At 63.7% G+C, this 56,541-nt stretch carries 47 protein-coding genes, 1 tRNA gene, 2 rRNA genes and 8 pseudogenes (2 of these 58 cut by a window edge); 32 read left to right on the top strand and 26 right to left on the bottom strand.

Features of this window, described 5'->3' with window-relative positions; translation table 11 throughout:
- The 3 genes from AC0V7N_RS10625 to AC0V7N_RS10615 form a co-directional block, all read right to left on the bottom strand.
- Positions 1–122: the 5' portion of a sugar phosphate isomerase/epimerase family protein gene (locus AC0V7N_RS10625; RefSeq protein WP_475457180.1), read on the bottom strand. The gene continues 730 nt to the left of window position 1, outside the view; the window shows 122 of its 852 coding nt (coding positions 1–122); it begins with the start codon at positions 120–122; its stop codon lies beyond the left edge, outside the window.
- A gap of 41 nt (positions 123–163) precedes the next feature.
- Positions 164–1,351 (bottom strand): Gfo/Idh/MocA family protein, encoded by a 1,188-nt coding sequence (locus tag AC0V7N_RS10620; protein WP_475457178.1) that lies wholly within the window; start codon positions 1,349–1,351, stop codon positions 164–166.
- 151 nt (positions 1,352–1,502) lie between these two features.
- Positions 1,503–2,558, bottom strand: coding sequence for a sugar phosphate isomerase/epimerase family protein (locus AC0V7N_RS10615; protein ID WP_475457176.1), 1,056 nt, complete (start codon positions 2,556–2,558; stop codon positions 1,503–1,505).
- Positions 2,559–2,959: 401 nt separating this feature from the next.
- Between AC0V7N_RS10615 and AC0V7N_RS10610 the strand changes: the two genes are divergently transcribed.
- The 5 genes from AC0V7N_RS10610 to AC0V7N_RS10590 are packed head-to-tail and all read left to right on the top strand — an operon-like array spanning position 2,960 to position 7,222.
- Positions 2,960–3,847, top strand: a complete 888-nt coding sequence (locus AC0V7N_RS10610) for a sugar phosphate isomerase/epimerase family protein (protein WP_475457174.1) — start codon at positions 2,960–2,962, stop codon at positions 3,845–3,847.
- Positions 3,848–3,907: 60 nt separating this feature from the next.
- Positions 3,908–5,077: a mandelate racemase/muconate lactonizing enzyme family protein gene (locus AC0V7N_RS10605; protein ID WP_475457172.1), complete on the top strand. Its 1,170-nt coding sequence runs from the start codon at positions 3,908–3,910 to the stop codon at positions 5,075–5,077.
- Between the two features lie 2 nt (positions 5,078–5,079).
- A complete protein-coding gene (locus AC0V7N_RS10600) occupies positions 5,080–5,799 on the top strand; it encodes a FadR/GntR family transcriptional regulator (protein ID WP_027043339.1) in 720 nt (239 codons plus the stop codon).
- A gap of 2 nt (positions 5,800–5,801) precedes the next feature.
- Positions 5,802–6,794, top strand: a complete 993-nt coding sequence (locus AC0V7N_RS10595) for a hydroxyacid dehydrogenase (protein WP_475457170.1) — start codon at positions 5,802–5,804, stop codon at positions 6,792–6,794.
- Between the two features lie 41 nt (positions 6,795–6,835).
- Positions 6,836–7,222, top strand: coding sequence for a hypothetical protein (locus AC0V7N_RS10590; protein WP_475457168.1), 387 nt, complete (start codon positions 6,836–6,838; stop codon positions 7,220–7,222).
- A 15-nt stretch (positions 7,223–7,237) separates the two neighbouring features.
- On the opposite strand, the gene AC0V7N_RS10585 is transcribed toward AC0V7N_RS10590, so the two are convergent.
- Positions 7,238–8,539, bottom strand: coding sequence for an amidase (locus tag AC0V7N_RS10585; protein ID WP_475457166.1), 1,302 nt, complete (start codon positions 8,537–8,539; stop codon positions 7,238–7,240).
- 174 nt (positions 8,540–8,713) lie between these two features.
- On the opposite strand from AC0V7N_RS10585, the gene AC0V7N_RS10580 reads away from it, so the two are divergent.
- Positions 8,714–9,061, top strand: a complete 348-nt coding sequence (locus tag AC0V7N_RS10580; protein ID WP_475457164.1) for a GFA family protein — start codon at positions 8,714–8,716, stop codon at positions 9,059–9,061.
- 112 nt (positions 9,062–9,173) lie between these two features.
- Here the strand turns inward: AC0V7N_RS10580 and AC0V7N_RS10575 are convergent.
- A pseudogene (locus tag AC0V7N_RS10575) lies at positions 9,174–10,387 on the bottom strand (MFS transporter).
- A 184-nt stretch (positions 10,388–10,571) separates the two neighbouring features.
- Here AC0V7N_RS10575 and AC0V7N_RS10570 point away from each other — a divergent pair.
- The 3 genes and pseudogenes from AC0V7N_RS10570 to AC0V7N_RS10560 all read left to right on the top strand — a co-directional run bounded on the left by AC0V7N_RS10570 (position 10,572) and on the right by AC0V7N_RS10560 (position 13,148).
- Complete coding sequence (locus AC0V7N_RS10570) at positions 10,572–11,558, top strand: AraC family transcriptional regulator (protein WP_475457162.1); 987 nt, start codon at positions 10,572–10,574, stop codon at positions 11,556–11,558.
- A 47-nt stretch (positions 11,559–11,605) separates the two neighbouring features.
- A pseudogene (locus tag AC0V7N_RS10565) lies at positions 11,606–12,572 on the top strand (AraC family transcriptional regulator).
- A 144-nt stretch (positions 12,573–12,716) separates the two neighbouring features.
- Positions 12,717–13,148: a DUF4437 domain-containing protein gene (locus tag AC0V7N_RS10560; protein WP_475457158.1), complete on the top strand. Its 432-nt coding sequence runs from the start codon at positions 12,717–12,719 to the stop codon at positions 13,146–13,148.
- A gap of 20 nt (positions 13,149–13,168) precedes the next feature.
- Here AC0V7N_RS10560 and AC0V7N_RS10555 read toward each other — a convergent pair whose 3' ends face one another.
- From AC0V7N_RS10555 to AC0V7N_RS10520, 8 genes are all read right to left on the bottom strand, one after another.
- Positions 13,169–13,627, bottom strand: coding sequence for a nuclear transport factor 2 family protein (locus AC0V7N_RS10555; protein WP_475457156.1), 459 nt, complete (start codon positions 13,625–13,627; stop codon positions 13,169–13,171).
- A 101-nt stretch (positions 13,628–13,728) separates the two neighbouring features.
- Positions 13,729–14,814 (bottom strand): ABC transporter ATP-binding protein, encoded by a 1,086-nt coding sequence (locus AC0V7N_RS10550; RefSeq protein ID WP_475457154.1) that lies wholly within the window; start codon positions 14,812–14,814, stop codon positions 13,729–13,731.
- Between the two features lie 106 nt (positions 14,815–14,920).
- Positions 14,921–16,027, bottom strand: coding sequence for an ABC transporter ATP-binding protein (locus tag AC0V7N_RS10545; protein ID WP_475457152.1), 1,107 nt, complete (start codon positions 16,025–16,027; stop codon positions 14,921–14,923).
- The gene (locus AC0V7N_RS10540) at positions 16,024–16,245 is read right to left on the bottom strand and encodes a hypothetical protein (RefSeq protein ID WP_475457150.1); all 222 of its coding nucleotides are present in this window, start codon (positions 16,243–16,245) and stop codon (positions 16,024–16,026) included. The genes AC0V7N_RS10545 and AC0V7N_RS10540 overlap by 4 nt, the downstream gene beginning before the upstream one ends.
- On the bottom strand, positions 16,242–17,198 hold the full coding sequence (locus tag AC0V7N_RS10535) for a carbohydrate ABC transporter permease (RefSeq protein WP_475457148.1): 957 nt from the start codon (positions 17,196–17,198) through the stop codon (positions 16,242–16,244). The genes AC0V7N_RS10540 and AC0V7N_RS10535 overlap by 4 nt, the downstream gene beginning before the upstream one ends.
- 3 nt (positions 17,199–17,201) lie before the next feature.
- On the bottom strand, positions 17,202–18,107 hold the full coding sequence (locus tag AC0V7N_RS10530; protein WP_475457146.1) for a carbohydrate ABC transporter permease: 906 nt from the start codon (positions 18,105–18,107) through the stop codon (positions 17,202–17,204).
- A 65-nt stretch (positions 18,108–18,172) separates the two neighbouring features.
- Positions 18,173–19,489, bottom strand: a complete 1,317-nt coding sequence (locus tag AC0V7N_RS10525) for an ABC transporter substrate-binding protein (protein WP_475457144.1) — start codon at positions 19,487–19,489, stop codon at positions 18,173–18,175.
- Between the two features lie 357 nt (positions 19,490–19,846).
- On the bottom strand, positions 19,847–20,533 hold the full coding sequence (locus AC0V7N_RS10520; protein ID WP_475457142.1) for a TetR/AcrR family transcriptional regulator: 687 nt from the start codon (positions 20,531–20,533) through the stop codon (positions 19,847–19,849).
- Between the two features lie 51 nt (positions 20,534–20,584).
- Between AC0V7N_RS10520 and AC0V7N_RS10515 the strand changes: the two are divergent.
- The 3 genes and pseudogenes from AC0V7N_RS10515 (at position 20,585) to AC0V7N_RS10505 (ending at position 23,069) form a co-directional block, all read left to right on the top strand.
- Positions 20,585–21,783 (top strand): annotated as a pseudogene (locus AC0V7N_RS10515) (Tm-1-like ATP-binding domain-containing protein).
- Positions 21,784–21,793: 10 nt separating this feature from the next.
- Positions 21,794–22,648, top strand: a complete 855-nt coding sequence (locus AC0V7N_RS10510; RefSeq protein WP_475457138.1) for a phosphoenolpyruvate hydrolase family protein — start codon at positions 21,794–21,796, stop codon at positions 22,646–22,648.
- A gap of 4 nt (positions 22,649–22,652) precedes the next feature.
- Positions 22,653–23,069: a cupin domain-containing protein gene (locus AC0V7N_RS10505; RefSeq protein ID WP_475457136.1), complete on the top strand. Its 417-nt coding sequence runs from the start codon at positions 22,653–22,655 to the stop codon at positions 23,067–23,069.
- Positions 23,070–23,265: 196 nt separating this feature from the next.
- Here AC0V7N_RS10505 and AC0V7N_RS10500 read toward each other — a convergent pair whose 3' ends face one another.
- The gene (locus tag AC0V7N_RS10500; RefSeq protein ID WP_475457134.1) at positions 23,266–24,456 is read right to left on the bottom strand and encodes a M24 family metallopeptidase; all 1,191 of its coding nucleotides are present in this window, start codon (positions 24,454–24,456) and stop codon (positions 23,266–23,268) included.
- 369 nt (positions 24,457–24,825) lie between these two features.
- On the opposite strand from AC0V7N_RS10500, the gene AC0V7N_RS10495 reads away from it, so the two are divergent.
- The 7 genes and pseudogenes from AC0V7N_RS10495 (at position 24,826) to AC0V7N_RS10465 (ending at position 32,017) form a co-directional block, all read left to right on the top strand.
- Positions 24,826–26,436 carry an ABC transporter substrate-binding protein gene (locus tag AC0V7N_RS10495; RefSeq protein ID WP_475457132.1) on the top strand — a complete coding sequence of 537 codons (1,611 nt, stop codon included), beginning with the start codon at positions 24,826–24,828 and terminating at the stop codon, positions 26,434–26,436.
- 264 nt (positions 26,437–26,700) lie between these two features.
- Entirely contained in the window at positions 26,701–27,687 is a 987-nt protein-coding gene (locus tag AC0V7N_RS10490; RefSeq protein ID WP_496627824.1) for an ABC transporter permease subunit, read from the top strand.
- Positions 27,684–28,514, top strand: a complete 831-nt coding sequence (locus AC0V7N_RS10485; protein ID WP_475457128.1) for an ABC transporter permease — start codon at positions 27,684–27,686, stop codon at positions 28,512–28,514. Before AC0V7N_RS10490 ends, AC0V7N_RS10485 begins: the two co-directional genes overlap by 4 nt.
- Positions 28,511–29,521: an ABC transporter ATP-binding protein gene (locus tag AC0V7N_RS10480; protein WP_475457126.1), complete on the top strand. Its 1,011-nt coding sequence runs from the start codon at positions 28,511–28,513 to the stop codon at positions 29,519–29,521. Before AC0V7N_RS10485 ends, AC0V7N_RS10480 begins: the two co-directional genes overlap by 4 nt.
- Positions 29,518–30,302, top strand: a pseudogene (locus tag AC0V7N_RS10475) (ABC transporter ATP-binding protein). The gene AC0V7N_RS10480 and the pseudogene AC0V7N_RS10475 overlap by 4 nt, the downstream one beginning before the upstream one ends.
- Complete coding sequence (locus AC0V7N_RS10470; protein ID WP_475457124.1) at positions 30,299–30,805, top strand: L-2-amino-thiazoline-4-carboxylic acid hydrolase; 507 nt, start codon at positions 30,299–30,301, stop codon at positions 30,803–30,805. Before AC0V7N_RS10475 ends, AC0V7N_RS10470 begins: the two are co-directional and overlap by 4 nt.
- 171 nt (positions 30,806–30,976) lie before the next feature.
- Positions 30,977–32,017, top strand: a complete 1,041-nt coding sequence (locus AC0V7N_RS10465; protein ID WP_475457122.1) for an IS110 family RNA-guided transposase — start codon at positions 30,977–30,979, stop codon at positions 32,015–32,017.
- Positions 32,018–32,352: 335 nt separating this feature from the next.
- On the opposite strand, the gene AC0V7N_RS10460 is transcribed toward AC0V7N_RS10465, so the two are convergent.
- From AC0V7N_RS10460 to AC0V7N_RS10445, 4 genes are all read right to left on the bottom strand, one after another.
- Positions 32,353–33,108, bottom strand: coding sequence for an ATP-binding cassette domain-containing protein (locus AC0V7N_RS10460; RefSeq protein WP_475457118.1), 756 nt, complete (start codon positions 33,106–33,108; stop codon positions 32,353–32,355).
- Complete coding sequence (locus AC0V7N_RS10455) at positions 33,101–34,162, bottom strand: ABC transporter permease subunit (protein WP_475457116.1); 1,062 nt, start codon at positions 34,160–34,162, stop codon at positions 33,101–33,103. Before AC0V7N_RS10455 ends, AC0V7N_RS10460 begins: the two co-directional genes overlap by 8 nt.
- Before the next feature lie 92 nt (positions 34,163–34,254).
- On the bottom strand, positions 34,255–35,232 hold the full coding sequence (locus AC0V7N_RS10450; protein ID WP_475457114.1) for an ABC transporter substrate-binding protein: 978 nt from the start codon (positions 35,230–35,232) through the stop codon (positions 34,255–34,257).
- Positions 35,233–35,681: 449 nt separating this feature from the next.
- Positions 35,682–36,581 carry a sugar-binding transcriptional regulator gene (locus tag AC0V7N_RS10445; protein ID WP_475457112.1) on the bottom strand — a complete coding sequence of 300 codons (900 nt, stop codon included), beginning with the start codon at positions 36,579–36,581 and terminating at the stop codon, positions 35,682–35,684.
- A 290-nt stretch (positions 36,582–36,871) separates the two neighbouring features.
- Between AC0V7N_RS10445 and AC0V7N_RS10440 the strand changes: the two genes are divergently transcribed.
- Both AC0V7N_RS10440 and AC0V7N_RS10435 read left to right on the top strand, forming a co-directional pair.
- Positions 36,872–37,780 (top strand): tagatose-bisphosphate aldolase, encoded by a 909-nt coding sequence (locus tag AC0V7N_RS10440; protein WP_475457110.1) that lies wholly within the window; start codon positions 36,872–36,874, stop codon positions 37,778–37,780.
- 73 nt (positions 37,781–37,853) lie between these two features.
- A pseudogene (locus AC0V7N_RS10435) lies at positions 37,854–39,310 on the top strand (ROK family protein).
- A gap of 6 nt (positions 39,311–39,316) precedes the next feature.
- Here AC0V7N_RS10435 and AC0V7N_RS10430 read toward each other — a convergent pair.
- A complete protein-coding gene (locus tag AC0V7N_RS10430) occupies positions 39,317–39,991 on the bottom strand; it encodes a GntR family transcriptional regulator (RefSeq protein ID WP_475457106.1) in 675 nt (224 codons plus the stop codon).
- A gap of 138 nt (positions 39,992–40,129) precedes the next feature.
- Between AC0V7N_RS10430 and AC0V7N_RS10425 the strand changes: the two genes are divergently transcribed.
- The 8 genes and pseudogenes from AC0V7N_RS10425 to AC0V7N_RS10390 all read left to right on the top strand — a co-directional run bounded on the left by AC0V7N_RS10425 (position 40,130) and on the right by AC0V7N_RS10390 (position 48,881).
- Positions 40,130–40,717: an amino acid synthesis family protein gene (locus AC0V7N_RS10425; protein WP_475457104.1), complete on the top strand. Its 588-nt coding sequence runs from the start codon at positions 40,130–40,132 to the stop codon at positions 40,715–40,717.
- Positions 40,710–42,509, top strand: a complete 1,800-nt coding sequence (locus tag AC0V7N_RS10420; RefSeq protein WP_475457102.1) for an alpha/beta fold hydrolase — start codon at positions 40,710–40,712, stop codon at positions 42,507–42,509. The genes AC0V7N_RS10425 and AC0V7N_RS10420 overlap by 8 nt, the downstream gene beginning before the upstream one ends.
- Entirely contained in the window at positions 42,506–43,543 is a 1,038-nt protein-coding gene (locus tag AC0V7N_RS10415) for an LLM class flavin-dependent oxidoreductase (protein WP_475457100.1), read from the top strand. The genes AC0V7N_RS10420 and AC0V7N_RS10415 overlap by 4 nt, the downstream gene beginning before the upstream one ends.
- A gap of 10 nt (positions 43,544–43,553) precedes the next feature.
- A pseudogene (locus AC0V7N_RS10410) lies at positions 43,554–45,022 on the top strand (aldehyde dehydrogenase).
- Positions 45,023–45,081: 59 nt separating this feature from the next.
- Positions 45,082–46,086 (top strand): ABC transporter substrate-binding protein, encoded by a 1,005-nt coding sequence (locus AC0V7N_RS10405; protein ID WP_475457096.1) that lies wholly within the window; start codon positions 45,082–45,084, stop codon positions 46,084–46,086.
- Positions 46,087–46,145: 59 nt separating this feature from the next.
- Complete coding sequence (locus tag AC0V7N_RS10400; protein WP_475457094.1) at positions 46,146–47,006, top strand: ABC transporter permease; 861 nt, start codon at positions 46,146–46,148, stop codon at positions 47,004–47,006.
- A gap of 2 nt (positions 47,007–47,008) precedes the next feature.
- The gene (locus AC0V7N_RS10395; protein WP_475457092.1) at positions 47,009–47,809 is read left to right on the top strand and encodes an ABC transporter permease; all 801 of its coding nucleotides are present in this window, start codon (positions 47,009–47,011) and stop codon (positions 47,807–47,809) included.
- Positions 47,806–48,881, top strand: a pseudogene (locus AC0V7N_RS10390) (ABC transporter ATP-binding protein). The gene AC0V7N_RS10395 and the pseudogene AC0V7N_RS10390 overlap by 4 nt, the downstream one beginning before the upstream one ends.
- A gap of 56 nt (positions 48,882–48,937) precedes the next feature.
- On the opposite strand, the gene AC0V7N_RS10385 reads toward AC0V7N_RS10390, so the two are convergent.
- Positions 48,938–49,720, bottom strand: coding sequence for a DeoR/GlpR family DNA-binding transcription regulator (locus AC0V7N_RS10385; protein WP_475457088.1), 783 nt, complete (start codon positions 49,718–49,720; stop codon positions 48,938–48,940).
- Between the two features lie 179 nt (positions 49,721–49,899).
- On the opposite strand from AC0V7N_RS10385, the gene AC0V7N_RS10380 reads away from it, so the two are divergent.
- On the top strand, positions 49,900–50,541 hold the full coding sequence (locus AC0V7N_RS10380) for a hypothetical protein (protein WP_475457086.1): 642 nt from the start codon (positions 49,900–49,902) through the stop codon (positions 50,539–50,541).
- A gap of 163 nt (positions 50,542–50,704) precedes the next feature.
- Here the strand turns inward: AC0V7N_RS10380 and AC0V7N_RS10375 are convergent, their stop codons facing one another.
- Together AC0V7N_RS10375 and AC0V7N_RS10370 are read right to left on the bottom strand one after the other, a co-directional pair.
- Positions 50,705–51,316: an NAD(P)-dependent oxidoreductase gene (locus AC0V7N_RS10375; RefSeq protein WP_475457084.1), complete on the bottom strand. Its 612-nt coding sequence runs from the start codon at positions 51,314–51,316 to the stop codon at positions 50,705–50,707.
- Between the two features lie 39 nt (positions 51,317–51,355).
- Complete coding sequence (locus tag AC0V7N_RS10370; RefSeq protein ID WP_475457082.1) at positions 51,356–51,994, bottom strand: DsbA family protein; 639 nt, start codon at positions 51,992–51,994, stop codon at positions 51,356–51,358.
- A 138-nt stretch (positions 51,995–52,132) separates the two neighbouring features.
- Here AC0V7N_RS10370 and AC0V7N_RS10365 point away from each other — a divergent pair.
- Positions 52,133–53,049: pseudogene (locus AC0V7N_RS10365) on the top strand (LysR family transcriptional regulator).
- Between the two features lie 32 nt (positions 53,050–53,081).
- Here AC0V7N_RS10365 and AC0V7N_RS10360 read toward each other — a convergent pair.
- Entirely contained in the window at positions 53,082–53,543 is a 462-nt protein-coding gene (locus AC0V7N_RS10360; RefSeq protein ID WP_475457080.1) for a TetR/AcrR family transcriptional regulator C-terminal domain-containing protein, read from the bottom strand.
- Between AC0V7N_RS10360 and AC0V7N_RS10355 the strand changes: the two genes are divergently transcribed.
- On the top strand, positions 53,509–54,369 hold the full coding sequence (locus AC0V7N_RS10355) for an alpha/beta fold hydrolase (protein WP_475457078.1): 861 nt from the start codon (positions 53,509–53,511) through the stop codon (positions 54,367–54,369). The two genes, AC0V7N_RS10360 and AC0V7N_RS10355, sit on opposite strands and share 35 nt — an antisense overlap.
- A gap of 191 nt (positions 54,370–54,560) precedes the next feature.
- Here AC0V7N_RS10355 and AC0V7N_RS10350 read toward each other — a convergent pair.
- The 3 genes from AC0V7N_RS10350 to AC0V7N_RS10340 form a co-directional block, all read right to left on the bottom strand.
- Positions 54,561–54,637: transfer RNA gene (locus AC0V7N_RS10350), tRNA-Met, on the bottom strand.
- A 217-nt stretch (positions 54,638–54,854) separates the two neighbouring features.
- Positions 54,855–54,969 (bottom strand): 5S ribosomal RNA (rrf, locus tag AC0V7N_RS10345).
- Between the two features lie 274 nt (positions 54,970–55,243).
- Positions 55,244–56,541: ribosomal RNA gene (locus AC0V7N_RS10340) — 23S ribosomal RNA — on the bottom strand; it runs 1,503 nt beyond the window's last position.

Raw genomic sequence — 56,541 nt, 5'->3', positions numbered from 1 at the left:
ACACCGGCAAAGACCGGTATCTCGACGCCATCGAAGCCTGTCGCCTTGATGTCGCGAAGCAGCGGCTCGTGCTTCTTCGACACCGCTGTCGTCCACAAGAACATGCACATGCCGATTTTCATCGACGCCCCTCCCCCTTGGATCCCCCCGGATCGTCTTTATTCTAAAGCTTCGTCCACGCCCCATTCTTCTTCGAAGATTTCACGCAAGCCTCGATGAAGGCCATGCCTTCGACGCCATCCTGGATAGTCGGGAAGACGACATCCTTTGCCGGCTTGCCACCCTTCTTGCGTGCAGCCCGGATCGCCCGCGCGGCTTCCTGATAGATGTTGGCAAAACCTTCGAGATAACCCTCGGGATGGCCCGACGGCACGCGGCTGACACGGCCTGCCACCGGCAGCGCGCCGGCGCCGTTGCGGGTGATCAATTGCTTGGGCTGACCGAACGGCGTGTACCAGAGATAGTTCGGATCGGCCTGCACCCATTCCAGCCCACCCTTCGAGCCATAGATGCGCAGCTTCAGCCCGTTCTCATGCCCGGGCGCCACCTGGCTCGCCCAGATCATGCCCTTGGCCGGATGCGTCTTGCCGGTGGGCTTGAAGCGCAGCATGACGTTGACATTGTCGTCGAGCAGCCGGCCCGGCACGAAGGCATCGAGATCAGCCGACAAGGAATCGAGCTCCAGCCCCGAGACGAAGCGGGCGAGATTGTAGGCATGCGTGCCGATGTCGCCCAACGCGCCGCCCGCACCCGCCTGTTTCGGATCGCCGCGCCACGATGCCTGCTTCTGGCCGGTGGCGGCGAGGTCTTCCGTCAGCCAGTCCTGCGGGTATTCCGACTGCACGATGCGGATGTCGCCCAGCACGCCCTTGGCCACCATTTCGCGCGCCTGCCGGATCATCGGATAGGCGGTATAGTTGTGGGTGAGCACGAACACCTTGCCGGTCTTCTCGACCACAGCGGCGAGCTTCTTCGCCTCCGCCAGCGTCGTTGCCAGCGGCTTGTCGCAGATCACGTGGATGCCGGCCTCGAGGAAGGCCTTCGCCGCCGGCACATGCACATTGTTCGGCGTGACGATGGCCACCGCCTCGATGCCGTCGGGACGCTTGGCCTCGGCCTTGGCCATCTCGGCATAGGAGGCGTAGCTGCGATCGGGATCAAGCCCGAGTTCGGCGGCCGATGCCTTGGCCCGCTCCGGATTCGCCGACAGCGCGCCGGCCACCAGCACGAAATCATTGTCCAGGCGCGCCGCGATGCGGTGCACCGCGCCGATGAAGGCGCCCTGCCCGCCACCGACCATGCCGTAGCGGATCGGGCCGCCTCCCGTTTCCGACTTCGATGCGCCGACCATGTTTTTTCTCCTGGCTGTTGCTTACCTCCCCCTTGAGGGGAGGCCGATCCGCGCAGCGGATCGGGTGGGGTCGTAGAGGCAGAGCTCGGCCTGAACCGACCCCACCCGGCCCTTCGGGCCACCCTCCCCTCGAGGGGGAGGGAAAGTAGCGCTAGATACCCATCATCGCGCGCAGCAGCTTCTTGTCCGTGGTGCCGCTGGCAAAATCGTCGAATGCCCTTTCCGTCACGCGGATGATGTGATGCTGGATGAAGGGCGCACCTTCAGCAGCACCGTCTTCGGGATGCTTCAGGCAGCACTCCCATTCCAGGACCGCCCAGGAATCGTAATTGTACTGCGTCAGCTTGGAGAAGATGCCACCGAAATCCACCTGCCCGTCGCCGAGCGAGCGGAAGCGGCCGGCGCGGTTGGTCCAGCTCTGATAGCCGGAATAGACACCTTGCCGGCCGGTCGGGTTGAACTCGGCGTCCTTGACGTGGAAGGCCTTGATACGCTCGTGATAGATGTCGATGAATTCGAGATAGTCGAGCTGCTGCAGCAGGAAGTGTGAGGGGTCGTAGTTGATGTTGCAGCGCTTGTGGCCGCCGACCGTGTCGAGGAACATCTCGAAAGTGGCGCCGTCGAACACGTCCTCAGAGGGGTGAATTTCGTAGCCGACATCGACGCCATTGTCCTCATAGACATCGAGGATCGGCTTCCAGCGTTTGCCGAGTTCGCCAAAGGCCTCCTCGATCAGTCCGGCTGGCCGCTGTGGGAAAGGATAGAGGTAAGGGAAAGCCAGCGAGCCGGTGAACGAGACCGAAGCATTCAGCCCGAGATTGCGCGATGCCTTGGCGCCGAACTTCATCTGCTCGACCGCCCATTTCTGCCGCGCCTTGGGATTGTTGTGGACCGAGGCCGGCGCGAAGCCATCCATCTGGGCGTCATAGGCCGGGTGCACCGCCACCAACTGCCCCTGCAGATGCGTCGACAATTCAGTGATTTCGACGCCGGCATCGGCACAGATGCCCTTCACCTCATCGCAATAGGTCTTGGAAGACGCCGCTTTCTTGAGGTCGAACAGGCGCGCATCCCAAGTCGGGATCTGCACGCCTTTGTAGCCGAGACCGGCGGCCCATTTGGTGATCGAGGCCAGCGAATTGAATGGCGCTGCATCACCCGCGAACTGCGCCAGAAACAGTCCAGGGCCCTTCATTGTCGTCGGCATAGGCATCCTCCCTCATTGTGTCTCGACCAAGCATAGCGCCGATTGGAAGCAGGGCCAGCCATTTTGGTCTTTTCGCACCGGGCGCTTTGCGGGCACTGCCATTCTGGTATTACCAAATAGGGGAATTTGGTCAAGCCTGACAATGCACCGGCAAAGCCCTCCTAACGCCCGAAGTATCGGCATATATCGCAATATAATCAACGGAATAATTCGCACAAAAAGTTGCGATACCGCGCTTCTTGCCGTTCCTTGGAATTTGCTGTAGACCTCGCTTCAGGCCCAATTGGTCGAACCAGTTTGCAGGAAAAGGCTGGGGATGCCTTGGGGAGGAACCCTTGCCTCGCCTTTCGGCGATGCATGTCGCAGGCAAACCATACGGACGAATTTGGGAAGGACAGACCATGCACCTTTCGACGCACAACTGGATGCGCGCGGAGCCCTTGGAGACGACGCTCAAGCGCATCAAGAAATTCGGCTATGAGTCGATCGAGATTTCCGGCGAGCCCGAACAGTACAAGACCAAGGAGACGCGGGCACTCTTGAGGGAGCATGGCATCCGCTGCTGGGGCGCGGTGACCTTGATGCTGGGCGAACGCAACCTTGCCGCAAAGGACCAGGGCCAGCGTGAACGCTCCGTGCAGTATGTCAAGGACGTGCTGACCATGGTCAGCGAGCTCGATGGCGAGATTATCACGCTCGTCCCCGCGACAGTCGGCAAGGTGGTGCCTGACGGTACCGAGGAAGAGGAATGGAAGTGGGTGGTCGACGCGACCCGCGAGTGCTTCACCCATGCCAAGAAGGTCGGCGTCAAGATCGCCGTCGAGCCGCTCAACCGCTTCGAGACCTATCTGTTCAATCGCGGCGCCCAGGCGCTGGCGCTGGCCGACGCGGTCAGCCCCGAATGCGGCGTCTGCCTCGACGCCTACCACATCCACATGGAAGAATTTAACGTCCATGACGCCATCCGGCAGGTCGGAAAGCGGCTATTCGACTTCCATGTCGCCGACAACAACCGCTTCGCCGCCGGCCTCGGCCAGATCGACTGGCCCAGGATCGTCGCCACCTTGAAGGAAGTCGGCTACGACGGCGCGCTGACCAACGAATTCGTCGCCCCGGTCGACCGCACGCCGGCAGCACCCTACCCCGAAATGGTCGAGCGTCATCCGGTCGATATCTCGCCCGAGCAGCTGAAGTTCATCCAGGATCACGGCTCCAGCGTGCTGACCGAAAAATTCTACACCGACCAGATGCGCATCACCGCCGAAACGTTGCTGCCACTGATCAAGTAGTCGACTGCTTCTGGGAAATTTGCCCTTCCGCTCTGACCGGCGGCAGGGCTGGGGAAAGACATGCGCATCAAGACCGTCCAAGCCTGGTGGGTCCGCATCCCGATCGAAGCCGCGAAGCAACATCGCAGCGACTTCGGCCAGGTGACGACCTTCGACGCCGCCATCCTGCGCATCGAAACCGATGACGGGCTGGTCGGCTGGGGCGAAGGCAAGAACGCCGCCGGCAGCGCCGGCAGCTACGGCGCGCTCGTCCACATGCTCAACCACGAGGTCGGTCCGCAGCTGATCGGCCGCGATCCGGCCGATATCGGCATCATCTGGGAGATGCTCTACAATGGCGTGCGCCACGACAGCGCCGCTCGCGCCGGCCACGCCATGCCGCAACTGGCACGGCGCGGCATGAGCATCGCCGCCATCAGCGCCGTCGACATCGCGCTCTGGGATATTTTGGGGAAATCGGTTGGCGTGCCGGTCTGGCGACTGCTCGGCGGCCGCAAGCTTGACCGCATGCAGGCCTATGCCTCGGGCGGCTGGGCGTCCGCCGATGCGATCGGCGAACAACTGAAATCCTACATCGCCCGGGGCGGCTTCAAGGCGCTGAAGATGCGGGTCGGCGCCATGGATGGCGCCGCGCACGTCTCGGCGGCCCGAGTCCGCGCCGCGCGCCAAGCGCTCGGCCCCGATGTCGAGCTGATGGTCGACGCCCACGGCACCTATACGGTGGCTGAAGCCAAGCGCTTCATCCACCTCGTCAACGACCTCGATCTCGCCTGGTTCGAGGAACCTGTGATCGCCGACGACAAGCCGGGCATGGCGGAAGTGCGCGCCTCCGGCGCCGTGCCGATCGCCACCGGCGAAAGCGAGGCGACGCGCTATGCCTTCCGCGACCTCGCGGTGCTGAAGGCCGCCGATATCTTCCAACCCGATCCCGCCTTCTGCGGCGGCATCAGCGAGGCGATGAAGATCGGCACCATCGCCAGCGCTTTCAATCTGCGCTTTGCGCCGCATCTGTGGGCGGGTGCGCCCTGCTTCTTCGCCGGGCTGCATGTCTGCGCCGCCTCGCCGTCGAGTTTCACGGTCGAATATTCGCTCGGCGCCAACCCGATGATCCACGATCTGATCGAAGAGACTGTCGAAGCAAAGGACGGTATGATAGCGATCCCGGAAAAGCCCGGATTGGGATTCACCATTTCCGAGCGATTCCTGGAGGCGCACGCGCAACGCAGTTGACGATGAAAGAAAAGAACCTCCTCGCCGAACTCGCCGCCTATCTGTTCTCCCACTCGGACAGCGAGACCGGCCGCACGCCGTCGGAACGTGAGCTGGCGGAGCATTTCGGCGTCAGCCGCGGCCAGATCCGCGAGGCGCTGGCCATCCTCGAAGCCATGCGCATCGTCGAGCGCCGGGCCAAGTCAGGCATCTATATCGACACCAAGCAGGCCAGCGTCGAAGCGCTGGCGCTGTTCGCGCGTGCCGGCCTGCCGCTTGATCCCTTGCAGATCTACGAAACGGTCGAGCTGCGCAAGATCCATGAAATCAAGGCCGCCGAGCTTGCCTGCTCGCGCGCCACCGAGGAGAATTTCGAACGGCTCCGAGAAATCCTCAAGGCCTCCGAGGAGCGCATCGCCGCCGGCGAAGGCCTCGCCAAGGAGGACCGCGAATTTCATCTCGAGATCGTGCGCGCCACCAAGAACAGCGTCTTCCACAACATCTGCAGCGTCTACTATCTGATGGGCGAACAGCGCCTGCCGATCTATTTCAACGATCCCGAGCGCAGCGTGCGTTCGCATGCCGAGCATGTGCAGATCTACGAGGCGCTGCTGCGCCGCGACGGCAATCTCGCCCAGGCGTTGATGAGCGCCCACCTTCAAGGCGCGGAAAGCTACTGGAAGGGCCTGATCGAAGGCGGCAAAGCGGTTGCGCCGCCAAGCCCCGCTCTCGAAAAGGCCTGACCGTGGCCCAGACCGTGCCGAAGATCCTGTCGACCCATCCGCTGCATCCGCGCGCTTCGACCAAGCTGGCTGGCGCTGGTCAACTCGTCATCGCATCGGCGCTCGATCCTGCCACCTTGACCAGAGAGGCCAAGGACGCCGACATCGTCATCGTGCGCGCGCCACTGCCACCGGCACTGTTCGAGGGGGCCTGGAAGCTGCGGGCAGCGATCCGCCATGGCGCCGGGCTCGACATGATTCCGATGGAAGCTGCGGCGGCGGCCGGCGTGCTGGTGGCCAACGTGCCGGCGGTCAATGCGCGCTCGGTCGCCGAACATGTCATGTTCACCGCACTTGCACTGCTGCGGCAATTCCGCAGGGTCGACCGCGACCTGCGCGCCAAAGGCTGGCTCGCCGGCCGCGAGCATGCCAATTCCAACATCGAGCTTGCCGGCAAGACCATCGGCATCGTCGGCCTCGGCGCCGTCGGCCAGGCCGTCGGCCATATCGCCGCGCACGGCTTCGACTTGAAAGTGGTGGCAACGACACGCAGCATGCAGCCGGCGCCTGAAAAAGTCGGCTTCCTGTCGATCGACGCGCTGGTCGAGCAGAGCGACATCATCGTGCTGTGCTGCCCGCTGACGCCGGAGACGCGCGGCCTGATCAGCCGCGAACGCATCGCCCGCATGAAACCCAACGCGCTGCTGATCAACGTGTCGCGCGGACCGGTCGTCGATGACGACGCGCTGATCGAGGCCTTGCGGGAGCGCCGTATTGGGGGTGCAGCGCTCGACGTGTTTTCGACGCAGCCGCTGCCGTCAAATCATCCCTATTTCGGCTTCGACAACGTCATCATCACCCCGCATATGGCTGGGATTACCGAGGAATCGATGATGCGCATGGGCGTCGGCGCGGCCGGCGAAGCCTTGCTGGTGCTGGCGGGCAAGCTGCCGGCCAATCTGCGCAATCCGGAAGTGGTCGATCACTACCGGCAGCGGTTTCCACTCGACATATAGCGGATCGCGCTTTCGCCCCAATTCTCCGCGACGGTGCGGCCATGTCCGGTCTTCGCCTCACATTTCTGGTTGCCGCAGCCTCGTCCATCTGCACCTTGCCGGCATTTGCTGCCGAGAGCAGCTATGTCTACTGCGACAACGGACTGCGCTGTTTCAAGGCGCCCTGCCCGTCGAACAGCGCGCTCGACCTTGCCACCGGCACGATCGTCAAGGGTGTGTCGATCGACACCAGCGGATTGCCGCAGGCCGACAAGGCGATAATCGATCAGTCCGACGTGCTTTACGGCGGAAAGATCGTCGTCAGGGGCTCGATCGAGCACCGCACCCAGACCATCACCGGCAAGGAGTACAGCCTGCCCTGGCTGGTCGCGACCCGCATCGTGCGCACCGCCAAGGACAGCGAGCGCAAGCACTGCTCATCGCACTGACCCGCACTTAGCGGTTCACCGCCGATCAGCCAGCAGCCTCTCCACTTCAGCGGCAATCCGCAGCAGATGCCGGTCATGGCCGTTGCGCGCCACCAGCATCAGTCCGGCCGGCAGGGCCATATCAGGCATCGGCAGCGAGATCGCGCAGAGGTCGAACTGGTTGGCGACCTGCGTGTTGCGCAGCAAAAGGCCTTCGACGTGGTCGCGCAACTCGGCATCCTCGGCCGTGGAAGCGATGGTCGGCGCCGTCACCGGCGTGGTTGGCAGAGCCAGCACATCGACCGATGTCAGCCGCTCATCCATGGCTGCTGCCAGAGCAGTGCGGCGGCGCAAGGCCCTGATATAAACCGGCGTCGGCAGCATCGCCGCCTGCGACAAGGGCCCGCTGACATGCGGGTCGACCGGCACCGATGCGCCCGTCGCCAGCCAGTCGGCATGGATCTCAGCCCCTTCCATGGCAGCGATCGAACCGCGCTTGGTGGCCGCGCGCAGCTCCGCGATCATGTCGTCGATCGCCAGATCGGCAATGCGCGCGCCGGCCTGTTCGATCTTGCGAAGGCAATGCTCGAACGCCGTCGTGACCTCGCTTTCCGTGTCCTCGAAAAGAACGCCGCGCGGAATACCGATCCGAAGCCCGGCGAGCGGAATGGCCGCCAGCTCTGTCGGCACCTCGCCGGCCATCGCCGCATCGGCAGCAGCACATTGCGCGACCGTTCGGGCCAGCGGCCCGATCGAGTCCAGCGTGCCCGACAGCGGAAAGGCGCCAGAGAGCGGTATGCGCCGGGCCGTCGGCTTGAAGCCGACGACACCATTGAGCGCCGCCGGAATGCGGATCGACCCGCCGGTGTCGGATCCGATCGAGATGTCGCTCGTCCCCTCCCCGACGGAAACGCCGGCGCCCGATGAGGAGCCGCCGGGGATACGACCGGCATCGGCGGCATTGCCTGGCGTGCCGTAATGCATGTTGTCGCCGATCGCGGTGAAGGCGAATTCGGTCATGTTGGTCTTGCCGATGATCACCGCGCCGGCCTGCCGCAGCCGGCTGACGATGGCCGCATCACGCAGCGCCGGTGCCGCGGTCTTGCGCATCAGCGAGCCGGCCGTGGTCGCCTCGCCGGCGACATCGAAGAGATCCTTGATCGAGACAATGGCGCCGTCGAGCGGTCCGAGCGTCACGCCGGCCCGGCTGCGGGCGTCACTGGCATCAGCCGCGGCCCGTGCGGCTTCGGCATAGAGCTTGGTGAAGACCTTCTCGCCGGCCGCACGATTGGCAAGACGTGACAGGATGATTTCGAGACGATCGCGGATGGATTGCATGTCGGTGTCGGACTCCGCCAAGGTAGAACGTCTTTAAAGCAATTCCAGGAAAAGTGTGTAGCGGGTTTCCGTCCGGAATTGCGAAAAAACAATGACTTAACGCAGCCGTTCGGCCTGCGGAAGGGATAGCCCGGCCAGCGTGCCTTTGCACCTGCCAGCGATAGGAAGATACTGATGCTGTACAAAGGCAGCTGTCATTGCGGCAAGATCGCCTTCGAATTCAAGGCGGAGCTGACCGGCGTCGTGCGGTGCAATTGTTCGATCTGCTCGCGCAAGGGCGCGCTCTTGTGTGCCATCCCGCATGCGAGCCTGACGGTCCTGGCATGGGGCGATGATCTGGGCACCTACACATTCGGCAATCACACGATGGCGCACCGCTTCTGCCGCAGCTGCGGCATCCACCCGTTCGCCGAGGATATCAGCGAAGGCGGTGAACGCAGCGCCTATATCAACCTCAACTGCGTCGCCGATCTCGACCCGTCCACCTTGCGGATCTTCGACTTCGACGGGCGCGCCGTCTAAAGCCAACGGTATGCCGCCGCATCGGCCGCTATTCGTTCGTCGCCGCCATAACAAACAGCGGCCCGAAAACCGTGGTGGTTCTCGGGCCGCTGGATAAGTCACAGATGGGAGACTATTCGGCCTGCTTCGGGCCGCGCAGGAACACCACGACGGCCGCCAGCAGCGTTGCAGCGCCGCAATAGGCGAAGGCGCTGGCGACGCCGGCATGGTCGACCAGCAGGCCGCCGAAGACGGCGCCCAGCGCAATCGCCACCTGGAAGGTCGCCACCATCAAGCCGCCGGCGCCTTCGGCCTGGTCGGGCGCCGCCCGCACCAGCCAGCTCTGCAGCCCAACCGGCACCGCGCCGAAGGCAAAGCCCCAGGCCGCGACGGCGGCGGCGGCAACCGTCGGCGAGGCGCCGAAGATCAGCATCGAGGCTGCCGCCAGAGCGACCAGCAGCGGCGCCAGCGCGACCGCGGCCTTGAGGTTGCGCTCGGCCAGGATGCCACCGACGATGTTGCCGAAGAAGCCCCCAATGCCATAAGCCAGCAGCACCAGCGAGATCGTCTCGATGTCGAGCACCGGCACCTTTTCAAGGAACGGGCGGACATAGGTGAAGCCGGAAAAATGCCCCGACGCAACCAGAAGCACGACCAGGAGGGCCACCCGGATCGACGGCCGCTCCAGCACCTCGAGCAAGGTGCGGAAGCTCGCGACACCCACCGGCGGTAGCTTCGGAATGCCCGCTACCTGCACCAGCAATGCCAGCGCAGCGACGACTGTTGCAATCATGAAGGCCGTGCGCCAGCCCCAGATGTCGCCGACATAGGCGCCGACAGGGGCGGCGGTGACCGTGGCAAGCGAAACCCCGGTCAGGATGATCGACATGGCGCGCGGCATCAGCCGCATCGGCACCAGCCGCAGCGCCATGGCCGCCGACATCGCCCAGAAGCCGCCGAGTGCAACCCCGAGCACGACGCGAGCCAGCAGAAGCATGGGCAGCGACGAGGCAAAGGTGGCGAGAAGGTTGGACAGGATGAGGAACGACGTCAGCATCCACATCACCAGCCTGCGGTCCATGCGCCTGGTGATGATCGCCATGGTCGGCGCGGCGATCGCGGCGACGATGGCGGTTGCCGTCACCGCTTGTCCCGCCACGCCTTCTGTGACGCCGAGATCGCGCGCCATTGGCGTCAGCAGGCTGGCGGGCAGGAATTCGGCGGTGACCAGTCCGAACACCCCAAGCGCCAGTGACACAACGGCACCCATGCCGGCTCGGTTCGTTCATCGGTGTCTGCGGGGTTCAGAAGTGCGGCGTCGATGACATCAGTCGCGGGTTCGGCCATGGTCAGTCTCCGATCTGTTTGCGGCGTCACATAGGCGATGACCGCCCGGGGCTTCCACCCGTTTCCATGCCTTGCCGTCACGGCTTGGCTATGAGGTCGGTCTTGGTTTGGTTGCGACGCAGCATTTGGCTGCACTGCAACATAGGGAGTGACGCCCTGGCGTTTCCATGCTAGAAACACCATTATGTCTAGCCATTCGTCCAAAATTCCGATCACCGGCGACCCGCTGACAGACATATTGCGCGGGCTGCGTCTCGATGGTGTCGAGTATGGCCGTTGCGAGATGAAGGAGCCTTGGGGCATCCAATTCCCGGCTCAGCCCGGGGCGCGATTTCATTTCATCGGCCGCAAGGGCTGCTGGCTGAAACAGCCGTCCGGCGAATGGGTTGAGCTCAATGCCGGCGATGCGGTGCTGCTGCCGCGCGGCGGGGCCCATGTGCTCGCCAGCGAACCCGGCGCGAAGGCCTGGCCGATCCATGGCTACGAGCTCGAAGAAGTTTGCAAGGACGTCTATTGCACGTCGAACGCGGAGATGTGCGACAAGAATTGTCAGCCGGGAACGCTGTTGTTCTGCGCCGCCATGTATTTCAATCTCGATGGCCTGCACCCCCTGCTCGGCATGATGCCGGACGTGATGCGCTCGCATGAGCTGGAAGCCTACGAGCCGGGCCTTCCGCATCTGCTGGAGGCCATGGCGCGCGAAGTGACGATGGAGCGCGTCGGCTCCGGCGGTATCCTGGCGCGGCTGGCCGACGTGCTGGCCGCCACCGTCATCCGCTCATGGGTCGAACGCGGCTGCGGCGACTCCTCCGGCTGGATCGCCGCGGTCCGGGACCGTGACATCGGCCGCGTGCTGGCCGCCATCCATCTCGAGCCGGACCATGACTGGACGGTCGAGTCGCTGGCCCGGATGATGGGCGCCTCGCGCTCGGGCTTTGCCGAGCGTTTCGCCACCATCGTCGGCGAAACGCCGGCAAGATATGTCACCCAGGTCAGGATGCATCAGGCGCGGCAATGGCTGGTCCGCGACCGGATGAAGATATCCGTCGTTGCCGCCCGCCTTGGCTATGAATCGGACGCTGCCTTCAGCCGTGCCTTCAAGCGCGTCATCGGCTCGGCGCCCAGCCACCTTCGCGCCGAGGAACAGGCCGATATCCGCCAGGCCGGTTAACGCATGTTGGCCGTGACTGACTGGTGATTCCAAGCTAGTAAACCGGCATGGATTTCAAGTCATCCGAGGGTGCCTCGCCGGCTGCGGGCGGTCCGCTGACCGACATGCTGCGCGGATTGCGGCTTGATGGCGTCGATTACGGCCGCTGCGAACTTGGCGAGCCCTGGGCCGTGATCTTTCCGGCCCACGAGGCGGCGCGGTTCCACTTCATCGGCCGGCGTGGATGCTGGCTGTTTTCGCCATCCAGGCAATGGCTGGAGCTGAAAGCCGGCGATGCGCTGCTGTTGCCGCGCGGCGCCGAGCACATCCTTGCCAGCGCGCCAGGCGTCCATGCCGTGCCGATCGAGAGCTACAGCGTCGAGCCGTTGCAGGACAACGTCTACGCCGTCTCGAACGGCGGCCATGGCGCGAAAACCCTGCTGTTTTGCGGCAGCATGCGCTTCAATCTGGGTGGATCGCATCCTGTGCTCGCCATGATGCCGGATATGATGCGCGCCCGGGAATTGATGACGGACGAGCCGGGCATTCCGCACCTTCTGGAAGCCATGGCCAGCGAAGTGACAAGCAATCGCGCCGGCTCGGGCGGCATGCTGGCGCGGCTGGCTGACGTGTTGGCTGCAAGCATCATCCGTTCATGGGTGGAGAACGGTGGCAGCGGCACCACCGGCTGGACCGCGGCGATCAGGGATCGGGACGTTGGCCGCGTGCTGGTGGCCATCCATCGTCAGCCCGACCGGAACTGGACCGTCGACGCCCTCGCCCGCGAAATGGGAGCCTCACGTTCGGCCTTCGCCGAACGGTTCACATCAATCGTCGGCGAAACACCGGCGCGATATGTCGCCCGGCTGCGCATGCACCAGGCACGCCAATGGCTGATCGAAGACCGCATGCGGGTATCCGTGGTGGCCGCGAGACTGGGCTACGAGTTCCGAAGCATCGTTCAGCCGGGCATTCAAGCGGATCGTCGGCACCGCGCCCAGCCATTTGCGCACAGTCAACTCCGAAGACCACTGAGGCCACACCGGGTAGATTGCCGGGTCTGGATGAATTGCCAAGTCTTCCGGACGCAATGTCATTGCCGGGCTGACCGCATGCCATAGCTTGCCGTTGCCAAGCAATGAGGAGCCGTCGGCAAAGTCGGCTCAAGGGAGAAGAGCCATGCCAAGTCGCCTGAATATCCTGACACTCGCCGCCATGCTGGTTGTCTCCGAACGCGCCTTCGCCTTCGAAGACAGCTATCTGCCGGCCGACAAGATCCCCTATGTCGCCGAAGTACCGGATCAGCCGCACCGCCTTGGACCGCTGTGGGGTGATAGGGCCAAGGGCCCGGCAGGAACATTGCTGAAGGTTCCCGGCAACTGGCGCGCACCTGTTCACGCGCACACCGCCGACTATCGCGCCGTGGTCATAAAGGGGTTGTGGGCACACTGGCAGATGCAAGGTGGCGAAGCGACCAAGGTCGAACTGCCTCCGGGATCCTACTGGACCCAGAAGGCCAACGAGATGCATGACGACGCCTGCCTGTCCGACACGGAGTGCGTGATCTTGCTGATCAACGACACCCCCTACGAGACCTATTTCCAGAAATAGCCAGGCGGCAATGGCGCCGCTTAAGGTTGCGAGTTGCGTGTCTCCGTCCAGTCGACCATCAACTTGCGTTCGGCAAAGAACCAGGCGCCATCCAGCTTTACGAATTGGTCGAGATAGCGGATCGAGGCCAGCATCAGGGTTCGGCTCTCACCCTTCACCGTCAGGTGATGCGCGATGCAGTAACTCTCGCCACTTGCCCAGTCACCGTCGAGGTGGACCGTGCTCTGGCCATTGAAATGCGTCGTCGCCTGGTACTGGTTCAGATCGGCGAAAACAGGCGCAAGAGCGTCGCGGCCGCGGAGGACATAGGTCGGTTCGGCGGACCTGCTGTCCATGAACACGTGAAATGCCGTGTCTTGCGTGAACAGAGCCATTTGACCCTTGGCGTCCCGTCGATCGGCGCAATGAGCATAGGCGTCGATCAGGTTGCGGATTGCGAGGCGGTCGGCCGCCTCCTGGGGCGTCACTGCACTGACCATGCGCTATCCCTCATCGGACTGGCGGACCATTGAAAGCAAACCGGAGCTTGGCGCATCGCCGACGGCTTGTCGAGCAAGGGCGGCAGCAGCATCCGCTGCATTCAACTCGCGTGCCGCAGGCTTATCCCACTGCCCTTGTCGAACAGCACCACCTTGTCCGGGTTCCAGGCGAAGCGCACCGGCTGCTCGATGGCGACATCGGTCCTGGCCGGCACCGTGGCGCGCAGTGTCGTGTCGCCGACACGCAGCGTCAGGATTTTTTCCACGCCATGGTTCTCGACATCATGGACACGCGCTTCGACGGGAGCGCCGCTTTCCAGATAGACATCCTCCGGACGGATGCCGAAGACGAGCGGGCGACCATCGGTCGCCGCACTCGCCTTGGCTCCCCCTGAAAAGGGCAGCTCGAAATTCAGCGGTGCCATCACCGCGCGGCCGTTCACCAATCTGCCGTCGATGAGGTTCATCGGCGGCGAGCCGACGAAGCTCGCCACATAGGTGTCGCGCGGATTGTTGTAGATCTCGTGCGGCGTGCCGGTCTGGACGATGCGACCATGGTTCAAGACACCGACCTTGTCGCCCATCGACATCGCCTCGATCTGGTCGTGGGTGACGAACAGGAAGGTGGCACCGAGCTGTATCTGCAGGTTCTTGAGCTCCGTCCGCAGCGCCTCGCGCAATTTGGCGTCGAGCGCCGACAGCGGCTCGTCCATCAGGAACACGCGCGGCTTGCGCACGATGGCGCGGCCGATCGAGACGCGCTGCATCTCGCCGCCCGACAGCCGGTCGGTCTTGCGGTCGAGCAGATGCTCGATCCGCAGTGTACGGGCGGCGCGGTCGACACGGTCCTTGATCTCGGCATCGGGCAGCCGGCGGATCTTCGGCTTCAGCGGGAATTCGAGATTTTCGCGCACCGTGTAGCGCGGATAGAGCGAATATTGCTGCAGCACCAGCGCCACGTCGCGCTCGGCCGCGCCCCAGTCGGCAACGTCGACGCCGTCGATCAGGACCTGGCCTTCGCTGGGTTTTTCGAGACCCGCAATCAGCCGTAGCGTCGTCGTCTTGCCGGCCCCGGTCTCGCCGAGCAGCACGAAGAACTCACCATCGGCGATGTCGAGATCGAGCCCGGTCAAGGCCGTGTGGTTGCCGAACTTCTTTGTGATGTTCTTCAGTTCGATATGGGCCATGGTCAGTTGTCTCGATTCCGTTTGAGGGCAGCCTGCCCTCCGCTATGGCTCCGGGCGTTCGACTGTTCGAAAAGCCAAATCGGCGGCTTTTTGCGGCCTTCGGCCGTCACAGTCTCACCCCCAGCGACTTGCCACTTGCCGTGTCGAAGAAGTGCGCCTGCGCTGGATCGATGTGGACATGGACCTTCTCGCCAGGGCCCGAAACATAGCCGGCCTTGGTGCGGGCGCGCAGCATCTTGGAGCCGACCTGCAGGTCGACGATGTCGAAGGAGCCGAGCGGCTCGATAATATTCGCCTCCACCGGCATGTAGCCCGGCGCGGCATCACGCTGGACGAGCACACCCTCGGGACGGATGCCGAGCGTCAGGCCGGCACTGGCGGCGTGGCCGTTGAGCTTGGACAAGAGCTCGGGTGGGAACTCGAAACCTGCCGGCGCGCCGCCGACTGTGACGGAGGTAGCACCAGCCCCTTCGGTGACGCTGGCCTCGGCGATATTCATCACCGGGCTGCCGACAAATTGGGCCACGAACAGGTTGGCCGGGTGCGAATAAACCTCATCCGGCGTACCGACCTGCTGGATGAAGCCCTCATGCATGATAACGATGCGGTCGGCCAGGCTCATGGCTTCGATCTGGTCGTGAGTGACGTAGATGGTGGTCGAACCCTGCTTGACGTGCAGGCGCTTGATCTCAGCCCGCATTTCTTCGCGTAGCTTGGCGTCCAGCGCGCCGATTGGTTCGTCCATCAGCATGGCCTTCGGGCGCCGCACCAGCGCGCGGCCGATCGCCACGCGCTGCATGTCGCCGCCGGAGAGTGCCGATGGCCTCTTGTCGAGCAGGTCGGTGACGCGCAGGATCCGGGCGATCTCACGCACCGCCTTGTCAACCTCGCCGCCGCTCATGCGCGTGGCGCGCAGCGGAAACGCGATGTTCTCGAATGCCGTCATATGCGGGTAGAGCGAGAATGACTGAAACACCATGGCGATGTCACGGTCAGCGGCCTTGAGGTGCTGGACCGCCTTGCCATCAATGAGGATATCGCCCTGGTCGATCGTCTCTAGCCCAGCGATGGCGCGTAGCGTCGTCGTCTTGCCGCAGCCCGACTGGCCGAGCAGGACGATGAACTCGTTATCGGCGACGGAGAGGTTTAGGTTATGGATGACCTGAACGGCGCCGAAGAATTTCTCGATGCCGCGAAGTTCGATCTGCGTCACTGCCCGGCTCCCCCATGCGCCGCGGCGCCAGTTTCTTCCCTGGGTTCCGGCGCGATCTTGGACGTGATGTTGAAGCCGATCAGCCCGATCAGGATGATCGTTACGCCATAGGAATGCAGGCTCATGCTCCACGGCTGGCAGAGCGCGATGATGCCCAGCACCATGGCGATCTGCGACGCCGGCAGCAGGTATCTCTCATTGACCGCGCGGAAGCTCATTTGCGGATCGCTCCGAAAGTCACGCCGCGAAGCAGGTGATTGCGCAGCAGGAAGGTGAAGATCGCGACAGGCAGCAGGAACAGGAAGGTGCCGGCGGCGATCGTGGTCCAATCCGGCAGGCCGGAGCCGATCTGCGACGGGATGAAGGGGGGCGCCGTCTGGGCGCGCCGGTTCGTCATGATCAACGCGAAGGCGTACTCATTCCAGGCAGTGATGAAGCAGAACACGGCGGTGGCGGCGATGCCGGTAGCGGCCTCGGGCAGCACGATCTTGAAGAAGGCTTGCATGCGCGTGTAGCCATCGACCAGGGCTGCTTCCTCATATTCCTTCGGGATCTCGTCCATGAAGCCCTTCATCAGCCAGACCGAGAAGGACAGGTTGAAGGCGACGTAGAGAATGATCAGGCCGATATGCGAGTCGTTGAGGCCGGCCAGCCGGTACATCAGGAACATCGGGATGGCCACGACCACCGGCGGCAACATGCGTGTCGACAGGATGAAGAACAGAAGGTCCGCCTCGCCTGCAATCTTGAAACGGGAGAAGCCGTAAGCGGTGAAAGTTCCCATGCCGACGGCCAGCACGGTGCTGACAATCGCCACAATCAGGCTGTTTTCGAATCGGTCGGGATATTGCGAAAGCTGCACGTCGTTGCCGACCTTCAGCACCCGCTCGCCACCGTCATATATGCGCTTCTCCCACCATGGCGCCGCCGCGTAGACCTGCGGATCGACCGCTTTCTGCATCTGAACGCGCTTGGTGAAGAGGCGAATGAACGGCGTGATCTCGGGTGTGAACAATACCGTCGGCGGCACCGTGATGGCGAGTTCCTTCGGCTTGAACGCGGTGGACGCGATCCAGTAGATCGGCGCGAGAAAGATCAGCGTCGCGATCAGCACCGCGACGATGGCGATACGGTTGAGCGCGACTCCGCCGGTGGTACGGACAGCGGCCATCGGCTAGCGCTCCTTCACCTTGTTGAGATATTTCACGTAGAGATTGGTGATCGCCAGCACCATGATCAGCACGATGTAGGCCAGCGCGCAGGACTTGCCGGTGTCCCACTGCTGGAAGGCCTGTTTGTAGAGCCGGATTGCAATGAGCTCGGCGGTCGGCTGGGTCGTCATCGTGTAGGCTATGTCGAAGGTCTTGAAGGCTTCCATGGTGCGGAAGATCAGCGCGATCAGCAGGATCGGCGAGACCAGCGGCAAGGTGATGCGGGTGAAGGTATACCACCAACCGGCGCGGTCGATCGCGGCGGCCTCGTAGAGATGCTGCGGCACGGCCGAAAGGCCGGCAAGCGCGAGCAGCATGACGAACGGCGACCACATCCAGATGTCAGTGATCGCGACGGCGTAGAGAGCGCTGTCGGGATCGGACAGCCAGGCGAAGTCGCCCAGGCCGAAGACGTAGTTGATAGGCCCCCAGGATGGGCTGTACAGCAACTGCCAGAACAGACCGACGACCGCCGCCGACATCATCATCGGCAAAAGCAGCAGTGTGGTGATCAAGCCCTTCATCGGAAAGCTGCGATTGAGCAGCAGGGCGAGGCCGAAGCCCACGATCATCTGGCCGGCCACGGAAACAATGACGTACTTCGCCGTGATGACAAAATTCGACCAGATGTGATCGTCGCTAAGCAGTTCGCGGTAATTCTGCAACCCAACGAACTGCCATGGATCGCTGCGGTTCGCTGCGAAGTTCGTGAAGGAATATCCCAGCGAGTAGATCAGCGGGAAGATGTTGAAGACGATCAGGAAGGCCAGCGTCGGGATGATGAATACATTGCGGATGGTCAGATCCGACCAGCCGCGCGCGGCCGCCCTGGAAGCAGGATCAAGATGGGTGAGGGCTACCGAAGCCAACGATCGTCTCCCTGAAACAGGAATGCCGGAGGGGAAACCCTCCTCCGGCATTCTGACTGTGATGCTTACTTGTAGCGATTGTACTTGGTGAACGTCGCCTTCCAGTCGGCGGCGGTCTTGTCGAGCGCTTCCTGGGCGGTGCCCTTCCCGCCGACCACGAACGGATAGATGTTCTGGTTCAGCTGATCGAGCACTTCGGCGTATTCAGGCGTCGCCCAGAAGTCCTTGACCATGAACATCGTGTCGTAGAACGCTTTGTTGTACGGCGTGGCCTTCTGAAAAGCTTCCGACTTCAGCACGGCCTGGCTGCAGGTGTAACCACCGAGGTCGGCCCATTTCTTCTGGGTGTCGTCCTTGATGAACCACTCGAGGAACTTCATCGCCTCGTCCTTGTTCTTCGAATACGAGATGACCGAAATACCCTGGCCACCTAACGCGGCAAAACGCTTTCCATCCGGGCCGGCTGGATTGGCGAAGAAGCCCGTCTCGTCGGCATGGGGGTTGGTGGCCTTGTTCACCAGCGGCGGGAAGAAGGCGAAGAAGTTCATGCTCATCGCGGCGAGCCCGCCGGTGATCGCCTGGTTGTCTTCCACGAAGAAGGTCTTCCCCCAGCCGGGAGGCGCGAACTTGTAGAGCTCCTTGTACATTTCGAGGCCGGCAGCAGCCTCTTTCGAATTGATGATGCCGTCGACCTTGTAACTTGCATAGTCGCCGAGATCGCCGCCGTAGCTGAAGATGGCGCTTTCAACGCCCATCGCCATCGCGTCATAGGAATTGTCGGTGTAGATCGCGACGCCGTATTTCTTCTGGTCCGGACGATGGAAGAACTCGGCGATGTCGCGCAGCTGCGCATAGGTTTTCGGCACGTCGAGGTCATAACCGTACTTCGCCTTGAAGGCTTCCTTCTCCTTCGGGTCCTCGAACCAGTCCTTGCGGTAGGACCAGCCGATCGCATCGCCTTCCAGCGGGATCGCCCAGTACTTGCCGGAGCCGCCGGGGTATTCGGCATAATACTTGATGGTCGCGGGCGCCATCACGTCGGTGAGCTTGTGCTGGTTGAAGAAGTCGGTCAGGTCGACATAGTGGCCCTGCGTCGAACCGGCGCCTAGCCATTGCGAGTCGCCGACCACCAGGTCATAGGCATCGCCATGGGCGTTGAACTCGGTGAAGGCCTTGGTCTGGAAATCGGGCCATGGCGTGGTCTGCACCGTGACCTTCACACCGGTCTCGGCCGTATAGTCGTTGACGAGCTCCTGCAGATAGTTCGCGGGATCCCATTCCGCCCAGAAAATGGTGAGTTCCTTGTCCTGCGCGTGGACGGACGTTCCGTAGGCAAGCGTCAGGCCGATACCAGCAAGCACGCTGGTCATTATCTTGCGCATAATGTTCCTCCCTGGTGCGCATTCTACCTTGTCATGAGAGCCGGCAGCGTAGTCGGCCCTGGTAGTTTCTCCCGTGAGGGCACTTCTCCGGTTGCGGGCCTCCTCGCCCTGCCGGAAAATGGATCGCAGCCCTCACTTTCGATCCGCATTATCGCCCCTGATCTGGTATTACCAATTCCAGATAGACGTCAAGCTCTTTCTTGAGCGATCCCGAGTGGTCCGACAAGCCACCCGGCGCAGTATCTGTCTGTTTTCTCTTGTTTTTCCTACTCCTTGATATGCAAGACCCTTGTTTCCGGCTCCGCATCGCCATTAAGATCAGCAACTGGTTCAACCATCTGGTCGAACCAGATCATGTCATCTTGCGCTTGGCGTCATCTCTCCACCGATCGCCGATTCCGCCATGGCCGCGCGCACCAGCGCACCAGCCGCCCATTGCGCAACCGACATCGTCCGGCGGCTGTCCAACCCCCAGATATCCTTGAGCACGATCAGCACCTCGACGCCGAAGATCAGCGACAGCGCCTGCGCCAGGCGCTTGAAATCGCGCGGCGGCAATCGGCCCTTGAGCGGCGCGATCGCTTGCTGCAGCAAATCGACGCGATGACCGCGCGTGAAGGCCGGCTCGCCGCCCAGCGTGCCGGCCTGGCGCCGCGCCCATTGATCGAGCGACAGCTTCAGCGCCGCCTTGAATGTTGCTTCAAAAGCCTCGATGCGCGGCATGGCCGTGTCGAACAATTCCGCGACCCGGCGTTCGGCATCGGGAGAGGTCGACTGCCAGGTCAGGATTGGCCCTAGCCCCTCGTCGACGACCGCCTGCACCAGAGCGGCCTGGCTCGGGAAATAGCGATAGGCGGTGGCGCGGGAAACTTCCGCCGCCTCCGCCACCTCGCTGACCGACGGCGTGACGCCCGCCTGCATCAGCCGCGTCGCCGTCTCCAGCATCAGCCGTTTCGTCCGCGCCCGAGGTCCGCGCTCGGCGGCCTCGCCGCTTCCCCGCTCGGTGTCGCCGCTTGCAGTGGATCGTTGACGTGAGACATCCATACCAATACGATACGCGCGTCTCAAAAATTTGCAATGACCTGGGGACCGCCCATGAAGCGCATTTACGTCGTGGGCACAGCGGACACCAAGGGCGAGGAACTCGCCTTCCTGGCCGATGCGATCGCCGCTACCGGCGCCGCCGTTTCCCGTGTCGACGTCGGCACGCGCGACGCAACCATTCCCATCGACATCACCGCGAAGGAAATTGCCGGCCATCACCCGAACGGCCACACGGCCGTGCTCGGCGGCGATGACCGTGGCGCCGCGGTTGCCGCCATGGGCGTTGCCTTCACCCGCTTCGTCCAATCACGAAACGACATCGCCGCCGTGATCGGCATTGGCGGCGGCGGTGGCACCTCGATCATCACATCGGCCATGCGCGCCCTGCCGCTCGGCCTGCCGAAGATCATGGTCTCGACGCTCGCCTCCGGCGACACCGCTCCTTATGTCGATGTCTCCGACATCATCATGATGCCGTCGGTGACCGACATGGCCGGGCTGAACTGTCTTTCGCGTGTCGTCCTGCACAATGCTGCCCAGGCGATAGCGGGCATGGCGGCCAGACCGGCGCCGCCGCCCGACGGCAAGCCGTCGATCGGCCTCACCATGTTCGGCGTCACCACGCCTTGCGTGACCGCCATCGCCGACCAGCTTCGCTCGACCTATGACTGCATGGTCTTCCATGCCACCGGCACTGGCGGCCGCAGCATGGAAAAACTGGCTGACAGCGGCCTGCTGTCCGGCGTCATCGACATCACCACGACCGAGGTCTGCGACCTCCTGTTCGGCGGCGTACTGCCGGCAACGGAGGATCGCTTCGGCGCGATCGCCCGCAGCAAACTGCCCTATGTCGGCTCGGTCGGCGCACTCGACATGGTGAATTTCTGGGCGCCATCGACCATTCCGGACCGCTATCGCGGCCGGCTGTTCTACGAGCACAATTCCAACGTCACGCTGATGCGAACGACAACACAGGAATGCCGGGCGATCGGCGAATGGATCGGCGCCAGGCTCGCCCTCTGCGAGGGGCCGGTGCATTTTCTCATTCCGGGAAAAAAGGCGTCTCCGCACTCGACATCGAGGGCGGCGCCTTCTTCGATCCGGAAGCCGACGCCGTCCTGTTCGAAGCCATCGAACGCACCATCAGGCCGAATGGCAGACGCCGCGTCACGCGCTTGCCGCTGCACATCAACGATCCCGAATTCGCCCAGGCGGCAACCGCCGCCTTCCTCGACATCGCCAGACAGTGAGACCAAGAAAATGCCCGCAATACCGCGCAAGGACATATTGAAGAAGTTCCGGGGAATGATCGATAAGGGCGTGCCGATCGTCGGCGGCGGCGCCGGCACCGGCCTGTCGGCCAAGGCCGAGGAGGCCGGCGGCATCGATCTGATCATCATCTACAATTCCGGCCGCTACCGCATGGCCGGCCGCGGCTCGGCCGCCGGCCTGCTCGCCTATGGCAATGCCAACGAGATCGTCAAGGAAATGGCCTATGAGGTGTTGCCGGTGGTCAGACACACGCCGGTGCTGGCCGGCGTCAACGGCACCGATCCCTTCGTCATCATGCCGCTGCTGCTTTCCGAACTGAAGACGATGGGCTTTTCCGGCGTGCAGAACTTTCCCACCATCGGCCTGTTCGACGGCACCATGCGGCAGAGTTTCGAGGAGACCGGCATGGGCTTCGGACTCGAAGTCGACATGATCGCCGAGGCGCACAAGCTCGATCTGCTCACCACCCCCTATGTCTTCAACCCCGACGAAGCCCGCGCCATGACCAAGGCCGGCGCCGACATCGTTGTCGCCCATATGGGCGTGACGACGGGCGGCTCCATCGGCGCCACGTCAGCCAAGTCGCTCGACGACTGCGTTGTCGAGATCGACGCCATCGCCAACGCCGCGCGATCGGTGCGCAAGGATGTCATCCTGCTCTGCCATGGCGGCCCGATCTCGATGCCGGACGACGCCCGCTACATTCTCGACCGCTGCAAAGGCCTGCATGGTTTCTATGGCGCAAGCTCGATGGAGCGGCTGCCGGCGGAAGCCGCGATTGCCAGGCAGACCGCCGATTTCAAGGCGGTGACGTTGCATGACCAGAAGAAAAAGAAGGGATGAGGAAATGACCGATAAGAGCAAGGTGTTTGTCTACCCGAAGGACGTCAGCGCCTTCGGCTTCGACTGGGGCAGACTGGCGCTGACGGTGGCGCCGGAAGTGAATGGCGCGACACGTTTTTCCGGCGGCGTTGTCGACCTGCCGTCGGGCAAGGGCCACACACGCCACAATCATCCGGGCGCGGAAGAAATCATCTTCGTCATCTCGGGCCACGGCGAACAGATGGTCGAGGACGAGAACGGCAATCCGGTGGTGGCGAAGGTCGGTCCCGGCTGCACCATCTACGTGCCGGAGAGCCGGTTTCACTCAACGCTGAATACGGGCGACGGGCCGATGCAGCTGTTTGTTGTTTACTCGCCCGCCGGACCGGAACTGGGATTGCGGGAGCTGCCGGACTTCAGGCTGATTCCTGCTGGGTATTGACTTTCCTCCCATCCCCTCAATTGCAGGGAGGCCCCTCATCCGGCCGCTTCGCGTCCACCTTCTCCCCGAGGGGAGAAGAGACTTGTGTCAACGCCGGCGCCCTCCTCTCCCCTCGGGGAGAGGTCGGATTGCCCCGAATTGCTCTTCGCAATTCGGATGGCAATCCGGGTGAGGGGGCAGCGCCCTTCGATATCAGCTAGGCAGTACCACCCCTGTTCCACCCCCTGCCCCGATCACCAAACATCACGTAGGCAGTCTCCGTCACCGCCAGCGTATCCTCCAGCTTGATGAACCCTCGCGTCGGATGGAGCATCGTCGTCTCCACCGACAGCACCATGTTCTTTTCCAGCGGTTTCGCCGCATAGGTGCCTTCATAGGTCACCGGATGGTTGGTCATCAGGAACGGCGCCTCATGCGTGATCAGCCCCATGCCGTGGGCGAAGAAATCCGTATAGGGCGCCACCTTTGATTTCTTCAGGACACCCTCAGCGTGCGAAATCATGTCGCCGCCCAGCGTGCCCGCTTTGACCTTTGAGAATGCCGCCTGCTGCACCGTTTCCACCTCGGCAAGCAAATCCTCGAGCTCGGCATCCGGTTCGCCCAGAATGCCCATCCGGCAGAGGTCGCCGATATAGCCGTGGTAATTGCCGCCGGAATCGATCGACAGCACCTCGCCCTTCTTCCACGCCTGCGGTGAAGCGGCGCGGTTGTGGCTAGAGCCCAGGGTCAGTAGGCAATATTCGAAATGCGCGCCGCGATTGGTCTCCTCGCGCCTGATCTGCTCGATCATCTCGGCCTTGGTCGTGCCTTCGTGCGCCGAGGCGATGGTCGCCAGCATGGAATCGGTGATGAGTTCGGAGGCCGTGCGCAGCTTCTCCAGCTCCGCATCGGTCTTGATGGCGCGCATGCTCTCGAGCATCGCAGTCGCATCGATCAGCTTGGCGTCCGGCAATGCCTTGCGGATCAGCACATAGGCATCCGACGGCAGAAAGCCTGGCTCAATGCCGATGCGGGCGCCAGCCTTGCCGATCTTCTGCAGATGTTCGACGGCGAGGTTGGCGGCATCCAGCGTGCCCCAGCAGGCGGCGTGCAGCGTCGGCGTCCAGAACGGATGGTTCTGATGCTCGCCGCCCTCCATGCGATTGCCGATATAGGCCGCGTGATCCGGCCCGCCTTTTTCATAGACGACGATCGGCAGGTAGCGGCTGTGGCCGATCGCATCCATGGCGGCGAAGAAGATGAATTTGTAGCCGCCCAGCAGATATTGCGTGTTGTGCTTGGAGGTCGCCAGCAGCACATCGATGCCGACCTCCTCCATCAGCCGGTCGACCCTCGCCTCGTCGAACGGAATAGTGCTGACGGCACTTTTGCCCGGCGCAATGTTCATCTCTCTCTCCCTGAATTTGCCTGGGATCACTGGCCGTTCCGCGCCCGATCCGCTAGCCGTGGATCAAATCTGCACCATTTTGCCCACTCTGGTCTAGCCAGAAATCCACGAACAGCGCGACCGGGTGGTCACCAAGCCGTTATCCGTTGCCTTCCCGTCAAATCTGGTCCTACCAGATAGGCTGAATTGTGCTCGTCCTTCCAAACTGGTCCAGCGGACGAAAATTTCAAAGCCAAGCAAGGATGCGCCAATTCCGTCTCTGGCGAAACCCTCGGCAAGGCTCATAATCACCACCGCAAGAATGCCGATGCCGGCATTCGAGGGGTGTTGTCGCGCCCGACCGGGTCGCGGAGAGGACGGAGTTCAATCATGTCAGGTTTCACGATTTCGAGACGCAAAATGCTTGCCGGCTCGGCGATGCTGCTGGCCTCCACCGCCATGCCGACACTGGGCTGGGCGCAGACGCCGAAGAAGGGCGGCCGGCTTGTGCTTGCCGCCGATTCCGAACCACGCAACCTCAACCCGGCGATCGTCGCCTCCAACGGCGTCTTCTTCATCTCCAGCAAGATCGTCGAGACGCTGGCCGAAGCCTCCTTCGACGGCAAGGACGGGCTTGCGCCTCGATTGGCTCTGAGCTGGGAAGGCGCCGCCGACGGGCTCTCCGTGACGTTCAAGCTGCGCGACGGCGTCAAATGGCATGACGGCAAGCCGTTCACCTCGGCCGACGTCGCCTTCTCCGCGCTGCAGATCTGGAAGCCGCTGCAGAATCTCGGCCGCACCGTGTTCAAGGATCTGGCCAGCGTCGACACCCCTGATGATCTCACCGCCGTGTTCAAATTCGCCAAGCCGACGCCGTTCCAGCTGATCCGCAACGCGTTGCCGGCGCTGAGCAGCGTCGTGCCGAAGCACATCTACGAGGTCGGCAAGATCGAGGACAACCCGGCCAACAACGCGCCCATCGGCACCGGGCCGTTCAAGTTCGGCGAGTACAAGGCCGGCCAATATTACCGGCTGACGAAGAACACCGACTACTGGGGCAAGGACGAGCCTTACCTCGACGAGATCATCTATCAGGTCCTGCCCGACCGCACGTCGGCCGCGAGCGCATTGGAGGCCGAGGAAATCCAGCTCGCGGCTTTTTCCGCCGTGCCGCTGGCCGATCTCGACCGCATCTCCAAGGTGCCGGGCCTTAAGGTGATCTCCAAGGGTTATGAGGGGCTGACCTATCAGCTCGTCGTCGAGATCAACCATCGCCGCAAGGAACTGGCCGATGTGAAGGTGCGGCAGGCGATCGCGCATGCCATTGACAAGGACTTCGTCGTCAAGACGGTGTTCCTCGGCTATGCCGCCACCGCCACCGGCCCAGTGCCGAAGAACGATCCGCAATTCTACACCGCCGACGTGCCGACCTATGCCTTCGACGTCGCCAAGGCCAACGCGCTGCTCGACGAGGCCGGCTACAAGAAAGGCCCGGACGGCAAGCGCTTTACGCTGAAACTGCTGCCGGCGCCCTATTTCAACGAGACCAAGCAGTTCGGCGACTATCTGCGCCAGGCGCTCGCCGCCATAGGCATCGACGCAGAGCTGGTCAACAACGACTCGGCCGCGCACATCAAGGCCGTCTACACCGACCACGCCTTCGATCTCGCCGTCGGCCCGCCGGTGTTCCGCGGCGACCCGGCGATCTCGACCACCATCCTGGTGCAGAGCGGCATTCCCGACGGCGTGCCGTTCTCCAACCAGGGCGGCTACAAGAACGATGCGCTCGACGCGCTGATCGCCAAGGCCTCGGAAACGCTCGACACATCGGCCCGCACCGACCTCTACAAGGAGTTCCAGAAGGAAGTGGCCACCGACCTGCCGCTGATCAACGTCGCCGAATGGAGCTTCATCAGCGTCGCCCGCGATACGGTGGGCAACATCGCCAACAACCCGCGCTGGGCGGTGTCGAACTGGGCGGACACCTATCTGGAATCGTGACACATTCGCGCGGATGAAAGTTCGCGACAACATCGTAGGCGTTGAGTTCTACGAGGCCCCCCTCTGTCCTACCGGACATCTCCCCCTCAAGGGGGGAGATCAGCGGCTTGTCTGTCCCGCGAATTCCTCAACGTTGGAGATTGGCGAAGCCAAAAATGACAGCCAATCTCCCCCCTTGAGGGGGAGATGTCCGGCAGGACAGAGGGGGGTGCCTCGGCGCGACATTTCTCTTAGACGGCTCAGTGCCATGCCTTCGACGCCCCCATGACCCGCGCCCTCACCCTCATCCGCCGTCGCCTCGTCGGCAGCGTCTTCATTCTGCTGATCGTCGTCATCGGCACCTTCCTGCTGCTCGAAGCCGCACCCGGTGACGCCGTCGACGCCTACATCGTCTCGACCGGCGGCGATGCCGGCATGATCGAATTGCTGCGCCATCGCTGGGGCCTCGACCAGTCGGAGCTGACGCGGCTGGCCAACTATCTCTGGGCGCTGCTGCATCTCGATCTCGGCCAGTCGGTGACCTTCTCCAGGCCGATCCGTGACGTGATCCTCGAGCGGCTGCCCAACACGCTGCTCCTGATGGTCAGCGCCACCGCGCTGTCCTTCGGGCTCGGCTCAGCACTCGGCATCTATGCCGGCGCCAAGCCCGGAAGTTTCCGCGATCGCTTCCTGTCGATCGGCTCGCTGGCGCTTTATGCCGTGCCGGGTTTCTGGCTCGGCCTGGTGCTGATCGTCGTCTTCGCCGTAGACCTGCGTTGGCTGCCGATCGGCGGTATCGAGACGCTGGCCTCGGACAAGACCGGCCTCGACCGCGCCGCCGACATCGCCATCCATTTGGTCTTGCCGGTGTCCGCCCTCGGCTTCATCTACCTCGCGCTCTATTTGCGCATGATGCGCGCCGGCATGGCTGAAGTCTGGCGCCAGGATTTTGTGCTCGCCACCCGCGCCAGGGGGCTTTCGCGCCGCCGCATCGTGCTCGCCCATGTCGCCCGCAACGCACTGCTGCCGCTGGTCACCATGCTCGGCCTGCAATCGGCGCAAATGCTTGGCGGCAGCGTCGTCATCGAGAGTGTCTTTTCCGTGCCAGGCCTTGGCCGGCTGGCGCAGGAAGCGGTGGCTTCACGCGACACGCCGCTGCTGCTGGGCATCATCCTCGTCAGCGCTGTCCTGGTCATCGTCATCAACCTGCTTGTCGACATCGCCTATGCCTTCCTCGATCCGCGTGTTGGCGCCAGCGAGGCCGGCGCATGAACCCGGTTCGCCGTTTTCTGCGCACGCCCGAGGCCGTCGCCGGCGCCATTCTTCTGGCCGCGCTGATCGCGATGGCGCTGTCAGCCTCGCTGCTGTTTCCCGGCGACCCACAAGCCATCGCCGGGCCAGCGCTGCTGCCACCGTTGCAAAACTGGTCGCTGCCGCTCGGCACCGACAGGCTCGGCCGCGACGTGCTGGCCGAACTGTTCCACGGCGCTCGTACCTCCCTGGCTGTCGGCCTAGCGGCAGCAGCGGCGGCGCTCGCCATTGGCTCGGTGGTCGGCACGCTGGCTGGCTTTGCCGGCGGCCTCGTCGACGAGGTGCTGATGCGCATCACCGATGCCTTCCAGACGGTGCCGAGCTTCCTGCTGGCGCTGGCCTTCGTCAGCGTCGTCGGCCCGTCGCTCAGCGTCGTCGTTGCGGCAATAGCGCTCGGCACCTGGACCGGGCCGGCGCGAATTGCCCGTGCAGAAGTGCTCTCCATTCGCGAACGCGACTATGTCGCCAGTGCGCGTGCCATCGGCATGCATCCGCTCGAAATCGCCTTTCGCGAGGTGCTGCCCAACGCCTTGCCGCCGGTGCTGGCAATGTCGTCGGTGATCGTCGCCGCCGCGATCCTCACCGAGGCGGCGCTGTCCTTCCTCGGCCTCGGCGACCCCAACCGGGTCACCTGGGGCGGGATGATCGCCGAAGGCCGCACTGTTTTGCGCACCGCACCCTTCCTGTCGATCGTCCCAGGCATAGCACTGGTGCTGACGGTACTGGGCGTCTATCTCGCCGGTGAAGGCATCGTCGAGACGACGGCGGTCAGGAGAGGCCTGTCGTGACCGTCCTGGCGTCGATCCGCGATCTGACGGTGACCTACCGCCGCAACGGTGGTGAGGTGGCGGCGTTGAGGAATATCGGCCTCGATATCATGGCTGGCGAGCGTCTGGCCATCATCGGCGAAAGCGGCTCCGGCAAAAGCACGCTTGCGCTAGCGATTGCCGGGTTGTTGCCGGCTTCTGCCAAGGTTGGAGGTCGCATAGATTGGTCCAGGCGAACACAACCAACCTTGGGTGTCCAGGTGCCCCCCTCTGTCCTGCCGGACATCTCCCCCACAAGGGGGGAGATCAGCAGCTCCGTCGCCGGCTCTCCCTCTGCAGCGTTGGAGATTGGCGAAAGCGGTGGCGACAGCGCAATCTCCCCCCAAGTGGGGGAGATGTCCGGCAGGACAGAGGGGGGCGCCGTAGAGCGCCAACTTCGTCATCTTCGCGGTGGAGTGCCCCTCGGCGGCCGCGACATCGGCTTCGTCTTCCAGGATCCCTCCGCCAGCCTCGATCCGGTCATGACCGTCGGCAAACAAATCGCCGAAGTCGCCCGCACCCATCTCGGCCTCACCTGGTCCCAGGCATACGCGAAGGCCAAAACCCTGCTCGAACGCGTCCGACTGCCCGATCCAGACTCGGCCCTGCGCGCCTTCCCGCATCAGCTCTCCGGCGGCCAGAAGCAGCGCGTGGCGATCGCCGCGGCAATCGCGGCAGGTCCGAAACTGCTGATCGCCGACGAGGCGACCAGCGCGCTCGACACCATCGTGCAGGCCGAGATCGTCGCCTTGATCCGACAGCTGGTGGCCGAGGACGGCATGACGCTGCTGTTCATCAGTCACGACATCGCGCTGGCAGCCGAACTTGCCGAGCGCATCGCCGTCCTCCGCCATGGTCAATTGGTCGAGCTTGGCACCACGGCGCAGATTGCCGACGCTCCAACGCAAGCCTACACCCGCACCCTGCTGGACGCCCATATCGGCCTCGACGCCGCACCCTTGCTGAACCGGGCCGGGCTGCACGCATGAGCCTGCTCGCAGTGTCCAACCTCGCCAAGCGCTACCGTCGCGGCGGTGACACCGTCATCGCCGTCGACGATGTCTCTTTCATATCGAGCCCGGCGAAACACTGGCGCTGGCCGGCCCCTCCGGCAGCGGCAAGTCGACGATCGCCCGGCTGGTGCTGCGCCTGATCGAGCCGGACGCCGGCACCATTGAATTCGAGGGCAATGATTTCCTGGCCTTGGGTGGCGCGGCCTTGCGCGCGCGTCGAGCTCGCCTTCAGATGGTATTCCAGGATCCGCTTGCCGCCTTCAACCCGCGCGCCACGGTGGCACGTGTGCTCGACGATCCCTTGCGCATCCATGGCATCGCCTCCCGCGCCGAACGCCCGCGCCGCATTGCTGCCTTGCTCGAGCGCGTCGGGCTGACGACCGATCTGGCACCCCGCACCATCCATGAAATCTCCGGCGGCCAGCGGCAGCGCGTCGCCATCGCCCGCGCCCTCGCCACGAAACCATCGCTGATCGTGCTCGACGAGGCCGTGTCGGCACTCGACGTCTCGGTGCGCGGCCAAATCCTCGACCTGTTGCTCGACCTGCAACGCCAGGAACGGATCGCCTATCTCTTCATTTCGCATGATCTCGGCGTGGTGCGTGCCGTCGCCCACCGCGTCATCCTTCTCGACGCCGGGCGGATTGCCGAGAGCGGCGATGCGCGTGCTGTCATCGACGCACCGCAATCGGCCATCGGCAAGGCGCTGGTGGCGGCGGCACCAAGGCTCAAAAGAACCACACAGGACGCCTCATGACCGACCCCGCAGCCAGAGCCGAGAAGCTGTCGCGTGAACTCGATTCCGCCTTCCGCAACCGCGCCGATCTCTACCGTCTGTTCCTCGACGAACTGACCGGGGAGCTGGGTGCTGAAAAGGCCGAGGCGATCATGATCCGCGCCATCGAGCAGCGCGGCAAGGAAGTGGCGGCAGCCGCCTTCGCCAGCTTCAGCGCCAACGATGCGCGCGCCATCGGTGAGGCCTTCCTGGCGGTCAGCCCGGACGGCGGCCTGATGTATCCGACCGACGTCGAGCGCGGCAATGACCGCATCGCCTTCAAGGTCAAGCGCTGCCCGCTGAAGGACGCCTGGGTCGAGGCCGGGCTCAGTGACGAAAAGCTCGCCACGCTCTGCCGCATCGCCGGCGCCTTCGACCGCGGCCTGTTCGAGGCGACCGGCGTGCGTTTCGACAATGTCACCTGGACCCCGGGCCACGGTTCCGGCTGCTGCCACATCGCGCTGACGAATCGTGACGCACGCTAGGCATTGACGATCTAAGGTGTGTCGAGATTCAGGTCAGGCCGAGTCGAAAACGATGGCTTCCGAGAACCGGAGCGGAGCGTACTTTTCGTACGTGTTGGGTGGACGGCCCCCGACGGCATCGCGATGTGCCAGATTGAGGTCGTTGCAGATCTCAAACCAGGGAGACCGTCCGTGGATAAACTTATTCGCATTGGCATGGATACGTCAAAGAGCGTTTTCCAGTTGCATGGCGTGAATGAAGCTGAACAGCCGGTGTTGCGCAAGAAGCTGCGGCGCAATCAGGTGCTTGCCTTCTTTGCCGAGCTTTCGGGACTGAAAATTGGCATGGAGGCCTGTGGCGCGGCGCACTACTGGGCGCGGGAATTGCGCGCGCTGGGCCATGAAGTGGTGTTGCTGCCGCCGCAGTACGTGAAGCCCTATGTGAAGCGCTCCAAGTCGGATGCGGCGGACGCCGGGGCGATCTGTGAGGCGATGAGCCGGCCAGAGATGCGTTTTGTTCCGATCAAGAGCGCCGACCAGTTGGGATCGCAAATGCTGGCGAAACTGCGCGCGCGGTTCATCGGCCGGCGCACGCAGCTCGCCAATTCGATCCGAGGCTTTGCGGCGGAGTTCGGTCTTGTCGCGCCCAAGGGGCTTTCCCGCCTCGGCGATCTGCTGGCTGACATTCGCGCTGATGTGACGATCCCGGACACGGCCAGGGACATGTTCGAGACGCTGGCGCGCGATTATGCGCATATCAGCGCCGAGGTCGCCACGCTCGATGAGAAGCTGCTTGCGCTTCACAGACAGAGCGAAGTGAGCCAGCGGTTGGCCGCCATACCGGCGGTTGGTCCCGTCGGAGCGACGCTGCTGGCCATCAAGGTTACGGATGCGCATGGCTTCAGATCGGGACGGGACTTTGCCGCCTGGCTCGGACTGACGCCGAAGAACCATTCAACAGCAGGTAGAAACAGGCTCGGCGTAATTACCCGCGCCGGCGACGAGATGCTGCGAAGTGTGCTGGTGGCGGGCGCGACCGCTCTCATCCAGCACATGCGGCGTGGCAGCAAACGGGTCTGGCCCTGGTTACGGGCCTTGATTGCGCGCAAAGCTCCCAAGCTGGCAGCGGTGGCGCTGGCCAACAAGCTCGCTCGGATCGCCTGGAGGTTGATGGTCAGCGGCGAGCATTATCGCCCTATCAGCGCCATCTATCCGACCTCGGTGCAGCCGTAAGAGATCAGAGTTCGGCGTCGAGTTCACGTTCGACGTCGAGGCCGGAACTTGCAAGCAGAGGAGAAGATGGTGTGACCGGTCGAACCGGGACAAGCGAGGCATTCCGAGGTGCTCACCGGCAGCCAATGTCGTGTACGTGTTTGGAACTCGCTATCCGTGAAGCCCATCTTGGCCAGCGCTCACAAATCCGCGCGCAAAAGGCCGGACATGAGCGCAAGCGATCCGATCAAACCATCCCAACCGAGCCTTGCAAGCAGGGGGCCGTCCACATATGAGCACCGGAAGCGCAGGAAGTCGCTGTTTGCAGGCCGGCATCACCTGAATATCGGCACAGCTTAGCCGCCGACCATCAGCTTGACGACCTCGTCATGGTTGGTCTCGGAGATCTTGCGCTCGCCGGCCTGGACGCCGCGCCGCAGCACGACGATGCGATCGGATACCGCAAAGATGTCCTGCAGATTGTGCGAGATGAAGATCACCCCGCGCCCTTGCGCCTTGAGCTGGTGGATGAGCGAAATCACCTTGCGCTGCTCCGGCACGCCCAGAGCGGCGGTCGGTTCATCCATGATCAGGATCTGCGCATCCCAGTAGACGGCGCGGCCGATGGCGACCGCCTGGCGCTGGCCGCCGGAGAAATTGCTGACCGGGGCCTCGAGCCGGCTGACATGGAAGTCCAGCCGGCCCATCGTCGCCTTGGCGGCCTCGGCCATGGCCTTGCGGTCGAGCACCGGCAGGAAGCCGAACGCCTTGCGCATCGGTTCGCGGCCAAGGAAGATGTTGGCGCCGATCGACAGATTGTCGGCGAGCGCGAGATCCTGGTAGATCGTCTCGATGCCTTTTTCGCGCGCCTCCTGTGGCGTCGCGAAAGTCACCGGCTGGCCCCGAAGCAGGATTTCGCCGCCCGTCGGCTGGAACACGCCCGATATCGCCTTGATCAGCGTCGTCTTGCCGGCGCCATTGTCGCCCGCCAGCGCCACCACTTCGCCCGGCCGCACGGCCATGGAGAAATCGTTCAGCGCACGCACGGCGCCAAAGTGCTTGGAGAGGTTGCGGACTTCCAGCAGGGGGTCGTTCTGGTTGCTGCTATTCATCCTGACGGGCTCCACTGAACCGGCGCTGCGCCTGGTCGATAAGGACGGAAATGATGATGACGACGCCGACGGCGATGAACTGCCAGAACGGCTCGACATTGACGAAGACCAGCCCGTACTGGATGACCGCGATCACCAGCGCGCCGGCGACGGTGCCGAAGATGGTACCGGAGCCACCAAACAGGCTGGCGCCGCCGATCACCACCGCCGCGACGCTGTCGAGCAGCAAGGGCTCGCCGGCTTGTGCGGCGCCCGCGGTGAAGCGCGCGGCATAGAGTGCGCCGCCAAGGCCGGCGCACATCGCCGACAGCACATAGAGCCGCAATATGTGGCCCCTGATGTCGATACCGGCGCGGCGCGCCGCCTGCACATTGGCGCCGATGGCATAATTGTGCTGGCCGAACCGGGTCTGGCTAAGCAGATAGTGCATGACGATGACGAAGACCGCGGTGATCAGCACCAGATAGGGCACGCCATAGAACTTGCCGTTACCGAGTAGCGCGAACCAGGAATTCTGCACCGGCACGGTGGTGCCGCCGGCGAGCAGGAAGGCGGCACCGCGCGCGACGCCGAACATGCCAAGCGTGCCGATGAAGGGCGGCACCTTGAGCCGCGAGATGAGCAGGCCATTGATGACGCCGGGCACGCCGGCAACGATGACCGATGCAAGGATGCCAGCCAGCATGGCCAGCGGCAGGGGAATGGCGGCACCCGCCAAATTGGTGGCATGCGCGGCGATGACGGCGGCCAGCCCCATGATGAAGCCAAGCGATAGGTCGATGCCGCCCGAGATGATGACGAAGGTCTGGCCGGTCGCCAGCAGCAGGGGTGCCACGGCGAAGATCGCGATGGACTGCAGGTTGAACGGGTTGAGCATGAAGGTGGCGCCGAAGGCGAGCCGTGACCAGACCTCGAAACAGATGATCAGGCCGGCAAGGAACAGCCAGGCGCGCCCTTCGGCGATGCGTGCGATCAGGCTTCTGGCCGGATCGCCATGATCGGCCTGAGGGGCGACATGCTTGTCGGCCGGCTGGGCAGGTGATGTCGAGGTCATGGATACTCCGCGGCGCCTTCAAACAGGCCTCGATTGGCGAGGACCCGGCAGGTTCCTCCCGGCGGGCCGGGAGGAACCGAGCTGGTCTGGACTTACTCGGAGTAGAGATACTTCGAGATGTTCGGGTCCGCGATGTTGGACTTGTTCATGATCGTGAAGCCGGTGCCGATCGTGACCGGGATCGAATGGCCGGTCAGGTGGGCATAGGCGGAGACGACGCCGTAATAGCCGATCTCGGCCGGATGCTGGGCGATCGCCACGTCGACCAGGCCGGTGTTGATGTTGTCGACGATGCTGGTAGGAGCATCGAAGGCGACAACCTTGACGGTGCCCGTCTGCCCGGCCTGCTTGACGCCGTTGGCCGCACCCAGTGCCGAGAACAGATTGGCGCCGAACACGCCGACCAGGTCGGGATTGCGGGCGAACACCGCCTGCAGCTGCGAGGCCGCCTTGTTGGCGTCGTCGTCATTGAACTGGGTTTCCAGCACGGTGATGCCCGTATGCTTGGCCATCTCCTTCTTGAAGCCCTCTTCACGCTGGTCGGTGGTCGAGATGCCGGGCTTGACGTTCGACACATAGACCTTGCCCTTATCGCCAATGGCGGTGGCCAGGGCGCGCGCAGCGATCTCGCCGCCGAGCACATTGTCCGAGGCAATGTAGGCCAGCGGGAAATCGGCATCGCCGGCGCCGGTCTGGTAGACGCCGCTGCCGATGAAGGTGTCGACGGTGATGACCGGGATACCGGCATCATTGGCCTTGCGCAGCGGCTCGACCAATTGAACCTTGTCGGTCGGCGCGATCAGGATCGCGTCAGGCTTCTTGGCAATGACCGCATCAAGCACCGGCACCTGGGTGACCGGGTTGAAGTCCGGCGCGCCCTGGAAAACCAGGTTCACGCCAAGCGCGTCAGCCGCCGCCTGGGCGCCCTTGCGCATGGTGATGTAGAAGCCGTCGGTGGTGAGGCCCGGAATGAGCGCAATGGTGTATTTCTTGTCCTGCGCCTGTGCGGGCGCGATCAGCACCGTCGCACTGACGGCAAGCGCCGCGAGCGCGGCAACAATCTTCTTCATGACATCCTCCTCATTATTGGCAGATCTGCCGTTGCAAGTGACATTGGAATGGCCGTCATCCGTTCGGATGCCGACGGCCGGGAACGCCTGTTTGCCTTTCGCGGGCAGCTCCTCCCAAGCGCCCTCCAGTCGATATGTCAGCCGGTCAGCCGACCGGCGCACCTGGCCACAGCCCGTTCCTCAGCCTCCGCGAGGTCCGGCAAACTGTGCCCCGCGCCACGCCTTGCCGGCGGGCGTTCGAACTTGTAACACTTTGCAGAAATAAATTGCAACTCGGTTTTTCCGAGCTGATAGCACCGGGTCTTTCACACCGTACAACAACATCCGACTGCTCCGCGGAGCCCCGGTCAACTATCGCCCGGGGCCTGCGGCGGCACAACTGGTTTTCGTGGCCAGACCTTGGATCGCCCGGAGCCAGCAATCGCGGCAGCGTCCTGCCCGTTCCATCCCTAGGCGAGCGCCGCGAGGATGGCCTGTGCCGTCTTGGTATCCGTCACCAGCGTGTTGATGAGCCCGGCGCGAACGGCGGCAATGATTGCCGTCGCCTTTTCCGGCGACGCGGCAAGGCCGATAACCAGCGGTACGGCGCGCAGTTGCGCCGGCGACATGGCGATCATCCGGCTCTCGCCTTCCCAGGCGATCAGCGTGCCCTCGGCATCGAAATAATGGCGAAGCACGTCGCCGGCGGCATGAACCAGCGCCTGCTCGCTCGGCGTCGCGGCACTTGCCTCGGGGGCATTGATGGCATGCGGCAGACCGATGCCGACGATCGCGACATCGGTCCTCTCCCACAAAGCGACGGCATCGCGGATGGCCGTGTCGCGTAGGAAAACCTCGCGCAATTCAGTGGAGGGCAGATAGGGCGCATGGATGAAATGCGGCGTGCCGCCGAACTCCTCGGCGGCAAGCCGCACAAATTCGTTGACCTGAAAATGCGCCGCCTGCTGCTGCATGCCGCCGGTGGCAGCCACGGTCAGCACGCCGGGCATGCGCGGCAGGCCGGCGCGGATCACTTCGCGTACGGCGCGTCCCCAGCCGATGGCGACGACGGCGCCGGCCACCAGCTGCGCCTGCCTGAGCAGCCCGCCAAGCGGCGCTGCGAGTGCCGCCAGCGTGCCTGCCGCCGGCGTCTCCACCACCGAGGCATCCCGCAGTTTCAAGCCATCGATCAGTTGCCTGGTGATATCCTCCGGCGTCGCCAGGTCGAGAACCTCGATCCGCACGATCCCTTCCGCCCGCGCCCGCTGCAGCAGGCGCGAAATCGTCGCGGTGGAGACACCGAGCTGCCGCGCAATGTCGACCTGCGACATCTCTTCCAAATAATGCAGCTTGGCAACCGTGTGCAGCATCGTCCGCGATGCGGCCGCATCCTGGATGGGGGAAACAGACAGCTTGCAATTCCTTTCAGCAACGTGTTACACACGTATACGCCGACGGGAGTTATCGCGCAAATCCAGCCAACTCGCAACTTGCGGCCGATCCTTGGCCGCAAGGCCGGCGAGGCATTGTTCGCGAGGGCGGATGGCGCAGCACCTCGGCAAAATCTCCCTGCCTGCCGGCAAGGCGGGCAGAACCGAATATTCTTGTTTTCACGGGATCCGCGCCCTCCGTGAGAGAGCGCCAACATCGGATTGAGACCATGACGAAGATGACCACCGCGGAGTTGCGCGGCTATCAGCAGATATGCGGCAAGGACGGGGCCATGGTGGCCATCGCCTGCGACCAGCGCGGCGGCATGCGAACCTTGCTGGCGTCGGACCCGGCCGAGCAGGCCAAGATCACCAACGACATGCTCGGCGACACCAAGGCCGACATCACCCGCTACCTCGCCAGTGCGGCGTCCTGCGTGCTGCTCGACCCGCTCTGCGCGGTGCCGCGCATTGTCGACGAGGGCGTGCTGAACCGCGACACGGCGCTGCTCATCGGCCTCGACGCTTCCGGCTTCGACGTCTCGCCCGAGGGCTACCGCCTGTCACGCCTGGTTCCCGACATCGACGCGCGCCGTGTCCGCGCACTCGGTGGCACCGGCGGCAAGATCATGGTCTATCTCAGGGCCGACAAGGCGCAGGCCAACGACCACAACATCGCCATCCTGCGCCAGTGCATCGCCGATTTCGGGCAGGAGGACCTGCTGCTGGTCGTCGAGTTCCTGACCTATCAACTCGATGGCGAAAGCCCGGAGGACTATGCGGCCAAGACGCCATGGCTTGTCGAAGAAGGCACCAGGATTTCGCTGGAGTGCGGCGCCAAGGTGCTGAAGCTTCCCTACCCCGGAACGCCGCAAGCCTGCGCCAACATCACCAAAATGGCCGGCGACGTGCCGTGGGCCGTGCTGTCGGCCGGCGTCAACCACGCCACCTTCCTTGGCCAGGTCGAGATCGCCATGCAAAATGGCGCCTCGGGCGTCATCGCCGGCCGCTCGCTGTGGAAGGATTGCATCTCGCTCGACCGTGACATCCAGCGCGAAAGGCTTAAGACCATTGCGGTGCCGCGATTGCGTGAGATCCAGGCCGTGATCGGGCACTACCGGCAGAAAGCCGCTGCCTGACAATCGCGTTGGATTAGGGCTATTCCAGCAAAAGTGTGAAGCGGTTTTTGCGTCCGGAATTGCGTAAGAACAAATGCAGGACGCCATGCCTCTCAGCATAGGAATCGATATTGGCGGCACCAATCTGCGTGCCGCCCGCATCTCCGGCACCGGTGAAATCCTCAAGCGCGTTTCCGAAAAAAGCGCGCCCGACCCGGAGCTGGTGCTCGGCCGCATCGCCGACATGGTGCGCCTTCTCGACACGCCTGATGTGAAGGCCATCGGCGTCGGCGTCCCCGGCCGCGTCGATGCGCGGCGCGGTGCGGTCCTGTCGGGCGGCTATGTCAACCTCGCCTCGGTTGCGCTGGCGCAGCGCCTGGAAGACATGACAGGCAAGCCCGTCGTCATCGACAATGACTGCAACATGGCGCTGGCCGCCGAAATGGCGCTCGGCGCCGGGCGCGGCCATGGCAACATCGTCATGTTCACCATCGGCACCGGCATTGGCGGCGCGCTCGCTCAAGATCGGCGGATCACGCGCGGCTCGGCAACGGCAGGCCAGCTCGGCCACATCACCGTCGACGTCAATGGCGAGGTTTGCGCCTGCGGCCGCCGCGGTTGCGTCGAAACCACCAGTTCGGGTACGGCGCTCGGCCGTCATATGCCCGCGCCGGGCTCGGCGTCGACATTTCTGTCGATCAGCTCTTTGCCCGCGATGCGGCCGGTGACATCCACGCGCGCGGCCTACTCGACGCCTGGGCCAGACCCCTGCGTGCCGCCATCGACACGGCGGTTGCCGTGCTTGACCCCGATCTGGTGCTGCTTGGCGGCGGCCTTGGCCGGGCGGCACACACAGCCCTCGGCCGCGCGCCGGCACTGGCGCCCTGGTATCAATGTCAGGTCGAACCGGCGCAGCTCGGCGACGACGCCGGTGTGATCGGCGCTGGCCTGCAGGCGCTGGCGGTGGAGCCGCATGCCGTCCCGGTTTCGCCCTTGACGCAGCCCAGCCGTGCCAGGCGCACCGTGCTCGTCAACGGCATCCCCGCCAGCGGCAAGAGCACGGTGTCGCGCGGCATCGCCGACCGCATGGGATGGCCGCTGCTCGCGCTCGACACGATCAAGAACCCGTTCCTCGAAGTGCTCGGCGGCGGCGACCGCCTGTTCAACCGCACGCTCGGCCGCGCCAGCTACCAGGCGATCTGGTCGGTCGTCGGCGAGGCCCCCGCAGGCACCATTGTGATCGTCGATGCCTGGTTCGGCTTCCAGCCGCGCGAGGTTCTCGAAGATCATCTGCGAAAAGCCGGCGTCGAGCAGACTGTTGAAATCTGGTGCCACGCGCCCGGCGAGGTGCTTGCCGAGCGCTATGGCGCCCGGCTCGACCAGCGCCCCGCCGGCCATCCCGGTGCGGCCTATATTCCCGAACTGATCGAGCTCGCCAAGCGCGCCGAGCCGCTGCGGCGCGGGCCGCTCTTCGACGTCGACACGACCAAGCCGATCGACTTCGATGCCATCACGGCCTGGCTGCGAACGGTCATAACCAACGGTGCATAGGCGGCTTCATGCCGGCGGCCGCAGCGCCGTGCGGGCGATCTGCCAGGCGGATTCGACATGGCGCCGCGCCGCGGCCTCCGCCTCTTCCGGCTTGCGTGTGCGGATCGCATCCATGATCTCGTTCATCTCGGCGATCGCCGCTTCGCGCCGGTTGGTCGAGACAATGGTCATCGAACGAAGCTGGTTGATGCGGACATTCAGCCCGCTGACGATTTCCCAGGCGACACGCTTGTCGGCGGCCTCGAACAGCGCCTCGTAGAATTTCGTTGTCGCCCGCATCACCGCCGGCGGCGTCCCCGATGCCCATGCCTTGAACAGATCCGCCAGCGCGCGTTCGAGCGTTGCCAGCTGCTCGCCGGTGGCCGACAGGGCGCAGGCCCGGGCCGCAATGCCTTCGAGCAGCGCCCTCAACTCATAAATCTCGTCGGTGCGGCCGAGGTCGGGCCTCGCCACCGCGGGCCCATGCCCAGGGATCATCTGCACTAGCCCCTCGGCCTCCAGCTGCCGCAGAACCTCGCGCACGACGGAACGGCTGACGCCAAGCTGGTCGCAAAGCGGCCGCTCGACCAGCCGTTCGCCAGGCTGGAAGTGGAAATCCATAATCGCGTCGCGCATGCGCTCCAGCGCCAGCGTCCTCAAGGTCTTGGCGCTGCGGTCGATGCGAAGCGTGTCGTCTGGCATGTGTTGTGTTGCCTCCTGCGCCGCCACAAAACAGATTCCATGCCCGGTTGACAAGGTACTTGGCGCTCCATAGCATGGTATACCATAAGATGATACAGGGATCAGATGGTCCCGCGACGGCGCCGACCCGAGGATTTCATGCAGCCTGCCATCCGCAAGATCGTGACCTATACCGAGAACACGCTGATCGAAGGCGGCAAGGCTGCACCTCGACCGCTGCGCCTGATCGGCGTCGCCGCGGTGTTGGTGAACCCCTGGGCCGGACGCGGCTTCACCGACGACCTGTCGCCCGAAATCCGCGCCTGCGCGCCGGTGCTGGGAGAGATCCTGACCCGCGAGATCATTGCCGTCGCCGGTTCCGGCGAGGCAATCGAGGGCTATGGCAAGGCGGCCGTTTGCGGCACGTCAGGCGAGATCGAGCATGCCTCGGCGCTGATCCATACGCTGCATTTCGGCAACCATTATCGCCGCGCCGTCGGCGCCAAGACCTATCTTGCCTTCACCAATCTGCGCGGCGGGCCGAACACGCCCATCATGATCCCGCTGATGGACAAGAATGACGAGGGACGGCGCTCGCATTACCTGACCGTGCATTTCCAGATCGGCGATGCGCCGGCGCCGGACGAACTGGTGGTCGCGCTTGGCGCGTCGATCGGCGGTCGCCCGCATCACCGCATCGGCGATCGCTATCAGGACCTCAAGGAGCTTGGGGACGTGCATGGCTGACGCTTCCGCATGGGCTCGACAGGGCACCGCGCCCGACGGCACCGGCTTCATCCGCGCCGGATCGGGCACGCCGGTTCTGTTCATCCATGGCGTCGGCATGAACGCCGCGATCTGGCAGCCGCAGATCGAACGCATGGCCGACCGCTTTGACGTCATCGCCATCGACATGCTCGGCCATGGCCTTTCGCCGCTGCCGCCGCAGCACCCGGAACTAGCCAACTACGCCGACCAGGCCATTCGCCTGCTCGATCATCTCGGCCTCGACAAGGTATCCGTCGTCGGCCATTCGATGGGTGCGCTCGTTGCCCAGGAGTTGGCCCTGCGTGCGCCGGAGCGCGTCCGCCGCATCGTTTCCCTGAATGCCGTGTTCCGGCGTCCACCTGAACTGGCCAAAGCCGTTCGCCGGCGCGCAGTGGCGCTCAACGGCCGCAGCGATACGGCCGGCACGACACAGACGATTGCCCGCTGGTTCGGAGATCCGGTGCCGGCCGCGCTGGAGGCGGCGGCGCAGAAGACGGCATCCGCGCTGAGCGCGGTCGACCCGGAAGGCTATGCCCGCACCTATCGCCTGTTCGCTCGTGCCGACGGCGATCATGCCGACCGCCTGCCGACGCTGGCCGTGCCGGCCCTGTTCATGACCGGCTCCGAGGACAGGAACTCTTCGCCGGCAATGTCGGCCGCGATGGCACGCCTGGCGCCGCATGGCCGCTGCACGGTACTGCCAGGCGAGAAGCACATGATGGCGGTCGCGGCGCCCGATCTGACAACGCGCCATATCGTTGAATTCCTCGCAGAGGACGAAGTGGCCGAACAAGACGGCACTGCGAAGACGAATACCGGGTTCGACAGCGGCGAGTTCCGCCGTGCGCTTGGCTCCTTCCTCACCGGCGTCACCATCGTCACCACGATCGGACCCGAAGGCGAACCACGCGGCTTCACCGCCAACTCCTTCACCTCGGTGTCGCTTGATCCGCCTCTGGTGCTCGTCTGCATCGCCCACAAGGCGCTTGGTCATCCCGTCTTCGCGACCTCGAAGAGCTTCGCCATCAACATCCTCAACGAGGGTCAGAAGGCAGCGTCCGGCGTCTTTGCCTCGAAAGCGGCCGACAAGTTCGCCACCGTGGCCTGGCGGCCGGGACTGACCGGCAGTCCCGTGCTGGACGGCTCGGTGGCCTCCTTCGACTGCGACATGGAGCGGCTGGTCGAGGCCGGCGATCATTCGATCCTCATCGGCCGCGTCCGCGATTTCGAGCACAATTCCGCGCAGCCGCTCGGCTATTGCCGCGGCGCCTATGTCGCACCCGGCCTAAGCCAGGACGCGCTCGCCGCCACCCAGCCCGGCACCGATGTCGGCGCCATCCTCGAAAATGGCGGCCGGATCCTGTTCCTGGAAACTGCGGACGGTTTCGAACTGCCGCGCGGCCGCGGGTTGGGCTCGGCTGGCGACGGCAATAGTCTGCGAGGGCTGCTTACGAAGAAGGCCATCGAGGCTCAGCTCGGCTTCCTGTTCGCCGTCTGGGACGACGCCGGACCTGTTTCGCGCACGCATGTCTACTATCGCGGCACGTTCGACGTGCCCGCTTCCAGCGATCGCGGCATCAGGCTGATCGAGATCGACGCGATCGAGGGATTGAAGATCGCCGACCCGGCGATCCGCTCGATGCTCGCGCGCTATGTCAGGGAATGCTCGGTGGATGCATTCGGCGTCTATGTCGGCAACGATGTTGAAGGCGAGGTCCGGCCGCTCGCCAGACCCAGCGCTTCCACCGTCAATACAGGTGACCACGGATGAAATTCTCGCTCTTCGTGCACATGGAACGGTCGGACCTGGCCAAGCCGCATTCCGAGCTTGTGACCGAGCTCGAGGAGCTGGTCCTGATGGCCGAACAGGCAGGCTTCGAGACCGCCTGGATCGGCGAGCATCACGGCATGGAATTCACCATCTCGCCGAACCCTTTCATCAACATCGCCTATCTCGCGGCCAAAACCAGCCGCATCCGCCTCGGCACCGGAACCGTGATCGCGCCCTTCTGGCACCCGATCAAGCTTGCCGGCGAAGCGGCGATGGCCGACGTCATCAGCGGCGGCCGGCTCGACATCGGCATCGCGCGCGGCGCCTACAGCTATGAATATCAGCGCATCTTTCCAGGTCTTGACGCCTGGGGCGCCGGCCAGCGCATGCGCGAGATCATACCGGCGATCCGCGGCCTCTGGGACGGCGACTTCGAACTCTCCGGCGAGTTCTGGCAATTCCCTGCCACCACTTCCTCGCCCAAGCCGCTGCAGAAACCCTACCCGCCGATCTGGGTGGCGGCCCGCGATCCGAACTCGCACGATTTCGCCGTCGCCAATGGCTGCAAGGTCCAGGTGACGCCGCTGGCGTCCGGCGATGACGAGGTGACGAGCCTGATGCAGCGCTTCAACGCCGCCTGCGCCGCGCACCCGGAGATAGCCCGGCCGGAAATCATGCTTCTGATGCACACCTTCGTTGCCGAGGACGCGGCCGATGCCGATCGCCTCACCCAGGACCTGTCGATTTTCTACTGCCAGTTCGGCGCCTGGTTCCAGAACAAGAAACCGGTGCATCAAGGCATATTGGAGCCGCTGACGGCGGACGAGATCGCGGCCATGCCGCAATACGCGCCGGACAAGATCAGGCAGAATCTGGTGATCGGCGAAGCCGACGAGGTCATCGCCAGGCTGAAGGCCTATGAGGCGCTCGGCTACGACCAGTATTCGATCTGGATCGACAGCGGGCTTTCGCATGAGCGCAAGATGAAATCGCTGCAACTGTTCATCGACCGGGTGATGCCGGCCTTCCTCTGATCGCGAGCCCATGACCGACACCCTCTTCAGGAACTTCATCGACGGCCGCTTCGACGAGCCATCCGCCACGTTCGACAGTGTCGACCCGTCGACCGGCGCGGTCTGGGCGAAGATGCCGGCGGCGAGCGAAGCCGATGTCGACCGCGCCGTCGAGGCGGCCCACCGCGCACTGCGCTCAGACCCATGGCGAAGGATGACAGCGACTGCGCGTGGAAAGCTGCTGGTCAAGCTCGGCGACCTCGTCGCCGCCAATGCTGGGCGACTTGCCGAGCTCGAGACACGCGACACCGGCAAGATCATCCGCGAGACCCGCGCCCAGATCGCCTATGTCGGCGACTACTACCGCTACTATGGCGGGCTTGCCGACAAGCACGAAGGCGCGCATGTGCCTGTTGACAAGGCGGACCTCGACGTCACCATCCGCCGCGAGCCCATCGGCGTCGTTGCCGCGGTGGTGCCGTGGAACTCGCAGCTCTTCCTCTCGGCCGTCAAGCTCGGCCCGGCGCTCGCCGCCGGCTGCACCATCGTGCTCAAGGCCTCCGAGGACGGACCGGCGCCGTTGCTCGCTTTTGCCGAACTGGTTCATGAGGCTGGCTTTCCCCCGGCGTCGTCAACATCCTCACCGGCTTTGGCCAGGATTGCGGCCGGCGCCTGACCAGCCATCCGCTGGTTTCGCGCGTCGCCTTCACTGGCGGCCCATCGACGGCGCGCGCCATCGTCAGGAACACGGCGGAGAACCTTGCCTACACCACTCTGGAGCTCGGCGGCAAAAGCCCGGTCGTCGTCTTTGCCGACGCCGACCTCGACAGCGCCGCCAACGCGGTGATCGCCGGCATTTTCGCCGCGACCGGCCAGAGCTGCGTCGCCGGCTCGCGGCTGCTGGTCGAGCGTTCGGTGAAGGATGAGTTCCTCGCCCGGCTGAAGCGCAAGGCCGAAGCGATCCGCATCGGCGATCCGCAGGATCCGGCGACCGAAATGGGGCCGCTCGCCACGCTGCGCCAACGCGACTGGATCGAGAAGGTGGTCGCGGAAAGCCTCGCCGCGGGCGGCATGCTGGTCACCGGCGGAACACGGCCAGCCGGCAGCGGCTTCTATTACGCACCCACCATCATCGATGCCCGCGGCAGCGACTTGCCCTGCATGCGCGAGGAGCTGTTCGGTCCGGTGCTCAGCGTGCTTGCTTTCGACACCGAAGCGCAGGCGCTGGCGCTCGCCAACGACACGCCCTTCGGCCTGGCTTCCGGCGTGTTCACCAGCAATCTCGCTAGGGCGCACCGCATGGCGCGCGACATCCATGCCGGCGTCGTCTGGGTCAACACCTATCGCGCCGTATCGCCGCTCGTTCCCTTCGGCGGCTACGGCCTGTCGGGCCTCGGCCGCGAAGGCGGGCTCGACGCCATCAGAGATTACACGCGCTCGAAATCCGTCTGGATCAACACCTCGGACGAGCCGATCCCCGATCCCTTCGTCATGCGCTGAGAATCGCGGGACGCAGGTGCACTGAGAAAAACAAGAACAGACCAACAGAGGAGAATGACATGAAACTGATTTTGACCGGCCTGCTGGCCGGGCTGCTCGCAGCGACCGCCGCCAAGGCCGATGAAATGGCGTTCACCAGCTGGGGCGGCACCACGCAGGAGGCGCAGACCAAATCCTGGGCGGCCCCCTTCGAAGCCAGCTCCGGCATCAAAGTGCTGCAGGATGGGCCGACCGACTACGGCAAGCTCAAGGCCATGGTCGACGCCGGCAACGTCACCTGGGATGTCGTCGACGTGGAAATGGATTTCGCCATAAAGGCTGCCAAGGACGGGCTGCTGGAGCCGATCGACTATGCGGTCGTGCCCAAGGCCGATCTCGACCCGCGCTTCAGCAATGAGCATGCCGTCGGCAGCTTCTATTATTCCTTCGTGCTCGCCTGGAACAAGGGCACAGTCACGGGCGAACCGACCGGCTGGGCCGACATGTTCGACACCAAGAAGTTTCCCGGCAAGCGGACCTTCTACAAATGGTCGGCGCCGGGCGTCATCGAAATCGCGCTGCTCGCCGACGGCGTGCCGGCGGACAAGCTCTATCCGCTCGATCTCGACCGTGCCTTCAAGAAACTCGACACCATCAAGTCCGATATCGTCTGGTGGGGCGGCGGTGCCGAGTCGCAGCAGCTGATCGCCTCCGGCGAGGCCGCCTTCGGCCAGTTGTGGAACGGTCGCGTCTTCGCCCTTCAGCAGGATGGCACCGACGTCGGCGTCGCCTGGAACCAGAACCTCACCGCCGCCGACGTCCTCGTCGTGCCGAAGGGTGCCAAGAACAAGGGCAGTGCGATGAAGTTCCTCGCCGCGGCCACCAGCCCGACCGGCCAGGCGAAATTCGCCGAAGCAAGCGGTTATGCGCCCATCAACACCAAGGCCAAGGCCGAGATGCCGGCCGATGCCGTCAAGACGCTGCCGGATGCCCATGTCGAGGGCCAGATCAACCTCGACATGAACTACTGGGCCGAGCATCGCGACGAGATCGCCACGCGCTGGTATGCCTGGCAGACCAAGTAACACCGTTGCAGACCGACGGGGCGCGGCTTGCGCGCCCCGTTTCGAGACAGGACCGCTCGATGCAGGGAAGTTCTTTTAGACGCAGCTCGGTCGCCGGCCTGCCGGCCGGCAGCGGCAGCGCCTTGCCGGCCCTGCTCCTGGTTGGCCTGTTCTTCATCGTGCCGGTGGTCGCCCTGCTGCTGCGTAGCGTCACCGATCCCGAACCGGGCTTGCAGAACTATGCGACGCTGTTCGGCAGCGGCACCTATGTGCGGGTGTTCCTCAACACCTTCCTGGTCGCATCGGTCGTCACCGCCGTCACCATCCTGGTGGCTTTCCCCGTTGCCTGGATGCTGGCGATCATGCCGCCGGCCCTGGGCTCGATCGTCTTCGGCATCATCATCCTGTCGATGTGGACGAACCTTCTCACCCGCACCTATGCGTGGATGGTGCTGCTGCAGCGCACCGGCGTCATCAACCGGGCGCTGATGGGCCTGGGCATCATCCACGAGCCGCTGCCGCTCATCAACAATCTGGCCGGCGTCACCATCGGCATGGTCTACATCATGCTGCCCTTCATGATCCTGCCGCTGGTCGGCACGCTGCGCGCGATCGATCCGATGACGCTGCGCGCCGCCGCCCTTTGCGGCGCGAGCCCGTTCGAAGCCTTCCGCCGCATCCTCTTGCCGTTGTCGCTTCCAGGCATTGCCGCCGGCGGGCTGATGGTCTTCGTCATGTCGCTTGGTTACTTCGTGACGCCTGCGCTGCTCGGCGGCACATCGAACATGATGCTGGCCGAAATGATCGCCCAGACGGTGCAGTCGCTGCTCAACTGGGGGCTCGGCAGTGCGGCCGCCTTCGTCCTGCTCGTCGTCACCATGGCGCTCTACGCGATCCAGCTTCGCCTGATCAGCGCCAGACGCGCCGGCGGAGGGATCTGAGGATGCTGCTCGACTACGACCGGCTCGGATGGCTGCGCGTGGCGCTTGTCGGCTTCACGGCGGCGGTCGCGGCTTTCCTGTTGCTGCCGGTGGTCTTCATCGTGCTCCTGTCATTCGGCTCGTCGCGCTGGCTGGCCTTCCCGCCGCCCGGCTGGACGCTGAAATGGTACCAGCAATTGCTGGCCGATCCGACCTGGATCGATGCCGCACTGACCAGTGCCCGGATTGCCGCCATGGCCGCCATCCTCGCCGTCATCATCGGCCTGTTCGCCTCCTTCAGCCTGGTCAGGGGTGAGTTTCGCGGACGCCAGGTCCTGCGCGGATTGCTGTTGACGCCGATGGTACTGCCGGTCGTCGTGTTCGCCATCGCCATCTACGCCTTCTTCCTGCGCATCGGCCTCGCCGGCACCACGGTCGGCTTCGTCATCGCACACACCATCCTGGCGCTGCCTTTCGCCATCATCCCGATCACCGCCGCGCTCGAGGGCTTCGACAAATCCATCGAGGACGCGGCCATCATCTGCGGCGCCAGCCCGCTGCAGGCGCGGCTGAGGATCACCTTGCCGTCGATCAGGATCGGCATCTTCTCGGCGGCGATCTTCTCTTTCCTGGCCTCATGGGACGAGGTCGTGGTGGCGATCTTCATGGCAAGCCCAACCTTGCAGACCTTACCGGTGAAGATCTGGGGCAGCCTGCGTGCCGACCTCAGCCCGGTCGTGGCCGCCGCCTCCAGCCTGCTCGTCGGCCTGACCTTGTGCCTGATGATCGCGACCGCACTCCTTCGCAGAAAATTGTCCAGATGACCCGGTCCTTCCTGTCCATACGCGCGGTAAGAAGACGTTCGGCGCCTTCGTCGCCGTCCACGACGTCACCATCGATGTGCCCAAGGGGGAGTTCCTGACGTTTCTCGGCCCGTCGGGCTCCGGCAAGTCGACCACGCTCTACGCCATCGCCGGTTTCCAGGATCCGAGCTCGGGCGACGTGCTTCTGGAAGACAGGTCGCTGCTCTCGGTGCCGTCGCACAAGCGCAACATCGGCATGGTCTTCCAGCGCTACACGCTGTTCCCGCATCTGAGCGTCGCCGAGAATGTCGCCTTTCCGCTGCGCGTGCGTCGCCGGCCGGATGGCGAGATCAAGCGCAAGGTTGCCGACATGCTGGCGCTGGTGCGCCTCGAAAACTTCGCTGATCGTCATCCGGGCGCCCTTTCTGGCGGCCAGCAGCAGCGCGTGGCGCTTGCCCGCGCGCTCGCCTACGATCCGCCGATCCTGCTGATGGACGAGCCGCTGTCGGCGCTCGACAAGAAGCTGCGCCAGGAGATCCAGGCCGAGATCCGCCGCATCCACCGCGAAACAGGCGTCACCATCCTCTATGTCACGCACGACCAGGAGGAGGCGCTGCATCTTTCGGATCGCATCGCTCTATTCAGGGAAGGCCGCATCGAACAGATCGGCACCGGCGAGGATCTTTATCTCCGGCCGGCGAGCGAGTTCGTCGCCGGCTTCATCGGCAACTCGAATTTCCTGCCGGCTGAGCATCTGCAAACCGCGGGTGGGGCGTCAACGATCCGCCTTGCCGACGGCTCGATCGTCACCGGCGTCAAGACGACGACGTCCTTCGGTCAAGGCCAGAAGGTCCGGCTGATGGTGCGCCCCGAAGCCTTCCGCCTCACCCCCGGACCGGTGAGCGCGGCACTGGCCGTCGAGATCGTCGATACCGCCTTCTTCGGCGACCGCCGGCGCGTCGTGGCGCGCACGGCCGGCGGCGACGAAATCGATGTCAGGCCAACCTCGGATGCAGAGGAAGCGGGTAGCACCGCCACATCGGGTCAGCGCATCTTTTTCGATCCCGCTTCGGCATTCCTGTTCCCGGCCTGATGGCCACAATCTTCCGGCTGGGGTCGGATTTCGACTGATCCTCCCGCAGTGGTCGCTCAGTCGCCCTTGAAGACATGAAGTTCCGTTCCAGCCGCTTCAATGACAGCGCGCAGCGCCGGTTGCGGCTCACGATCGGTGACGATGTCGGAAAGCTCACCGAGCCCGCAGACGCGTTCGAGGCTGTTGCGCCCGAACTTGTCGTTGGTCACCACAAGCGCTGTCGACAGCGCACGCGCAATCATCGCCCGCTTGACCGCCGCCGCCCCCGAGATCATGTCGCTGGGCCCATCCGCGGACAGGCTCGAGGCGCCGATGATGGCAATGTCGGCATTGTAGCGCCTGACGAATTCCACCGTATCCTCACCCACCACGCTGGCTTCGCGGCTGTCATAGGTTCCGGGGCACAGGATAACCCGGAAGGTCGGATTGGCCCCTGTCACCGAGGCCACGCCGATAGAATTGGTGATGATGGTCAGCTCGCGCTTCAGCTGCGAGAGACTGCGCGCCACCTCGTAGGTGGTCGAGCCGCCATCGATCATCACGATCTGGCCTTTCTCGACCAGTCCGGCCGCACCACGCCCGATCCGGGCACGCTCCTCGATCATGGTCTGGCTGCGCTCGGCAATCACCGGTTCGGATGTCACCAGCGAGATCGTCGCGCCGCCATAGGTTCGGTTGAGCAGTCCCGCATCGCCAAGCTCGATCAGATCGCGGCGGATCGTTTCGCCGGCAACACCCAGGCGAAGGGCGAGCCTGGAGATACGAATCGAGGCCGAGCGGCGCACTTCCGACAGGATAAGCGCATGCCGCTCCTTCTTCGATAGCCGGCTGTGCCCCATGATCGATTCTCCGCGAAGTCGACACTATTAACCATGCCGACGCAGATGGGGAAGGAGTCTCGCGAGGCCTGGCTGACCTGCCTCGATCCGGACGGTTAAGCCGGATGCCGGCTGACAAGCGCAGGTGCTGCTGATCTGATGACGTTCTGACGAATCGGCGGAAGACGACGGAGACCGCAATGCATGTCGTGACATTGTTGAAGGCTGATATGTTCGACGTCGAGATCGACGGCAAGCCCGCCTCGATCGCGCAGGCCTTGCCTGACTGGAACCCGCATGACCGCTTCGGCCTGGTGATCGACGATGCGCTTGGCGGCATCGGCGCCACCCATCTTCTGCAGATCGCCATCACCGCCTTCTACGACGTCAAGCCGAGCCGCCGTACGGAGCTCACCGTCTATCCCGAAATCTATGCCTTCCACATCGGCAAGGGGTATGGCGCGCATGCGCCCTATGATTTCTGGCCGGCCCGGCGCGAGGTCATCACTTCGCGCGATCATCGTGAAGTGCTCGACGCCATCAATGATCGCGGCATCACAAGGCTGGCGGTTCCCGATCGCGCGCCACGCGAGGTCGTGCATCGGCCGAAGGAAGTCGATGCGGCGCTCGACCGCATCGCATCGGCCTTCGTCTACGACCCGTCGGGCCGGGTTTCGGATCCCGACCTCGTCATTTTCAGGCAACGACAGGCGGACCGAGTACAATCCCAACAGCGCCTTGCGGCCGCGCTATACCGACAGCCGGCCGGCTTCGGTTTCGACCGCGGCCAAGCCGGTCAAGGAACTCGATTCGTCCTACCAGGAGTGGCTTCGCAAGCGTGAGCACGACCTGACCAGCGAGGAACGTGCCTTCGTCGAACGTCGCCGCCAGGACCTGAGACAGGACGGCCTCGTCACCGAAACCTATCGGCGTGTCGGCGTGCGCGAAGCCCTGATGCGGCTGGCGTCGGCCGGCCTCGATCGAGACACGGCCGCCGCCGTTTGATCAATAGCCGACGGTAAAACGCTGCCTGATGTGGGCCGGCTTCTCGATCTCGTCGACCATGACGATGGCATAGTCCTCGAAGGAGATGCTGCTGCCCTTGTCCGAGGCAAGAAGCGTGTCCTTGCCGAGGCGGTATTTGCCGGTGCGCTCGCCCGGGACGAACATGGCGGAGGGCGACAGGAAGGTCCAATCGAGGTCGCCGACGGTCTTCAACGTGTCAAGGAAGTCGGCGCCCTTCTGTGCTTCGGCCTTGTAGATTGCCGGGAATTCGGGGGTATCGACCAGCCTTTTGCCGGGCGCGACTTCGAGGCTGCCGGCGCCGCCGACAATGAGATAGCGCTTGACGCCGGAATCGCGCACGGCGGCGATCAGCGTGTCGGTGTCGCTGTCCAGAAAATGCACGGCGCTGATCACCACATCATGGCCGCGGATCAGGTCGGTGAGGCCTTGCCTGTCGAAGACATCGCCCTTCCTGGCCGTCACCCCGGGCAGCACGGCAATCTTTTCCGGGCTGCGGGCGATACCGGTGACCGTATGGCCACGGTCGGAGAGTTCCTTAAGCAGGCGCGAACCGACAGCGCCTGATGCGCCGATGAGAGCGACTTTTGCCATGTCTTTTTCCAGTCCTTGTTGGAGGTCAGTTGGGAGGGATCACGCCGCCGCGATATGGGCGAGGAGATTGTCGAAGCTGCCGAACAGTGCGTTCGAACCGATCAGCTTGGGCGCATCGTTGCGGATAATTGCAAGGGAAGGCACGCCATTGGCATGCAGGCGCTGGAACAGCGCGCGACCACGGCCAACCAGCTCGCGGTGCGCCGTCAGCAAGATTTCGGTCGGCTTCTTCAGCATCGCCGCGGCATCCGCCATGCCGGCATCGGCGAGCACGCCAGCCACGCCTTCGACAGTCACGATATCGCGGCCGTCGACATAGCGCGCACGCTGGATCGCCTTAAGCGCGGTGAGCCGGCGGCTGGTGTCTTCCAGGCCGGCGGCACTGATGCCGAGGGTCGCGGCATGCGAGTCCAGCAAGGTGCCACGGATGCCAAGGACATTGCGCTGATAGGCCTGCGTGAACTTCTGTCCGGTCAGGCGCTCGATACGCTGGTCATTCGCCCAGGCATGGGCGGCAAAACCCTCATCCATCGGCCGTGCACCGGCACCGGAGAAGAGGCCGGTCGGCAGCAGCTCGAGGCGCACGCCACTGGCCGACAGCCTGTCCAGCATCGGCGCGGCGCCGTAGCACCAGCCGCAAAGCGGGTCGAAAAGATAAGTCACGTCTGAATTGCTCACGATTGCTGCCATCCTCGATGCGGGATATCGCCGACGAGCCCGCCACATGTCGTGGCCATATGTGGCAGACGCACGCCTTGCGATAAATCGCGCCTAATAATACAAACTGTCTGATCAGATCAGACAAAAGCAATCACCTTGGCCGACCTTTTGAACCTCAACCGGCTGGTCTACTTCACCACGGTGATGGAGACCGGCTCTTCACCGCTGCCGCGGATCGGCTTGGCGTCGCCAAGGCCGTGGTCAGTCATCAGATCGGCAGGCTCGAAGAGGAACTGGGCGCGACGCTGCTGCAGCGCACGACCCGGCGCGTCACACCGACGGAAGAGGGCCGGCTCTTCTATGACAGGGCAGTGGTCATCCTGCGCGAGGCGGAGTCCGCTTATGGTGAGATTTCGCACAGCGCGGTCGAGCCGAGCGGAACGCTGAGACTGACCGCGCCGCTCGACTATGGCACCAGGATGGTGGCCCCTGTCATGGCGGCGTATCTGAAGACCTATCCGCAGATGCGCGTCGAGGCGATCTTCGACGACGCGGTGAGCAGTCTGGTCGACGAGCAGATCGATCTCGGCATCCGCGTCGGCTGGCTTACCGATTCCTCCAACCAGGCGCGGCGCCTGGGCACGATTCGGCAAGTCGTCGTTGCCAGCCCGACCTTCGCGGCAAGCCTGCCCGCGGATGCGAACCCGAACCAGGCGCGATCACTGGCCTGGGTCGGCAACGTTCAGCTGCGCGGCGTTGGCCAATGGCTCTTCTCCAGGAACGGCGAGACGGTGCTGACCGAACTCAATCCCGTCGTCGTCTGCGACAAAAGCCCGGCGGCCTATGCTTGCGTGCTCGCCGGCATTGGTCTGGGCATATTTCCCGACTATGCGGTTGATGAGGATATCGCCACAGGGCGGCTTGTGCGGATATTCGCCGAGTGGATCCTGCCCACCGGGGGTATCCATGCCGTCTTTCCGCCGGCCCGCTTCCGGCCCGCCAAAGTGCGCGCCTTCGTTGAATTGCTCGCGGCTGCCGAGAGAAAGCGGGCGCGCGGCGTCACCAAAGGGTGAAGCCGATCCTTCTCAGCAAGACTCCAGCGGAATCATCTTGGCTGCAGCCGAGCCAGTTTGGCGGCAATGCCGTCCAGGATCAGCTCGAGCCCCGCTGCAAAGCTTTGATCCTGGATCGCGTTTCCGTCGAATTCACGGCTCTCCTCGAACAGCGCGGTGGTCCGGGGATAGGTCCCGGAGCCGGTGATCGAAGCAGCATAGGCAGCCTGATCCGCCCGCCACTGCTCGGCGGACAGCCCTGAAGTGCCGATAGCGATATCGTCAGCGATCTCGGACGCGACGAAGCCGCGCACGTAGGAGATCAGCGTGTCGATAAGGACAAGCCGCTCTCTCGCTGACAGATCATGCTCCTCCAGGAGGCCAAGTGTTGTCTCCAGTCGCTTCAGCCGGTTAGGACCGAGCGTTGGACGGCCAGCAAGCGCCGTCACCATCCAGCGATGGGCCAGGAAGGTTTGGCGCGTGGCCCAGCCGATCGCGCTGAACGGCGCCGTCACATCCCGCGACGGCACCACGATCGGCTACAGGCAGATGGGCAACGGTCCAGCACTGATCTTGCTGCATGGCGGTATGCAGGCGGCACAGAACTTCATGAGGCTCGCCACTGCCCTCTCAAATACCTTCACCCTCTGCATACCTGATCGCCGCGGGCGTGGACTGAGCGGGCCGTTCGGCGACGAATATGGAATGGAGAAGGAGCTTCAAGATCTTCAGGCCCTCGTGGCAGGGACCGGCGCACAAGACGTCTTCGGCCTGAGTTCCGGCGCCCTCATCGCGCTTCAGGCAACGCTCTTCCTGTCCTCCCTGCGCAAGATCGCGCTTTACGAACCGCCACTGGCGATCGCCGGCGCACCGTCGCCCATGGCCTGGGCGCCGCGCTATGAAAGGGAGCTGGCGCTTGGCGATCTGGCGGCCGCCATGGTTTCCTGCATGAAGGGCACAGGCGATGCCTCGAAGAAGATCAAGATGCCACGCTTCGTTCTGGTGCCGTTGATGCGGCTGGCGATTCGGGCCAGTGCAGGTGACAGGAGAAACGGAAACGTCCCGCTGGATGTCCTTATCCGCGCCGTTCACTGCGATGTTCGCCTGGTAGCGAAGATGGCAGGCACTATCGAGAACTTCAAAGCCACGCGCACGGAAGTCCTTCTGGTCGGAGGCGACCAGAGCGCGGCCTATCTGCCTCCGACGCTGGACGCGCTGGCGGGTGTTCTGCCCGGTGCCAAGCGTCTCGAATTGTCCGGTCTCGGCCATTTGGCGGCGGACGATGTCGGCCAGCCGGAGCGTGTCGCCGACGTCTTGCGGCCATTCTTCTCGCAGCCTTGATCCGAAGGACGGGATAGGCATATCGCGAAAGCGTCGCGAAGGCTGAGATCGTGACCTTGTCAGTCAGTGACGACTTACATTGACGGAGCGGTCGGTTCGATCTTTGCGGGGCAGCTGATGAGAGGTTCGACTTGGCGGCGCCGGCATGTAGATACAAAAACGGCCCGCTTGAAGCGGGCCGTATTTGATGTTGGTTGCGGGGACAGGATTTGAACCTGTGACCTTCAGGTTATGAGCCTGACGAGCTACCGGGCTGCTCCACCCCGCGCCACCTCTAGGCAAGCGTTTGCTTGCCGAACTGAGCAAGCGTTTGCTTGCTTAGGACGTAAGCCCAAGCCTACGAATAGGCTGGCCTACAAATAGGTAGATGGCTCACCAAATGAAAGGGCCGCTTACGCGGCCCGTGGTCCCTTGGCGGGCCTTGTTCGTAGAGAGAAGATTTCACTGACATCCGCTTGGATGTGAGTTCAACGTGCATTTAGCAGACCTGGCAGCGACCTACTCTCCCGCGTCTTGAGACGAAGTACCATCAGCGCTGGAGCGTTTCACGGCCGAGTTCGGAATGGGATCGGGTGCAGCCGCTCCGCCATAACCACCAGGTCGGCAAAACGCACGTTGTTCGAGAAGCTGGGTTAGGGGTTAGGCAGTAGGGAATAGTGAGTAGGGATAGCCGCTCGCTATTGGCTTGTGCCGTTTGCCCGTCTTTCCGTGCCAATGGCGACGTTCATTGCAAGGCGCCCCGGGCGTAAGCCCGCAAGCGCGACTGCGCGTCGCCGGTTTTCCGGCGCCCTCGCGGAGCATAGGCCCGTTAGGGCCGCTCATGCGTGAGCGCTGGTAAGACCATCGTGTTTCACGATGGGCATAAGGAATGAGAACGATCAAGCCGATCGAACTATTAGTACCGGTAAGCTTCAAGCGTTGCCGCTCTTCCACACCCGGCCTATCAACGTGGTCGTCTTCCACGGTTCTCAGGGAATACTCGTTTTAAGGTGGGTTTCCCGCTTAGATGCCTTCAGCGGTTATCCCGTCCGGATATAGCTACCCTGCTATGCGGCTGGCGCCACAACAGGTCCACCAGAGATCCGTCCATCCCGGTCCTCTCGTACTAGGGACAGATCCTTTCAATATTCCTACACCCACGGCAGATAGGGACCGAACTGTCTCACGACGTTCTGAACCCAACTCACGTACCGCTTTAAATGGCGAACAGCCATACCCTTGGGACCTGCTCCAGCCCCAGGATGCGATGAGTCGACATCGAGGTGCCAAACAACCCCGTCGATATGGACTCTTGGGGGTCATCAGCCTGTTATCCCCGGCGTACCTTTTATCCGTTGAGCGATGGCCCTTCCACGCGGGACCACCGGATCACTATGACCGACTTTCGTCTCTGCTCGACTTGTCAGTCTCGCAGTCAGGCAGGCTTATGCCATTGCACTCAGCGAACGATTTCCGACCGTTCTGAGCCCACCATCGCGCGCCTCCGTTACTCTTTAGGAGGCGACCGCCCCAGTCAAACTACCCACCATACATTGTCCCGGACCCGGATAACGGGCCGCGGTTAGACATCCATAGTAATAAGGGTGGTATTTCAAGGGTGGCTCCACCTGAGCTGGCGCCCAGGTTTCAAAGCCTACCACCTATCCTACACATGCCACTACGAATGCCAATGTAAAGCTATAGTAAAGGTGCACGGGGTCTTTCCGTCTAACCGCAGGAACCCCGCATCTTCACGGGGAATTCAATTTCACTGAGTCTATGCTGGAGACAGCGGGGAAGTCGTTACGCCATTCGTGCAGGTCGGAACTTACCCGACAAGGAATTTCGCTACCTTAGGACCGTTATAGTTACGGCCGCCGTTTACTGGGGCTTCGATTCAGAGCTTGCACCCCTCCTCTTAACCTTCCAGCACCGGGCAGGCGTCAGACCCTATACGTCGTCTTGCGACTTCGCAGAGCCCTGTGTTTTTGATAAACAGTCGCTACCCCCTGGTCTGTGCCACCCTCCTCTACTTGCGTAGAAAAGGGTCACGCTTCTTCCGAAGTTACGCGTGCAATTTGCCGAGTTCCTTCAGCATAGTTCTCTCAAGCGCCTTGGTATACTCTACCAGACCACCAGTGTCGGTTTCGGGTACGGTTTATAAGGAGGAGCTATTTCCTGGAACCACGCAGC

The sequence above is a fragment of the Mesorhizobium kamtschaticum genome, from assembly GCF_056174585.1.
The sequence above is the reverse complement of the archived record's forward strand: the minus strand, read 5'-3'. Positions and strand labels throughout refer to the sequence as shown.

What these genes read in the sequence shown, in the direction of transcription:
- AC0V7N_RS10620 (WP_475457178.1), bottom strand. Translation starts at nt 1,351, where the DNA reads ATGGTCGGCGCATCGAAGTCGGAAACGGGAGGCGGCCCGATCCGCTAC.
- AC0V7N_RS10615 (WP_475457176.1), bottom strand. Translation starts at nt 2,558, where the DNA reads ATGCCGACGACAATGAAGGGCCCTGGACTGTTTCTGGCGCAGTTCGCG.
- AC0V7N_RS10610 (WP_475457174.1), top strand. Translation starts at nt 2,960, where the DNA reads ATGCACCTTTCGACGCACAACTGGATGCGCGCGGAGCCCTTGGAGACG.
- AC0V7N_RS10605 (WP_475457172.1), top strand. Translation starts at nt 3,908, where the DNA reads ATGCGCATCAAGACCGTCCAAGCCTGGTGGGTCCGCATCCCGATCGAA.
- AC0V7N_RS10600 (WP_027043339.1), top strand. Translation starts at nt 5,080, where the DNA reads ATGAAAGAAAAGAACCTCCTCGCCGAACTCGCCGCCTATCTGTTCTCC.
- AC0V7N_RS10590 (WP_475457168.1), top strand. Translation starts at nt 6,836, where the DNA reads ATGTCCGGTCTTCGCCTCACATTTCTGGTTGCCGCAGCCTCGTCCATC.
- AC0V7N_RS10585 (WP_475457166.1), bottom strand. Translation starts at nt 8,539, where the DNA reads ATGCAATCCATCCGCGATCGTCTCGAAATCATCCTGTCACGTCTTGCC.
- AC0V7N_RS10580 (WP_475457164.1), top strand. Translation starts at nt 8,714, where the DNA reads ATGCTGTACAAAGGCAGCTGTCATTGCGGCAAGATCGCCTTCGAATTC.
- AC0V7N_RS10570 (WP_475457162.1), top strand. Translation starts at nt 10,572, where the DNA reads ATGTCTAGCCATTCGTCCAAAATTCCGATCACCGGCGACCCGCTGACA.
- AC0V7N_RS10560 (WP_475457158.1), top strand. Translation starts at nt 12,717, where the DNA reads ATGCCAAGTCGCCTGAATATCCTGACACTCGCCGCCATGCTGGTTGTC.
- AC0V7N_RS10555 (WP_475457156.1), bottom strand. Translation starts at nt 13,627, where the DNA reads ATGGTCAGTGCAGTGACGCCCCAGGAGGCGGCCGACCGCCTCGCAATC.
- AC0V7N_RS10550 (WP_475457154.1), bottom strand. Translation starts at nt 14,814, where the DNA reads ATGGCCCATATCGAACTGAAGAACATCACAAAGAAGTTCGGCAACCAC.
- AC0V7N_RS10540 (WP_475457150.1), bottom strand. Translation starts at nt 16,245, where the DNA reads ATGAGCTTCCGCGCGGTCAATGAGAGATACCTGCTGCCGGCGTCGCAG.
- AC0V7N_RS10535 (WP_475457148.1), bottom strand. Translation starts at nt 17,198, where the DNA reads ATGGCCGCTGTCCGTACCACCGGCGGAGTCGCGCTCAACCGTATCGCC.
- AC0V7N_RS10525 (WP_475457144.1), bottom strand. Translation starts at nt 19,489, where the DNA reads ATGCGCAAGATAATGACCAGCGTGCTTGCTGGTATCGGCCTGACGCTT.
- AC0V7N_RS10520 (WP_475457142.1), bottom strand. Translation starts at nt 20,533, where the DNA reads ATGGATGTCTCACGTCAACGATCCACTGCAAGCGGCGACACCGAGCGG.
- AC0V7N_RS10510 (WP_475457138.1), top strand. Translation starts at nt 21,794, where the DNA reads ATGCCCGCAATACCGCGCAAGGACATATTGAAGAAGTTCCGGGGAATG.
- AC0V7N_RS10505 (WP_475457136.1), top strand. Translation starts at nt 22,653, where the DNA reads ATGACCGATAAGAGCAAGGTGTTTGTCTACCCGAAGGACGTCAGCGCC.
- AC0V7N_RS10500 (WP_475457134.1), bottom strand. Translation starts at nt 24,456, where the DNA reads ATGAACATTGCGCCGGGCAAAAGTGCCGTCAGCACTATTCCGTTCGAC.
- AC0V7N_RS10495 (WP_475457132.1), top strand. Translation starts at nt 24,826, where the DNA reads ATGTCAGGTTTCACGATTTCGAGACGCAAAATGCTTGCCGGCTCGGCG.
- AC0V7N_RS10490 (WP_496627824.1), top strand. Translation starts at nt 26,701, where the DNA reads ATGACCCGCGCCCTCACCCTCATCCGCCGTCGCCTCGTCGGCAGCGTC.
- AC0V7N_RS10485 (WP_475457128.1), top strand. Translation starts at nt 27,684, where the DNA reads ATGAACCCGGTTCGCCGTTTTCTGCGCACGCCCGAGGCCGTCGCCGGC.
- AC0V7N_RS10470 (WP_475457124.1), top strand. Translation starts at nt 30,299, where the DNA reads ATGACCGACCCCGCAGCCAGAGCCGAGAAGCTGTCGCGTGAACTCGAT.
- AC0V7N_RS10460 (WP_475457118.1), bottom strand. Translation starts at nt 33,108, where the DNA reads ATGAATAGCAGCAACCAGAACGACCCCCTGCTGGAAGTCCGCAACCTC.
- AC0V7N_RS10455 (WP_475457116.1), bottom strand. Translation starts at nt 34,162, where the DNA reads ATGACCTCGACATCACCTGCCCAGCCGGCCGACAAGCATGTCGCCCCT.
- AC0V7N_RS10450 (WP_475457114.1), bottom strand. Translation starts at nt 35,232, where the DNA reads ATGAAGAAGATTGTTGCCGCGCTCGCGGCGCTTGCCGTCAGTGCGACG.
- AC0V7N_RS10445 (WP_475457112.1), bottom strand. Translation starts at nt 36,581, where the DNA reads ATGCTGCACACGGTTGCCAAGCTGCATTATTTGGAAGAGATGTCGCAG.
- AC0V7N_RS10440 (WP_475457110.1), top strand. Translation starts at nt 36,872, where the DNA reads ATGACGAAGATGACCACCGCGGAGTTGCGCGGCTATCAGCAGATATGC.
- AC0V7N_RS10430 (WP_475457106.1), bottom strand. Translation starts at nt 39,991, where the DNA reads ATGCCAGACGACACGCTTCGCATCGACCGCAGCGCCAAGACCTTGAGG.
- AC0V7N_RS10425 (WP_475457104.1), top strand. Translation starts at nt 40,130, where the DNA reads ATGCAGCCTGCCATCCGCAAGATCGTGACCTATACCGAGAACACGCTG.
- AC0V7N_RS10420 (WP_475457102.1), top strand. Translation starts at nt 40,710, where the DNA reads ATGGCTGACGCTTCCGCATGGGCTCGACAGGGCACCGCGCCCGACGGC.
- AC0V7N_RS10415 (WP_475457100.1), top strand. Translation starts at nt 42,506, where the DNA reads ATGAAATTCTCGCTCTTCGTGCACATGGAACGGTCGGACCTGGCCAAG.
- AC0V7N_RS10405 (WP_475457096.1), top strand. Translation starts at nt 45,082, where the DNA reads ATGAAACTGATTTTGACCGGCCTGCTGGCCGGGCTGCTCGCAGCGACC.
- AC0V7N_RS10400 (WP_475457094.1), top strand. Translation starts at nt 46,146, where the DNA reads ATGCAGGGAAGTTCTTTTAGACGCAGCTCGGTCGCCGGCCTGCCGGCC.
- AC0V7N_RS10395 (WP_475457092.1), top strand. Translation starts at nt 47,009, where the DNA reads ATGCTGCTCGACTACGACCGGCTCGGATGGCTGCGCGTGGCGCTTGTC.
- AC0V7N_RS10385 (WP_475457088.1), bottom strand. Translation starts at nt 49,720, where the DNA reads ATGGGGCACAGCCGGCTATCGAAGAAGGAGCGGCATGCGCTTATCCTG.
- AC0V7N_RS10380 (WP_475457086.1), top strand. Translation starts at nt 49,900, where the DNA reads ATGCATGTCGTGACATTGTTGAAGGCTGATATGTTCGACGTCGAGATC.
- AC0V7N_RS10375 (WP_475457084.1), bottom strand. Translation starts at nt 51,316, where the DNA reads ATGGCAAAAGTCGCTCTCATCGGCGCATCAGGCGCTGTCGGTTCGCGC.